Origin of the sequence: Enterococcus sp. AZ095b (genome assembly GCF_051714725.1) — a bacterium.
Lineage (GTDB): Bacteria > Bacillota > Bacilli > Lactobacillales > Enterococcaceae > Enterococcus_B > Enterococcus_B pernyi.
The window spans coordinates 723,187-780,255 of sequence record NZ_JBIOSL010000001.1 but is presented as its reverse complement, the minus strand read 5'-3'; the positions used below and the strand labels follow the sequence as shown (position 1 = coordinate 780,255).

Genomic DNA, 57,069 nt, shown 5'->3' with positions numbered 1-57,069 from the left:
ACCGATTCAACGGGCGCTTTTTTTTCATCGATATGCGCTTGATTGTTGCGATTCGGATTTTTTTTCTTTTTACGTCGTTGGGTATTTTTTTCTTTTTTTCCACCAATGCGTTCAATGACAAAATATGCACAGCCAAAATTACAATATTCGTATAAATAGTCTTCTAATGCATCAATTCGCTGATCTGGGTGAGCACGTCGATTCGTGGCATCAAAAAAGCCTTTCAAACGTAGCTGTTCGTAACCCCAGTCACCTACGATGTAATCGTATCTGGAAAGCACTTCGCTATATCTCTCACCAAGCTTCTCAGCATTGAAACCTTCCCGGTAATCCGTTACGATACGATAAGGTCTATCACCAATCAAAAGATTCGTTTCATCTGTCAATGTGACGATTTCTCCTTTGACTTTCTCTGGCTTCGTTTCCTCGATTATTTCTTCTAAAACTGCCGTCACTTCTTCGGTCACTGTTTGTTCTTGTGAGCGATCGACCGTTTCTTGACTCTCTTTTTTGTCACTGTTGTGTTGTTTATTTTGTTTCGTCGACATGCTTTCACCACCTATTTCTCTATTATACCTTCTTTTTCATTGGTTGGGTAGTGAGCATTTAAGTAGTCTCCCACTACTGTACGAATAAATTCGGGAAATAAAAAATCGACCTGTCCAACAATTTCGATGGTTGGGAAAAAAGGAACAAACATCAGATGGTCGACCGTAGTAACGGTATAATTCTTTTCCTCTTCGATTGGTTGTTTTTGCCACAAAACTTCTCGATTGACCGCATCATACGTGATCCCACTATAGAAAATCTCACCGAATATCTGACCACGAAACCCCATTCCCCTGATAGGAAAATTCCGTAAAAAAAGGCGACTTTTTTCGATTTCCAACACTAAGCGAATCATATCTGACCCTTTCAGCGTGACGTTGATCAAATGCATCGGATGTGGCAGTGCACTATGGAGTTGATCTTGGTCAACCAGCCCCTTAGGTACGCTATTCAAAAAAAGACCACTATTCAGAAACGATGCTTCTGTGTTCCCTCTTTCTTTTACCGCTTCTAAAGCGATCTGGATAAAGGAATGTTCATCAAATAAATCAAGTGATAAGTCAAATGGTAGATCTGCCACTTTCTTTTGAGCTAAAAGACGATGTCCTTGTTCAAGATAACCGGCGATTTCTTTCTCATCCTCTACGAATGCAGTCATTGTATCTGTCGGAATCGCTTTAGCGTAGTGTCCGACGATTTTTTTATTTTCCAATGAAAGATGTACTTCCCCTACATATTGCCCAAATTTTCCGGCAGCGGCTAATTGTACCTCATTCACGACTTTCCCATCAATAAAAAGATGATGGGTATGTGATCCTAAAATCACATCGATTGCAGGGATTTCTTTTGCAATCTGTAAATCATCTTGAATGCCTAAATGACTCATTAAAACAATTACGTCTACCTGTGGACGTAATTGCTCAACTAACTCTGGCAACAGATCATAAGGCTGACGGATATCCCAGCCATTTGGATTATACGTCAAAGGAAATGGTGCAGTAAAAGCAATTAACCCAACTTTTGTTCGTTGCTTTGTTTCGATGATTTTATATGGCTTTGTCCATACTGGTGGTTGCAAAGTATTTTTATCGAATAAGTTGCTCAGTAGCACATCAAAATTCGCGTGATCATATAAATGATTCAACTCATTCTTGGAATTACCTACACCTTCATTATTCCCTATAGTTGCTGCATCATAGCCGATTTGATTCATTAGTTCAACATTGGCATGGCCATTCGTTGCTTCTGACAAAGGATGCCAACGATCAACGAAATCCCCAAGATCGACCGTGAGAGTTGTCGTATTATTTTTTTTCTCATTTTCACGCTTTTTTTGCTCAAGGAATCTTCTGATCCGTGGCCAGTTTTCAAGATGAGAATGTAAGTCATTCGTGTGTAAAAGAACGATTTCTTCCACTGTTAGTTCCACCTCACTTTTTTTCATCATACCATAGGGTTCCCCTTTGTTCACATGGAAAGTTTTTGCACAAAAAAAGGTACTTAGACTTTTTTACAAAATCTAAATACCTTAAACTTGCCTCTAATAAAAAAAGCCCTTTAGGCTTAATAAATCCAATCAATCAGACACATGGCGGCACCTGCTTAGTCTTTTCTGTGGTTTTTCTATTATTATATATAACTATAAAACAATTGATAAATCAGTATTTTTTTAATTATTTCTTTTTTGTAATTGTATAACCTTTTATACTATTTGCCCCTTATATGCCCCTATCTGTTAAAATAGTATAAAAAATGGATGGTGATTACATGAAATCAATTATTGGCATATTAGATAAAATCAGAGTCATCAACTCTGCCCCTATTTTACTAAGATTTACTATTGAAACGCCATCAGAATATGTAAACTGCGTAACTGCAAAAAATGACATTATCGATAAGCTGTTATTGCTACCTGAAAAACAGTATGTTTTAGAAGTAAGTGGTCGCTATAACAAACGAAAACAGCTTGTTGTAAATCAAATTTCTATTGTAAACCCTGATGATACTATACGTAGATTAGGAATTTACTGATTGCCATGTTTATTAGCACACAACAACAAAATACCCGCTTAAAAAGAGCGGGTAAGAAAGGATAAAAACCTTTGAATGAGGTAATTATATGTTACTACCACTTCATTCTATATTCAAATAATCTGTTTTTATGTATACCACTCCGAAGAGTGGCACGTACGTTGATATGGGAATTATTTGGTCAGCATCACATTACTAGAGTTTGACCCCGCATTCAAGTAATACGCTTTCCTTGCTGTTTAAAAGACATGTGATAGAATCATAAAAAGAGTACCAATGCGCACGCTGAAAACTTCCCCAAGTTTTTAAAACTTTGTCCATTGGTACTCTTTTTTTATAATGATTCCTATTCACACCTTATGGGTAACCAGTGATTATTGCAAGTACCTTGTCTTCATCTGGGAATTCTTAAACTTTGATCGAATCTTATTTTAAACAAAAAAATACCCGCTCGTAAAGAGCGGGCCACTAAAGGATACAATCCGCATTAGTGAGGCTATTATAATCTTACTGTCTTTTCAAGTTATGTTCAAATTATATGTTTCTTCATAATATCCTAGGTTATTAAAAAGCAATATGGATAAGCCAGAATAATTACTTTGTATCTCAAATATATATATTAATAATTAAGTAATAGAGTATTCATACATGCACTACCTAATTTATTTCTGGTACCTGTATTATTTTGAAATACTTTAAAAATTGGATAGACTAAATTCTAGAACTAAAAACACTCACCTTTAACAAGCGAGTGTTTTTTATAAATATTTCCTGTTCATTTATTCACCTTATGTCTGGTTGGCCAGTGTACTTACCTATTACTTGAATTACTTTCATTTGATTTTTCTTTATTGGGTGCTGTTTTATTTTTGGAATTGTTTCTTTTTCTCGGTTGTGTTTGTTGGCTCTTCTTTTCTTTGCTATCACTCGATTGTTTATTCTGCTGTTCTTTTCCCTGTTGAGTTGAGCCTTCTTTCTTCTTAGCGCCATTTGTGTCACTACTTTGTTTTTTTCTAGGGATCTGCTGTGATTGCTTCGGCGAATCACTCTTTGGCTTTTCCGACGCTTTAGGACCACACGCTGCAAAACTAACAGTTGCTAAAATTCCTAGACATGCTAATAAAAATTTCTTCATATTGACCACTCCTATCATTTTTTTGGTACACTTAGAGTGTATTAAAAAGAATAAAATTAACTATGCCTATTTGCTTAAGCCATCCATAAGAAACGCTTACATTATTGTCACAACATTTTTTAATCATCCATAGATATGTTTAAATGTTTAAGATTATTTCTATTTAGTACGCTGTAGAGTTTAAAAAATTCATATTTTTACAATACATAAACTTTTTATGAACTTTTTTTGGTTTTAAACAATTTTCCTAAAATTAGTTTTTATTCTATTTATATTTTTCTAAATAGTATGGTCATTTTTTCATCTCATTATCTATGATAACACTAGCATGACGCACCAAGAAATACATCGTATTTTTCTTTTCAAAAAAAACTACTCTTTCGAGTAGCCCAGAATGAATATCATAAACTTATAGAAGATCGTCTAATATGATGACACAATCATTCTACCTAGTATATCTTCACTGGTGTACCGACAGGTATATTGTCAAAAAACCATTTTGAATCTGGCAATGGTAGTCTAATACATCCGTGAGATGCTTCTTGCCCTAATCGTAAAGCTTCTTTTTCCTCAACTTCTTTTTCATTATACATTAATACACTGTGAAAAAGATAAACACCATGTCCTGAAAACGATACCCAATTATATGCCCAATCATTATCTTCTTGCCAATAAAATTTATCTCCTCGTTCTGGTTCTATTACGAAATCTCCAGTTGGTGTTGGTGTTCCTGCTTTACTATCTCCAGTTGAACAAATCATTGTATATATAGTTTTGCTATTCTCCTTTATAAAAACTTTTTGTTCTTGTATGGAAACTTCTACTGATAACAGATTTGGCTCTTTTATTATTGGATACTGAGGTTCAGAGGGTTTATTCCATGGGTGAACAGCTTCTTTAGTATCTTCAATTTTCTCTTTACTTTCAGCTTTCTTTTCAGAAAAATCATCTTTACTTTTTTGTTGAGTATTTATTTTTTGATTCTCTAAAACATTATTACTTGTTATATTAGCCACTGAAATTACAATAATAGTGACGAGAATAATAGCGCCAACCAATATAATTATTTTTTTCATCTCAATAGTCCTTTACTTTATTTTTATGTACCCTGTAGGACTCGAATCTACGACCAGACGATTATTAACTCACCATCTGCTCTGCCTAACTGAGCTAAGGGTACAAATTATTATCAAAAGAGTCCTCAAAAATATTTCTGGTAAATAGTTTATTTACTGTGGTAACAATCTTCTTGTCACTATGACTTAAATATATATCATCGTAAATATAAATAATGAAATAGTTATAGCCAAATTGTATCGAATAATTTTTATTATTGTCAATGTTACAGAGTATTCCTTAATGTAAATTTACAAACACTTACACATTCTTCATTCTTATTACATTCCAATAGTAGTAAGGAGCAAACGGGAGTTCATGTAGATATAATAAAAAAACGATTATTTATCAGTTCTAGAGATATCGATTTAGTATAAACTGTTGCTTATTCATTTTAGATTATTTAAATCGAATCAGATTCACTTAGACAAAAAAACACCCGCTCATATAAGAGCGGGCTACCTTAGGATAAAGAATGTTCTGAATGTGGATGCCTAAAACTCACTACGATTTCAAGCTGTGTTCAAATAATATGTTCTTTTATGTACCCCGCTCCAATGAGCGGGATGTAAAAAAAGCAATGTTGTTAGGATGATACAATAAGAATACTATCTTTTTATTTATTATTCAACTGATAGAATCATTTTGCTGTCTAAATTACGTATGTTATAATTATTAAAGAGAGTATCGATATACACGCTACAGACTTCCCCAAAAGTTTTTAGTTATTGATACTCTCTTTTTATGATGGCGCCTACAGGTAGTTTAAGCCTGGTCTAAAATTATTGCAAGCGCTTTTCTTTTGTTTAAGAATTCTTAAACTTTGATTAATTCTAATTAAAAAAAGACCCACTCCGAAGAGTGGGCGTCCTGTAAAGTCCTGATCAATAGTATCAAGATATCTTTAAATTACTATGATTTTATTTATTGTTCAAGTCATGTGCTTTATTCTAATAAAAAACAATATCTGCTCTATTGTCGGATTTTTTCTGGTAACGACTTTTTTTAATAAACTAAATATTCGTCTAAGGTATTAGAAAAAATATCTTTTACTTTTGTAATCAAAGTTGCAATACCATTCCGTTCTTTCTTCTCAGATGTAATGTATTTTTTCTCAAATCCAAAACGTACTACTTCAACTAATATAGCTAGTCCTGTATTATATCCGAAAAAAAACTCTAAAATGGCATGATTTCTAATTTTTGAATTATCTTTATGTTTATACGCGATCACAATGTAATTTTTAAGAATAAAAATTGGTATAAAAAGCATCGTTACAAAACCTATTTTAATTTTACTTTTTTTGAAGGCTGAATAAGATAGATACATAAGCCCACTATAATAAATCAACATGGAAACCAAGACGATTATAATAGTATTCATTTTATGTCCTCCTTAGAAACCTTCTTATTCGAGATGAATTTCCGAAATCGTTTCTTCTCATCTTTCTTTTTCTCTCTAACCTCAAAAGGCTTTGCTTCTTCTTTTTCTCGTAATTTTCTTCTTACATTTATTCTAACATTTTTTTCTTCAACGGTATCCAAATCAGAATCGTCTTTAAAAGTATAAATGATCGCTAAAGAAGCAAATATCAGATATGCTACTTTAATTATGTATAGCATAATTAATTTAACTATTGGATGAAGACCTCCAACTATATTGCCTATAAAGTTAAAGGCTACACAGGCTATTGCGCTTTGTACCATTCTCACACGTCTAGTTTTAGCTTGGCCACCCTTTGGGGATAAATTGTAAAACGCTAACCCAATAGATGATAAATAAGTAAAGGAATACAAAAAAACTGATTCGATTTCTGATACCTGAAATGTATTAACTATAAACGTTACAGAAGATATTACCGTTAGCCAATTTTTTATCGATTTGGCATAGTTCTCATTTTTACCCACACAAGTTCTCCTTGAAATTACCAATTAAACAAATCATACCTTTAGATCTGTATGAAGTCAAACCAGAGTATAAATTATTAATAAGAAGTTAATGTTATATGTACTGCCCCTCACTCGATATACACCCCAAAAAAGTTAGAATTAAGATTTAATTTTAGGGTGTGCGCATCAGACGAGGGGCTATTTTTTTATCGCTTAGGAATCGTCAAAACATACTCAGGGAATCGAATGTCGACTGTTTGTCCATTGATCGTATTTCCATTCGGATCGTTTGTTCGTCGTAACATCGGAAAGACTCTTTTCCCTGCAAATTTTCGGATATCTAGTGTGCCATCCAATCCAAATCGCAGGCCACTAGGTAATCCATAGGCTGCATTCACATCATCTCTAATAATACCGGCTGATTTACAACGACCAATTTCAACATCCGGATTGTCGGCATCCATCCAGAAGACGTATCCTTGATTTAAATAAGCTGCACCATTAATTGGCACTAACCACCCAGCAATCCGGAAGATTCCCAATTGTAGCTCATTAAACACTTCTAACTTCCCTACATAATTTCCACTCGTTTTGGGTGGGCTCGCTAAAATAATTTGATCATGGGTTAAGTTATTCCCCGCTCGTAATCGTTCACGAACCGTATTCATGTTAATACCTGGGCAGATATTCGAGGCATGACCACTGAATTCGTTATGCCCTAATACATCGTTGACGGATAAACCAAAACGTTGCATGGCCGCTTTTGCTCGTTCTTCAAATGCTTTTTCTTGTTCAGCTGTAAATGAACCATTACCAACAAGACAAATATGATAAGTTGGTGTATTATGTCCCCCCACACCATTTGTCACATCATTATCGAAGTAGCACCATTGTACGGTACCATCTCGTAAAATGATTTCATGATACCCACCTGTTCCCCAGCCTAATGTGCCATTCCAATGGTTCTGAAACGCCCAAACGTCTCCAGTAGTTGTTGCAGAATGGTGACGAGCAATTTTAGTTACTTGAGAAACATTCCTTTTGGCATTGGTTGGTCCTAAAATTCTTGAATCGCCTCTTAAATCTATAATTTTTGTCATGATCAATTCCTCCTAATTTTCATAAAAAAACAGCCTTTTGGCTGTGTTTTTCCTTTGATAATTTGTCATTCTTCCGACTGAATGACACTGTTTCCTAAATCAAATAATCCGCCAGCGGCTAATCCTGAAACAGCTCCAGCCCATGCGTAAATCGCTAAATCTTGTGGTGCTAAGGTTACTGCATAAAGCACACCTAACAAAATACCCGCAATCACATTGATCACGGGTAAGAGTTTGTAATTCTTCATTTGTGTTTTAATCAACCCTGTGACACCGACGACTAGCGGTGTAATAATACTTGAAGCAGCTAAGATTTCTGTCATTTTATTTTCTCTCCTTTCCAATTTGCTTAAAAATAGATCTGATTTGTTCTTCAATAATTGAAAGCCGATTGCTAGATTCTGTCTGATTTTTTTTAAGTTCCTTGATGGTCTCATTCAATTCACTTAGTGTGTGATCCATTTTCGTGAACATCGCATAAAATTTTGCAATACCAAAAATCAATGTAAAAGCCAGTGAAACAATTGCGATCCACTCAGCTATGGTTAATGCCTCCATAAGCCACCTACCTAATCCTCATTCTCTAAAATTATCTTTGACTGTTCCTCTGTGATCGCACCAAGTGCCAGAAACTGATTGACGTCATCTTCTGTCATCCAGCCACGATTGTACCAATCTTGAATTGTCTCAAAATTAAGCATTTTTTTGCCCTCCTTGAGTCAATTCTCTTACTTGATGTGACAGTTGAAGATTTTGTAGCGTCAGTTGTACCACCGATCGCCCCAAGGAATCCGTGGTTTCTTGTAACTCCTCGACCTCTTCTGACGTTGCAGCACTCACCACGTTCCATCGTTGACGGTTAAAATCAAAACCAATAACCACCACGTGTGTATCAATAGGTGGTGCGACTTCCGTGTAGGGGTGGTATACGGTGCGATCTTCCGGTGTAAACATCGGTCGAAGATCTTGTAAATTCCTTGTGTCATAAATTGCTTTGTGTCCTTCCATTTTTGTCATCCTCTCTTTTCTAAGTCATTGATTCGCTGGGCTAAGTGATTTAACATGTCAATGGTTGGGTTCGCTATCTGATCAATCCTTTTGGGTATATATAAATTGGTTAAACTAAGCGCAACTGTATATTCTACTTTTGCATATGCCACCCGAATCGCATTTTGATTAGTTGCTTGTCGTTCAGGACCACGTAAGACCGCGGCTGCTTTGCCAACATGACCCAGTACTGTAGTACCGGTTATTAACTCAAGTGGAAAAGTGAGTTTATCATGGAAAGTGCTCTCGTGGCTTGCCATTTCTTGCCAGTTGAATCCGGTGTTTTCAGGCATTCTCCGATACCCAATGATCGGATATGAGGTGGTGGAATTGATATGCGCATAGGCTGTAAACTGAATATTCTTAACAAAAGGTTGAATTACAGCCAATTCCTCTTGTACTGTTTGTGGAGAAAAAAAAGTGAATAACTCAGGAAACCGTCGCTTCATATCACCGAGTATGTCCCATGTAAAAACAACTTGCATTCGACCATTTGAAGACGTTGCGCTAATGCTAGTATCAAGCCCATCATTCGTAGCTATTCGATTGTATTGCGCTTGTGTAATCTCTGTCCCTGCAGCAGCATTGCTTGGCAAAGAGGTCGAGAGGACGCCACCTGCTCTATGAACATTTTCGACAAAGCTTCCTCGAATTTTCCCAGTTAAATCAAGCAATGGTTCTCGAACTAGCGGTGCACCAAACATAAACTTCTCTAGTGTTTGATCAACACTTTCTTCTGTGACAAAATCCGCATCATCAAGTCGTTGCTCGATGTCACTGAGCCTTCCTTCTACCGTTGTGCGAATCTCTTCTTCAATTTCCTTCGCTAGGGCATCGATGTCAAAGGCCGCAAGGTCCGATTCAATTTGTCCAATTCGATTTTCAAATTCGGTCAAATCCTGATCAATTCCTGAGGCTTGTTCCAGAACCAAGTTTCGTAGATCCTCGAACCGCTTCACATAAAATTGCGCCATTTCTCCAAGATCTTGATCAAGCCAAGATTCTTGGAATTCGGTACTAAATGCCGGATAGTCTAAAGATTGGCCATTAGGAAACTCCACAAAAACATAAATGTTCACTGATCCGGAGTACGCGTAAATGTCATTTGGCAACATCACATTTACTTTTCCGGCTGTGGGATCCTCAATTTTGATTGAGCCATCAGCACTTTCAAAAATGACTGACTGACCTGCAGTCACGAAGTCAAAGCCCAAAATGATATTGGCTTCCGAAAGATCCAACGGCTCCCCCTTAAACTGAAAGTTGATCGTCTTTTTTGCGACGCGTTGATCATAACTGAAAAACTCTGTGTTGGTTGGTATAGGAGAAGAACGTTTTTCCGCCGTTTTATTTAACGTGATTTCACTGGTTACGTAGAGATTTTCCATCGTCCGTCCTCCTTCAAGCTTTATCTTCTAACGCCCACAGTTCTTTCAAAAATTCTTGAATTCCTTCACGGCAAGTCTTTTTGTTTTTTTGGTATAAATCGGGCTCTTGGATACTGATTGATGGTGACGTTGACACCCCTTTATCTTCATCGATCGAAGCCGATAGATAAACAACCATCGTTTCGTCAATCATGACCTGTCTATTCACACTAGTGCTTTTGTTAGTCTTTAACATCTTGGTTTTCCTCCTTTTCAAATTCGTCCATCAAGCGATCGTAAATGTCTGCTTCTTTCCCTGAAATCATACCGTTGTAATCAGCAAGCACCTTCCCAAACAAAGAAAAATTCTTGGCATATAAGCCACTTTCGAGCACGATTTCTTCATCTAACAAGGCATGTAGTTCTTGTGCAAACTGATTCTTTTCGGAATCTTTTACTTCATATCCTGTTTGGGATTCGTTGATGACCAGCTTCCCATCTGCATCTTTTTCACCATACTGATCATACAGTTCCATTTCTGACTCTTGCAGTCCCTCAATTGCTTTTAAAAGCTCCTTTTTGAATTTCGATCGGTGTCGACTAGCACTTGCTGCCTTTAAGTCCATTTTTGCAACAAAAGCTAACGCAGTACTTAATTCATAATTCTTTAGTGTAATCTTCATGCGATTTTCTCCATTTCTCGTTCTAATTTTTGAATACGCTGTTCTTGGCTTTCAACGATCGCGATCAACTCTTGATTGGTTTTCGTATTTAGATTGACTTGTTTATTCATATCAATCGACAAATAATGATTATCCCCATCAATGTTTGCTTGTAAGAAAGGTACCTCTTGGGCAATCATTCCAAACTGACGAGTAGTTGGTGGCGGAGTGTCTTTGTCAATTGGACGATAGTCTTGTTTCCAATCAAAATCAACCATGCGAATTCGCTTTGTTTCTTTTATGCCTGAAACAGAAGTTTCTTGGATATTCTCTTTCAAGCGGATATCGGATTGATTGGTTATGCTCCATCTATTCATGTTGATGTTGGCGTGCATCTGGATTGCAGCGTTATTTCCTTGAATTTCCATCACAGGTATTCTTTGTTCACTCGTTCCTGCGGAGTTGACTATTCGTCCCAACACTAAGCTATAAGAGTTTCTTGCAAAGTACGCGACGCAAGTTCGCCCACTCATACTGCTTCGCTCAAAACCACCAATACGTGTGCTTTGACCAGTGAAAAATTCAAGTCGAAGACCAGTCATTTCCATAAACCGCACGGAGGTGCTTTGCCAAAATGCCAACGTCGTAGGCGTCAACCTCAAGCTATTCCCCATGTTGTTAAAGCCAACTTGAATGGCATTTGTCGCTAATTTATCCGCAGTCACAGCTCGCGCGACGATCTTATCAGCGGTGACGGCTCCAGCAGCTATTTTGACTGCTGTCACTGATCCAGTTGCCAATTTGTCTGCGACGACCGATCCTGCCGTAATATTGCGCGCAATGATACCGTTTGTTGCAATTCGATTCGCTGTGATCGTTTCTGTCGCAATCTGATTCGCCGTGATCGTGTTCGTAGCAATCTGCGCTGCTGTGATTGTATTGGCAGCTATTTTTGCTGCCGTTACAGCCTCGGCGTTCAACTTGACTGTAGTCACAGCACTCGTCGCAATTTTCTCAGCAGTGACAGCACCTGCGTTAATTTTTATGGCCGTTACAGCGTTCGTATTGATCTTTTCTGCCGTGATTGCGCTAGTTGAAATATGTCGAGCGATAATTGCATTAGTGGAAATATTATCTGCAGCTATAGTATTGGCGGCTATCTCATTCGCGGTTACAGCATTGGTTGATATATGCCGTGTGATAATTGCATTTGTGGCTATTTCATTAGCCGTAATGGTTTGCGCATTGATTTCTCTAGCTGTAATGGTGTTAATAGCCAAATCATTCCCAACAATGCTTCCAGCTTGAATCTGCGTTGTTGTAATGCTTCCGGCTTGGATTGATCTTGCCAAAATGGTGTCAGCTCGAATTTTCCCGCCGTCAATTTCAACCGTGTCTTGCCACTGCCAATCAGAAAGCAGATCCTCAACCTCTCGAATGTCCGCCATTGCATCATCGATTCGTTTTTGTGCATCTAGGAAATTTTGTTCGGCTGACTTCAAACGCTCATCCAATAAAGGTAGCGAGACAGTATTCAATTCATTCAACGCAAGCTCGTTATCGATCAATTTCTGCTCAAGTCCCGGCAACTTAACGGTGGTGAGTATGTCCATTTCAACTTCAAGCTCTTTTAACCGGCCTTCAAGATCCGGCAAAATGTTCTGCTTCAAATCATAAAGAAGTTGATCGTTCGCTGTCAGACGTTCATCCAGTTCCGGAAGAATCCGATCATTCAGATCATCCAAGATCCCTTCCAGTTCATCGAGGTCTTTCGTATTTGCCGTTTGGCCAAACACCTCGTAGCTAAATGGACCAGCGACACCGTGGTGATTAACTGCCCGAACACGGTAGTACCATTGCAATTTGGTTTCTGTACCGTGAGTATAGGCATTGACGTTTGTCGTACCTAGCAAGTTACTTGGTCCCGGAACAAAGCCTTTTTCTTGAGAGCCGTAAATTTCATATTCTCGAACGGTCAGTCCCTGCATATCCCAATGCAGAAGAACTTGGCTAAAACCACCATAAGCAACAAGATTTGTAATTGTGCCAGGTCTAACGTTGGCTATGTTTCCAGGGCCAATAATGGGCGGTCGATTGATCTGTTCCTCACGATCGCGATCCTGTTCTTTTTGGTTGGACCCCAATGTCGCTCTTGAATCGCCAATCTCAATCGATTCGTATTTATCTAACAGCACGTTCCAAACCGTCTGATTGATCTTCGCATTGACGTTGACACCTAGCTTGTTAAAAGCCACGGTGACGGTGTCATACAGCTCCAATTGCTCGAGCAGCCGATGTTGTTCCTCACCAGTCGCACTGTACAGATCCGCAAACTTCACTTTCAGATTTACACGAGGCAACCCGACCTGATTGCTAGAAATATAGTACTGAGCGAACTGGCGTAACTCTGCGACCGTTTGAGGGTTGCGGCTACTGAGATCCACTGTCTGTACCCGACGTTCCGGAAACTTGTCGACATGAGAACTATCTAGAATGACTTCCGGAAGAACTAACTCACTGGCACCTTCTTCATTTGCTCGAGCATAAGGTCGTATTGATGTGTAGGTACTTTCGATTGATTCTTCTTGCACGAGATCCACTAAGTTCTTGCCATAAGCAATGACGACACCAGTATCTCTTCCACCGTTTCGCATCAAGCGGATCTCGTTATTATCAAAAATATATTCACCATTGTAATTTTGAAGTATCGAACCTTCCTTCCCACCTAATGCTTCCGCAGCACTTTCAAAGTGGCCAACTTCGGAAAAGTCCATGGCAGTAACGGTCGTCAGATCGGTAAACACGGTAAAATCACGCTGAGGAACTAAAAGAGCGCGCCACTGATTCAACGCTTCTTGCGCCGAAATAGCGGTGTGCTTCTGTCCTTTGTTTAGTGCTGTTTTTTCGGTTAAAAGTGAAATATGATCACATTTAATAGAAATAATGCCGTGTTGAGGTTTAGTAATCTTAGTGATTTCAAATCGTTGTCGCTTCGATCGAGTACCCGGACCAACATCAACTACTACTTTCTTCCCTTTTTTCAACTGAGAAAATAACTGTCCGTTGATTGGATAATTAAAGGTTAGATATGGAAATTGATTTCTATGTCTTACAGCCAATACGCTGCTTGCTTCATTCAATAACCCTAGACCGAGCGTGCTGTAATCGTTATTCGATTCATTGTAAAGAATTGGCACACTCATATCGCAATCGACCTCCATCTTGGTGTAATTGTTACCTGTGTGATTTGTGTAGTGAATGAAATGGTATTAGTTCCTGGTCGCAGCTGCGGAACATGGTACCCATCGTTTTGCATCAAGATCGCACTTGATATATTGACTGTGCCATCACGATACGCTGTCCCTAACTCACTATCGATCGTAATCATGCCAGCACCGGCAGCTCTCAGAATTCGAAACTGCCGACCATTAATGGTCAGGGACGCATCTGCCGTCCCACTGTATCGAAATTGGATTATCGGCAGTGATGGAATCGATTCAGGATTGTCTAGTGTACGTCCGGATAAAAGGGAAACAGCTGTTTGACCATCCAACCGATACATTACTGGCTTGCACTGAAAAGGCAACGCTAAGTCAAAATGATCACGCCAGCGATCGAGAATTCGAACTTGCGAATGAAAGATGCCTTCGTAGAAGTATTCCGAATCCTCAGAAAAAAGAAGCCGACTGTATCGCTTTGGTTCCTTCAGCCAGTGCGTAATTTCTCTGACTTGCTGAAAAAGCGACTTGTCTGCTTCTTTCCTTAATTCCATCGGAAATGTTTTGATGATATCTTTTTCTCGTTCATTGTCGTAAATGATTGCCCCTTGTCGACCATCGACCTCATCAAATCGCAAATCTGATTCAGGAATCGTCAACTCCATCTCATTAAGGAGGTAGAGATTCTTGTCGATCGACTTATGGCCATTAAATTCAAAATAGGGTTGTACAGCTTTCACTCTAATCTCCTCCTCATTTCATCTGCCGTGTGTTCTGCGAGTAATTCCGACAATTCAGCAATATCTAATTTGTCATTGATTGTGATCTCATCAAAATGAATATCGATATGTGGCGTATTATGAATGGTTTGATTGGTGGTAATTGATTCACTCCTACCTGCTGGCAACGATACGCTAAACCCAGCGTTTCCTGCAATCGCAATCGACTCGGCTTGGATATTCGGCAAGACAAGCTGGGCACCTAAATCCTCAATGGCATCTAACGCTAAATGCTTGAATCGCTCAATCCCTTCGCCAATACCAGCAGGAATCCAACGTCCCACATCCATCTCCATCACTTTGGATGGTGAATTGATATCTAAGGCTCGTTGCATCGTTTGTGCCACTTGATTAGCGATGGAAGCTGCAGTGCTAAGAACTTGGGCTTGCCCGGCAATCAAACCATTATTTAAGCCAATCATAGAGTTTTGGCCAATGCGATAAAACTGATCAGGTAGATGATTCATTTGATTAGGCATTTGTTGTGCACCCTCACGGATAATGTCAGTTGCACCCCGCATCCCCTCACGATAGGCCTGATTTGATTCACGCATGGCTGCTGTGGCAATCTTAGGAAGACTTTGTAACGTTTTATCTATTTCCTTAGTCAGTTTTTCAAAAACTTCCTGCATTTTTTTAGATCCCTCATTGGACGCTCTGACCATCTCTTCCGTCATTTTATTGATTTCAGAAACTGCCTGAAGGGCGGTGTCAGCGATACCTTGGCTTGTGCCTTTACCTACCTTTTCTCCATGCTTTTGGTATTCTTGTTGATTCATGTGTGTGGAAATTTCATTTCCTGGTACTAGTGCAATTTCTTTTGCTGCTTTTTGGACAGCTCCTTGACTATCCTTTATTCCTTTAGCAGATCCGGCACCAACATCTTGACCATTTTTATTGTAATTACTAGCAGTCATTTCGTTGTTTAAAATATTTTCTGGAACCATCGCAATCTCTTTTGCTGCAGATTCTACTTGTGATTTTCCTTCACGTACACCTTGACTTGTTCCTTCACCAACAGGATGCCCCAGAGAAATATATTTATCGATCCCCACGGTTTCTCTAATCGTTTGTTCCGGAACATTAGCTACTTCTTTAGAAGCTTCTTCCACCGAAGTAATATTATCTAAAATTCCTTGCCCCAATTTTGTTGGTGGTGCTGCACCCATTGAGGTATAGTCAGTTTGTTCTAATTGAGGGCCCATCACTCTCTCTGGCGTTTGAGCAACTTCCTTTGCTGCTTCCTCTACTTTGGGGGTTGCTTCTACCATCCCATCCCCAATTTCTTCGACAGGTTGACGTCCCCACTGTGCAAAGTCTCGCCCCTCTGTTCCTCTCCGTAAAGATGCCTCACTTTTTTCTGGAATTAATCCAAATTTTTCAGCAACAGTTTCCGTTTCTTCACCAACGATATTCCCCATACTCGCCATCGCTTGCTTCATCGTTGCATCCGCAGTCCCATTTAAATCACTAATGTGCTGTTGTGCTGTTTCTGGTAATTTTCCTAATTCAAGATCTAAATTTTCAACAAACCACGCCGATTGTTCAGCTGACATTTTTGGTAGGTCCTCCATATGAAGCCCCATTTGTTCCAGCAGGGTTTTTGTATGTTCTCCACCTAACTCCGCTAATGAACTAAGATTTAACCCCATCTCATCTACCATCTGTTGCGTTTGTAATGCACCTGCTGGACCTAATTTTTCAAGTTGCATAATAATGCCATCATCTACACCGGCTTTCGCCAAAATGGCAACATTGGTCGACCACGTTCTCATAGCTTCAGCATTTTTTTGTAGATTTTCCTTCATTTGATCCAAGCTTATCGCTTCTTGTTGTTCAATCTGCTTAAAAGCATTCCCTGATTCTTCTACCAGCTTTTTGTACATGCTATTCATAGATTCCAAGGCAGCTTGTTGTGCATCAGATAGAACATTCCATGAAGTAATCATCTGAGAATTAGCTTCTGAGACTGTCTCTGCGACTGCTCGTCTTTTCTCTTGCTCCTCCGTGTACAATTGATTTCGTTCAGATTGATTTTCAACAAGTAAACTTTGAAGTTCATCTTCCTTCTGAGACAGTCCTTCCAGCGATTCTTTGACTTTTTTCTTTCCATCCACGCCAGATTCTGAGGCTTCTTGCTCCAATCTCATACGTTCTTTGGCTACTTCAGTTAATGAGGATTCAATGTCTGCAGCTTCTTGATTCAACGTCTTTTGTCGTTCGGTTAGCCGATTGACTTCTTCCATTCCTTTAGAAGCTTCAATTCGTTTGTTTATTTCTTCTGTGGTTGCATTAAGCAGGCCTGTTTCTTCGTCGTAAGAGAGATTTAGACCAGTCACTGAATTATTCAGTTCATCAACTGTATCAGCCATCAATTTTTTATCCGCAGCCGATTTATCTTCAATTGCTGAAAGCCTTTGTAATTCAGCTGCTAGATCCTTGTTTCTTTCTGTATTCGACTCGATCACTTTAGCTTGTGATTCAAATTCTTTTGCACTGGACTGGGTTGACTTTCCGACATTATCTAGATCGCCTTTTAATCCATCTAATTCACTAGCTAATTCTTTGGCTTTTTTACGAGCTGCAAAGAAATCTATGCCCATTTTGGCGGCCGCAACTCCAGCTAAACCAAGTGCAACCGCAGTGCCTGCGACCACAGGATTTAACAGAATACTAGCAGCCGCTAATGCTTTCTTCGCTACTGCAGAAGCACCAACAGCAATCGCATAGGTTTTTTGGGCAGCTGCTGCCCCTTTTAGTGAAGCTGCATTGGAAATGTTTGCTGCGACAACCGCTTTAGTGGTGGTGGCGTTCTGTAAGTTGAGACTGATTCCCAGTTTTGTAGCAACTGCATCAACTTTTTTAGCCATCGTCGCACCAGAAGTTGCACCGGTCAGGTATTTCAACATCTGAACATAAGATGCTGTAGCAACTGCTGCTTTCTGTACAATAAGTAGTCCACCAAATGCAGTTCCTAATCCGATAATTACAGGTGCTGCCGTCACAGCTGCGTCTTTCACAGCAATAACCCCACCAGCCATCATATCAATAGCCGAAACAACCGGAGGGATGACACCAGCGATACTATTCAACGCCCCTTCAAAAGTTTTACCAAACCCTTGAATATTTTCTTTCATTGAGCCAAAGCGAGTTTTGCCAAATGCTTCGTCCATAGATGCGATAATGTTTGCTGTTCCTCGACTTGTTGCAGTAGCCATATTGGCAAACGACCCTGCCCAAGTATCCCCAGCTTGTTGAGCCATCCCAGAAACCGAGGTGAATTCATTCCCACCATCACGCATCGCCTGTTCAACCGTATCAAAAAACTCATTGGCACTAATTTCGCCATCACGCAACGCATCACGAATACTCTGCATACTCATGCCAGTTGCATCTTCATAGATTTTCCAAGGATCAACACCACGACGGACCATCCGATCCATTTGAGCCATGTTTACGGTACCGGTGGCTCGCATCTGGATCATGGCATCCATCACATTATCCATTGTTTCTGCAGCGCCATCACCATACATGGCAACTGCATCACCCCAGATTTGATAACTTTTCGTCGATTGTTCTAATGAACCATTTTGCATAACTAAACGTTGAACGGTCTGTGCCGCACTATCAAGCATGTAGTTTGTACCAACAACGACATCTCGAACGCCTTCCATCCCTGCAGCGGCTTCTTCTGAGCTACCAGTTAATCGAGTCATCGTATTTTCAAAGTTATTCAAAGTATCAATACGACCAAATGCACCATCTAATGAACCTTTAGCCATCGTTAGTGCTGTAGTTGCTCCTTTTGTGATCAACATCGCTGCGCTTAATTTCCCAACACTACCAGTTAACAGATTGGCACCAGGATTAGGCTTCTCAAAAGAATCACCTAACTTACTCCCAGTGGTATCTGCGTACTCTTGTAGGGCCAATAAATGCCCCTTCATAGCATCAACGGCAGATCCTAATGCACTTGATCCATGTTTGGCTCCGGCTTCAATACTTTCTGAAATGCTTTTCCCGGCTTTGGTAGCAGACAGTTCCACAGGCGGTACCATTTTCGAAGCTGTTTTCCCAATACTTTCCGTGGCATTATTGGCTTGTTTAGCACCAGATTCAAACGATTCAGCAATTGCTCGACCTGATTTATTAGAAAAACTCTCCACACTATTTAGTAACGAACTTCCTGATTTACCAACGCTATCAAGAGCTGCAATTGATGATTTCGCTCCGGAATCAAAATTTTCAGCAATGCTTTTCCCGGCTTTTGTGGCTGATAAATCGACTTGCGGTACCATTTGATTCACAGATTTCGTAATAGAATCTGTAGAAGTTTCAGAATCCTTAGCAGCACTTAGAAAAGTTTCACTAATACTACGCCCCATTGTTGGTGCAGAAGATTCCACAGAAGAAACCAAGCTTGTGACTGATTTAACGACACTTTCATTGGCCTGATTGGCATTTTTGGCGCCAGAATCAAAGGATTCACCCATGATACGTCCTGACTTAGCTAGTTCAGTGCTCGTCGTGGCGGTTAGGTCTGCCACTCCTTTAGCCACGCTATCAGTCGCTTGATTGGCATCCTTGGCACCTGTATCAAAGTTATCACCGATTGACTTACCAGCTTTAGCTGTTGCAGATTCGGTCGTCTTTCCTAAACCTGATACGGTCTTTTCGACAGAATCTACTGCTTGATTTGCCGATTTTGCTCCTGATTCAGTATTCGCACCCATGTCAGACCCGACTTTTTTCATGACATCATCGGCATTTTTACCCAGTCTGGAAAAGCCTTGTTCGACCGTGTCAATTTCTTTCGTGACCTGTTTGCCGTTGACGATTATGTCGATCGTTACCTTACCATCACTTCGACTCATCTTCTTCACCTTCTTTCGGTAGTGCATAGAGTTTCTTCAATTTTCTTAGTTCATCTTTTGCTTCTTTATTTCCTTTTCCTGTTGGCATTTTCCTCGTCCTTATCGACACGATCTGTCTAAACCTAGTTTCATCTGGTAATCCTCCAAACAAGGCAATAAACTTCTCCCATCGCATCTTCCCTCGTTCCTCAAATAGATCGATACCGTATGATTGATAAAATGCTGCGTAAATATTTGGCGCATCATAATCAAAAGAAAAATGCTGGTCCGCAATCTCTTTCATTTTTGGTTTTAATTGGTTGCCCTTCTTGTCATAACGTGGCTTTGGTTTTTCCCAAATATCAAAAGTTTCCAAGATTGATAAAAAAATCGTATTTTGTGTTTCAATGTCATACAAAAACGAAACACCTAATAAAAGCTGTAAACCCAGAACAATTTTTTCTGGTTCCGTCAAAATCGGATCCTTTAACAAGTCAAAAAGACGTAGCACCGTATCGAAAGAAAGATCGATCGGATAACTAACGCCTTCGATTTCCACCGTGTCTTCTAATCGATACTGTAGTTTCATTGCTCTATCCTTCTAAGTAACGCTGCATTTTATCGAAGAATTGTTTTTTTCGTCCGCCAAGCTCTTCTCCTACTGCGGAACAAATCTCCATGTAGTACTCAGAGATCAATGTGTAGTCAGGCGAAAGCTTAAACAACTTGTTAAATGCGCCATCTCCTAAAAGCTGATCCATCACTTTTTCTAATTCTTCATGCGCCTTCCTGTCAGCTGTTTCCGGTTTGATCATCTCTTTTTCCAGTTTTTCAGTGATCTTTGCAGACTTTGTCGCATAATTTGAAACTAATTTCCAAAAGGCTTCTGCTCCTTTTTCGGATGTATCAATATAAAATGTGTGTTCGCCAATCTCAATTGGTAGTTGTGTTTTTTTCACTTGGATTTTTACCATGTTTGTTTCCTCCATTCGTTGGTATGTAAAAAAGAGAAGCGATAATCGCTCCTCTTACTTAGTCTCTTCTTTCTTGTTTGCTTTAGTGTTTGTTGGTGCAGAATTCAAAGACACATCTGCGTTATTACCACCGGATCCCGGAACACCTTCCGTCGGTGTTGCATCGAAGGTAATTGTACAAGAAAAATCTTCCGTTGCATCCGCTGCACCAGATCCAGCCACAATGTCCGTCACTGTCGCATGTCCAGTCCATTGTTTTGTCTTGTCAGCACTGACAACACGATGCCAAACTTTACGACCAATGCCGGTTTTATACTTCATGTCTGCAATAATTTTTTGTGCTTTATCTTCAGAATCATAGTCACCAGATACGTTATAAGCTCCAGATACACTATTGACCATGTTTGTTTTCACGCCGTTGTAGTAAGCTTTTTCCTCTGTTGTTTCCGTTGTCGCATCAGAAATGTCTTCAATTCCATCTGCCAATTCTACCCACGCAGCTTCTGTTGGTGGTGTAGCGATATTCGTAAATGGCGCAATAAAATGACCACGTTCACTGTTTACATTTTTCATTTAGTCTTCACTCTCCTGTGATTTATTTTTAAAATAGAGTTTTGCTTGGACGACTAATCGATAATAGAAGAACTTTTTATCGTCTTGACCAAGCAAAAAGGGTTCATTGGAAATTGTCAAAGCCATGAATTGATAAGAACCATCTTCAGATGGGATAGATTTCACATTTTCTAAAATCTCAGAAAGCTGATAGATGACACGGTCGCCAGAAAAGTTTTGGGTCTTGAACCGAAATTCAAACGGCAATTCCTTGACCTTGTCCCCATTCATGTACGATTTGACTGTTCGGCCTCCCGGTAGTGGTACCAACCGAATTGACTCCTCCTGATCGATGGCTTGGATAATCACCGGCACATCGATTTTACTGGCTACTTCCTGTAGCCGATCTATAAAATCCATTATAGTTTCGCTCCAATCTTAAATGCCTGTAACCAATCACTCATGAATAAGGGTTTCGCTGCTTCATCCCAAAATGGACCGGTTCCGGGCTGCTTATTGACAAATGGGATCCATACACCAGTTACTGGATGCTTTCGGCCGCCATAATACTGCGGACCTGCATATGGCGCATCAAATATCAGCTGACTTCCCCGACCAGATACTTGGCCAGTGTCACGCAAATGCATCGTGTCCCATGGCACCACATTTTCGTTCATGGTTTGTAGCATCCGGTTGGCCATGTTCAACTGACCAAGCCCCAAGTTATCTTCACTAAGCTTTGATCGGACACCACCTAGATCAATGTCAATCTTGATCCCACTCATCAGACCACCTCAATTTCATAGCCGAAAGGATCAGGTGAATCAGCATTCAGCGGTACAACTTTTGCGATAGTGTAATGTTTGCCAAAGATCTCAATTTGGTCTGCAACTGAAAATTCTGGTAATGGTCCAGTGTATTTCTTCACCATAGAAATCAATGCATTGGGCGTTTGTACTTTCCCATCGACATCCCTCGGCTCAAACTTGACTGTGTCATCAAAGCGGACATGCTCAATGACAAGCTCATCCTCAAGAATAGGCTCACCTCTTGGGGTTACACCAATTTTCTTCCGATAGATCATTGCATGAGGGAAAAAACGTTTTGGTGGCATTCTCATCGACTCACCCCACGATATAACAGGCCTGTGCCAGATAACTGCAGCATAGCGTCCCCAGAAAGCAGGGATACTTCGTTTGTCGATGACGAACCACCTTTGCTTTTAGAAACACTCATCCGACCAATGGACCAGCTGTCAGGCTCTTGCATGCCGAACGTTGTAGTGGCCTCAGCCTCATGCATGTACTCAATTTGATAAGCAACAGCCAACTTGAATGCATCGCGCCGCATCGGAATATCTGACTCGAGATCATTCCTCTGATAAAAACGTCTCGTTTGGATGTCCAACAATGCACTAGCTTTTCTCAGAAACTTTCGGAAATCTTTTTCAGTCAGTTCTGTTTCTTTATCCACCAAGCGTTTATACTCTTTAAGAGACAAGTAGCCACATGGCTCGATGCTTTCCTGATCGTCAAAGATTTCATTCAACGGCTTACGTCTTATTCGTTCCATGGTTTCACCTCCATGAAAAAAGAGAGTGGTTATTCACTCTCTTTTAACAGCTCAATTAATTCTGGTTTCTTGGCAGTTGATGGATACTCAATGCCAAGACGATTTAACTCAGCTCTAAGCTCATCAACTTTCATGTCATCGATGACAAATGATTTACCTTCTACCCCAGACTTCCCCGGTTCTTCCGGGGTCATGCTTTTGGGTCATCATAAGAGATATAGATTGCTGGACGTGCTTTCTTAAGTACCAAGCAATCGTAATAATCCAACCCTTTGATGGTGTCACGGTAACCGCCACGATCCTGGTCAGCAGGGACCAAATCAATCGTATTGTACTTCTCGATTGGCTTAGCAACGGTGATAGGTGTCATAATGAAATTAATATGCTTGTCTTCATCGACCTGCAACCGATTTTTAGCAACCTTTTGGATGATGATGTTCGTGCCATCAAGCATCTCGACACGACGATCGATACCATTAAATTGAACAGTGTTGGTGGTAAAAGTTTTAGAAACGCCATCTGCATTCTTCAATGCTTTGTAGGCATCACTAGACATAAATGCCACAAACTGACCAATGACTTCTGTGTCAGTCATGTACGCTTCAGCATCGTCGAAGCTATCTAAAATATTAGATTTAGTGATTGTTTCTTTGACCGTTTTTCCTTTGTAAACATTATCAGAAGTATCAAATCCGGCTTCAAGTAAACGTGCAACAGCGGTTTGATCTTTCTCAGGAATCGTAACCAATCGAGTGTGCTCTTCAATGACAGCACCTACTTGATAAGCTGCATTTTCCGATTGATCTAAGCGATCCATGTCGTAGCCCATCCAACGTTCCTTTTCCAATTTTAAAGTTGATTTCTCAACGGAGATATTGTTCCGTTCGTTTTCTTTATTCCGCTTATAATCGGCAGCCGTAAATCCTTGCATTTCATTTACACGTACTTCGTGAGTACCCACAAAATCAGCTTCCGTGATATCTTTTGCCCCTTGGGTCAATACTTCCCATACTTGCGACTCAGCTGCAAATTCCTTGTCGATTTTCGCTAAATCTTTACTGTCTAAAATTACTGGCATTTAAACCACTCTCCTAATTATTTTTTGTTCTTGCAATATTCTCTGCTAAATTATCTTTCCAGCTTTTTTCTTTAGGTGGCTCACCACCACCTGTATTACCAGCAGCCACAAACTGCTTTTTCTTTGGCTGTGGTGCAGGATCGCTTGATTGAAACAAATAGCCTTCATCTTTTTTTAGTGAGGCTACTTTATCATCTAATCCCTTGACCCCTTCGTCAGTCATTTCCAATTCATCTGCCTTCAACAAAGCTTTCACAGCTGTAATGTTCTTAGCTCCAGCTTGTGTTAAAGCTAATTCGATCGCAGCGTTCTTACGATCTGCTAGTCTTTCAGCGGTTACGGTTTCTAACTGATTTTTATAGTCATCAATTTGTTTTTGCAGATCTTCATTTCCACTGTTCGATGCTTTCAACTGCTCAACAAGCGCATTTGCGGCGGTTAAATCTTCGTTTGCCGTTTTTAGCTTTTGAGACTTATCATTAAAATCAGCTTTAGGCACAGCATTTTTCGGAAATTCTGATTTTATTTCTTTTGTCGCTCCGTCTAGATCAAACTTCCCATCCTCTCCGACGTGTTTTGATAAAATTTCTTTGATCCATTCCATGATTCATTCTCCGTTCCTTTTTATTCTGGTTGGTACCAGTTTAGAGTGTGAGTTATACCGCTCACTCGGTAGATAAACAGTTTAATGTCATATTCAGGACAAAATAAAAGCCTAGCAAGCTAGACTAAACAAACCAAAATCCTCAAACTTCAAAGCAAGACCAATTTGCTTTAATCCTTCAACCATGCTTCCTCCTTTTATGAATATACTTGCTCTCTCGAATAATCCCGGCGTAACAATTGATCATGCTCATTGATAAAAGTACGCAGTGCTGCTTGACGTCGTCTGACCAGTTTTTTGAAGTGCAGAACATCTTCTTTGTTGTCCATTGTCGTTGCTGCGTTCAATTGCCGCTTAGCACGTCGAATAGCGACTTCCATGCGGCGTTGCTTGGCAACCAAGTCCGCATTGTCAATCGCTTGTTTTGGATCATATTGCTTCATGTGAATATCAAGATCCGGATCATAGATTTGGATGTACAATCGATGTCGACAATTAATACCTTGGGTTCCGTCAGGCTCACCGTATCCATAATCATAGATCGATGAAATATGACGTAATTCTTCCGGCGCATCCTCTTTACGGACAAGCAAGACCCATCCGCCTTGGATATGGGCACAGTGTGGTCGTGCAGCCATATGGCTACTCATTAGCGCTGTGACAATTCCATGCTCTAACCCTCGCTTAAGTCGCAGATCCTGATAGACTCGATGCGTTGTGGTTTTCAAAACCATCCGAACGTAGCGCTCAAGGCTCCATTCACGCCCTGCCTTGTCGACAAAGGTCGTCATCACCCCTTTTTCCACCATCGCATAGATCGATTCTCTAAGCGCCAGTTGTGGCGTTTTAGTGCCGCCAATGATTTTGGCCGCAGTATCGTTTAAAACTTGTTGATACATCTTAGCCAGTGGATTATTCGGATAATTAGTGTCGATCAGCGTTTGATTGACATGATTGTCAAGATCTCGCCATTGCTGATTAAGATACGACTCCATCACATTGTCAATCTCAGTTCGTGATGGCGGTTCTTTTCCAGTTTGTTGAGATAAGTTTTTGTCAAGATCTGAAATGACTTCAAACCCCATATCCACGATGATTTTACGTAGCTGATCATAAGAATACTGACTTGTTTCATTGACCAATTGCTGCAAAGATTGTTGATTCAATAAATTTAATTGATACATCTTTTCAATTTTCCAATGAAAAGCATTGTCCTCATTCAAAGGCATTCGAGTTGGCATTTTCAAATGCTTGACAAGCATCCTCATGATCTCATCTTCCATCGCCATATAAGCATCTTGAATATAAGAAGCCTCAATATCTAACTGGTTAGGTGTAATGGCCATTCAATCACTCCTCGAAGTCTTCGTATCCAGAATCTCGTATTTTACCAGTAGTCTCATCAACTACATCTAATTGCGCTTGTCGGTAAAGATCTTTTGCCTTACTTTCAGGCAACTTCATTATTTTGGCTAAAGTTAACCATCCGGGAATCAGCCCATCATTTTTCAGTTCACGATAATAATCAGATTCTGACTTTTTATCTAAGAAGATGCCATCATCAAAGTTCACACCGATCTCTTCACGATTTGGAGATTCACCACTAAATAGTGGTTTCCCATCAACTTCTGTGGCCCGGCCTAACTCACACAACGCTAGTACAACATCCCGAATGAATTCCTCTAATTCGGTTGTTTGCTGGTTCCTCGATTGATATGTTTGCGAGTTCTCGCTGATTACCTCAGTTGCCGTCTTATTCGTCGTACGTACCCCGGCACCATCGAAAACGAACGTACCAGTCGAAAGTCCCACTTCCATTTCTAGAAGACGTAACCGATGATTGATTGCTCCAATGTATTGTTCTGTTCGAATTTCATGAGTTAAATCCGTAATCTTAAAATCATCTGGTTTAGATCCGGGAATAACCACATAGAAATCATCGTTTGGGTCAAAGGTCAAATCAATATTTCCAGTCTCTTTGTTGGGCACACCATCCAGCATCGATTCAGGAACAGCAACTCGCCGTTTTCCCACATCAATTTCATGATCAAACGCATCCAACGCTTTGTTTAGTCGATCAAGTGTTCGTTTACAGTTATCGTACACACCAACACCAAGTGGCGAATATGGGTTGATATTGTTAAAACCAGCTGGCTTGAAATAAGAGAAGATAGGGCGTTCAATTTCTTCCCCATGCCTCGCTGGATCCAACTCTGCATATTGTTCCAAAGTGTCCAACGATACCTGCATTCCTAAAACATTATATTTTTCACTTTCATAAAGCTCATTGAGCACCCAATATTCTCCGTCGATCCACTGGTGAAACTCAAGTAGCGTGTAAAAGAATGTTTTGGAGCCTTCAGTTTTGATGGTTTTAAACGCAATCGCACACTGACTGATTTTATTGGTGCTACTCTCCAATGGGTAAAATGCGTCAGGCAGTGCCCATGAGAACTCAATTTGTCCTGATTGGTCATTGAAATAAGGTCGCACAACTAAGCCCCCAAGCGCCATTGCTGGTTCAAGATACTTACTGAGATTACGCTTGAAGTCGTTATGTTGAAACACAGACTCTATCCAAGCACTGGCTTCATCATATTTTTTTGATTTATTATCTTTTCCGATCGTGATTTCTGCCTGTTCATTGAACATTACCTTCGCATACTCAGAAGCAACCTTGCGGGCCATATTGATATTCGCCTTTGCTCTCTGATCAGAATTACAATGCGTGTACCCTTGGTAATAAAGCAAGCTGTTTTGAATACGATCATATTCTTCACGACTCATTTGAATCTTTGGATGATCTAAAATACTTTGAAGCTCTTTTTTCGCTCCTATTGCAACCGCCCCCTTTCCAAAAACTCTTTTTATTGCTTGCCAAAATGACACCCGATCACCTCCTGCTAAAGAACATAGCGTTTCGTAAAGTAATTAATCGCATAACGACATTCGTCTAATGCATGATTGTTTTTATCCACTGGGTAGCCAGAATCATTCCGAACGTACATTCCTAATTCCTTGATGAAATGATAGTGACCATACTTGCCATCATGATCGTAAAGAAAAAAGCGTCCTTTTGACAAGGCGCTTTGCATACGTTCGATACCTATTTCAATTTTAGTGCCATTGCTGGTTACTTTGTCTTTTGAGTTGTTGTCTGCTTTTGTTGTGACGATTCCTAACACACGTAATTCCTCACTCAATGACTTACAGGCTGGATCGACAAAGAATTTTGAATGCTTAGGTAGCCATGACCACTCTTTATAACACCATTCTTTAAACTGCTTAATTTCCTTGGCATACTCACTCATCGCTTTCGTGACACCCGTGTCGGCACCACTATGATAGAAGTTGGCCATTCGATAGAGATTATACTTTCCGTCTTTCCATGTAACAAGGTTTAAGGAGCAGGTAGTTGCATCACTTTGTCCGCCGTCTGCACTAAAGAATGCTTCTACAGGCTTGCCGATGATTCCCTTCGACAGATGAGTATCTTCGTTAAACATTGAATAGATCACACCTTCAGGCATCACACGATCACCTAGCCAATCTCGTTTGTAAAGATACTCGGAGACTTTACATTCCGCTTCCCATTCTTTCAAAGCTTGTTTCGTTAAAATAGGATTATCTTGTGGTCGCCAATGACGAAACTTAAAAGACCCAGTTTCTATAAAAGGTTTAAGAGTTTCTAGGTTCGGATGATTTGGTGCTGGCGGATTCTGTTCAGCGAGATGATAACGAAAGCTAGAAGCTTTAGTCCGACGAAAAGCCTCCTCTATGACCGCTTTGTTAAGCAGGTTGAATTCCAAAAAAGTGACTGTTCCAAATGACATACCAGTGATAGCGCCGACAGCATTTACTTTTCCGCCACCTTTATAATAGATCCGCTTTTCTCCCTCTGATAGATTGATCCATAAATGATCTCCATGTTCATCGTGTCGAATCTCAGCACAGCTGGCAAAGATATGTTCCAGTCCGAATCCTTCACAATCCATAAACATTCTGTAAGCTTGTTCTTGGTTATAAGCAAGTACAAGATGATTGGTGTCAGGATGTCCTGCATAGATCAACGCCATTTTCTGCGCATCTGACATCGTCTTACCAGAACGAATCGTTCCCTCATTCAATTCCATCCGAATTCCCTTGAGCGATTGGAAAATATTCTCTTTTTGCTTAGTCGATAGTTTCAACTGGCTCATCTGCATCACTCTCCTCATCTTTCTTTATTGGACCAATAAGTGATTGGCCGATATCAATAAGGCCTTGTACTTTACTCTGTTCTTTTTCATTTAACACCAGCTTAGATGCTTTATTTTCGATAATATCAGCCTCAGATTGAACTTTGCGAATCTGCGCTTGTTTCAATTCATCAACGGCGAAGAACTTCAGTAGTTCAGACATAGCTTTTTGTTTGTCATAAAGTTTGACAGAAACACCATCTTTGCCTTTTTTGACCTCTTGAATAAGTGTGCCATCTACTTCTTCACTATTTTTCAATCTAACATAAGAAATTTTAGCGACTTTCTGTTCACCTGTTTCTTCATCAATTGCAGGATTTCCGTTCTCATCAAAGAGTAAATGATCCTCCGTTCCAAAATCGCTATAATCGGCTATGTCAGAATAAGCCTGCTTAATATATTCCGCTATAACATCTTGTACATCAACAAATATATCCTTTTGCAGTTCAGCTTTTAATCGGTGCAATTCTGCCTTTACACTAGCATTTACTAGCAGACGGCTTCCGTTGACATTGGCTGTTTTATAATCGCATCCATAAGCCTGTTGATATGCCTTAGTAGCATTGAAGCTTTGTAGATAATAAAGACAAAACAGTTTTTGTTGCTCTGTCAGATCATTATTATCTATTACTGGATGAACCTCTTTTTTGTGTGCAACCTTTTCTTTTTTTGTTGCACCCTTTTTTTCAGGAAAACCATTCCATTTTCTAGACTTCCAAGACTTAACTGTATTGATAGATACATCGTATTTAGCGGCTATGTCTTTGTACTTCATGCCGCTTTGATAATCTATGTATGCTAGTTCCCACTTTTTCACATTACACACCACCTCACATTCTTTGCTGGTTAAGTTTTGTTTCATAAAATTATGCGGTCAATACTGCACCTTTACTTCTTAACAGTTTCTTGATTCGATCAAGCACTTGTTTCATTTTGGTTCCCTCCTCAGGCAATGATAAAAAGACTCTGTAACGTCCAAGTTAATTTCGCACATTCTAAGTGAAGGACTAGTATACACAGTTCTATACGGAAGATACGATTTGATCAATCGTTGTAACAACAAATGTCGCTTGTATTGCTTGCGCGTCTCTATCTTGTACTTTCTGATCATCCATCTTACTTCATCCTCACAAAGCTTTTCCATTGATTTCCTCCAAAACAAAAAGACAGCACGAGCGAATTCTGAAATGAGATGATCCACCTCGCTTCAAAAAGTTGTGCTGTCTTTCATATTTTTCGACAATATTAGAATAACACGTAAAAATCAATACGTCTGTTGAATCTGTGTTGACAACGTATTATACATTTTTGCTAAATCGTATCATCTTCATGATGTCCGCGTGTCTGCTTCTTATATATTGATAGGTATATCCAGTCTTTTCGGCAACTGATTCTAGTGTCAGACCTTCCACATATTTCAATTTTAGAATGCGATTGTTTAATCCATTGAATTGATCAATTAATTCAATGATTTCTTTCCGTTCTTTTTCTAATCGTTCAATTCGATCATTCAATCGTTCAACCACTCCTTTTAAATGCTTTTGTTTTTGTAAAGCTGTCAAAAACTTTTGATGTTTTGCAAGGTCCCCATCATCACCATCTGAATAGTTTGACCAGCGATGAAGTTCTCTTTTATTGATTTTCAAATCAATCTTTAGTTCAAGTAATTCCTCATCAATATCAATTATCGAATTTACCCATTCATAAATGATGAATCACCTTCTTTTTAATTTTTTATTTGTAAAAGTGTGGACGTCCATACTTTGTCCATACTTTAAAAACTAAAGTGTGGACGTGTTTATCCTTACTGCCACATGAGTTACATCGATTTTTCCACACTGTCCACACTTTTTCAGTCCATATACTATATATATATTATTATTAATATATTCTTTCTTTTTTTTATAAGTAAAAGAAAAAAGTATAGACAGTATGGACAACATACTTCAACCCCTTTTGTATCAAAGGATTGACCCGTCCATACTTTCATAAAAAAAGTGTGGACAAAGTGTGGACGTTTAACTAAAGTGTGGACGCTTCATTCACTACATATTTATAGAAGAAATGTTTTCTTCCCATCATTCTCCTTTCTTTTTTTTCATATCCCATAGATTTAAGTCGCTGCGTAAATTTGGTTTGTGAGTATGGCTTTGCTCCTGATTCTTCGCAGAATCGCAGATATTCTTCGTACACGGCTTTTGTAGTCATGTTTTCATCGATTGATCCTTGATTAATGAACCCTAAAATCGTATCGCTTTCCACAAAATACTCTTCTGTCACTTTCGCGACGGTTTCGGAGGAGGAAAGCTGTCCCCCATTATTATTGATGCGTTCCATTGCATTCAGTGCAACGTTTAGTAGATATGACTTGGCATTGTCTGTGGAAAGTTTCTCATCTATTTTAGGATCTGCTTTTGTTACTTTATTCTCACAGGGAATCACTACCACCCGACGAGCAATCCCACCAGACTTATCTTTGAACGTCGGCATTTCATTTGCTGTAAAAATTAGCGTTGCTTTATTTTTTAATTTGTAAGGCTTCGAATAGATGGGGCGGACCATGATCGTGTTTCCAGAAGCCAAAGTTTTGAAGTTCATTGATTTTTCCATGTACCCAGCATCGATATCGTCCCCAACATTCACCAGTTTCCCTTCCAATTCCATTACGGATGTTTGATCGTTAAATTGTTCTAGTGCAAGGTTAAGACCTAGATCACCGATGAATGAATTTAACATCTCAAGAAACGTTGATTTTCCATTTGCTCCGGAAGAACCCACCAAGAAGAAAACTTTATGTGGAAAGCCAACCGTCATTAAAATATGACCAAGCATTTCTTCGATGACATTTCGTAAGTCTTTTTTATTTGAAGATAAGAAATCTAAGAAGTCATCCACTGTTTTGTCGTAAGCATCTGGATCATATTCCACATCCAAGAAGTAAGGAGTGAATTCTTTTGTTGCCATAGGAATGATATCCGCACCATCGAGCATAAAATTGTTTCTAAACTGAATGGGAAAATCATGCGTTTCAATGAGTTCACCCTTTACTTTGAATAAATCCAGCAGCTGTTTCCAGTTGTTTGGCTTTAATTTGATTCGCTGATCTATCTGTCTGAGTAATTTATTTTGATCGTTTATCCAGCAGTTATTTTCTTTATGGAAGGTCGATCCGTTGAAAAATTTGATACCTAGATCATCCGCAAGTGCTTCACTAGTCGTAATCATGTCTTTTGGATCCAAATAGAGCTGCTCGCGAATTTCTTTTTCACTTACTGAGTTCACTAATCCTGAAACATCCGTCTCAGGAAGTGGATCGGCGTACACTTCTTCATTGATGAAATGAGCAATTTTGGTCAAGGTGTCATAATCAATTTCGTACATTTCCCGTACGGTTAGAAGATGAGCGTACAACGAACTGTTTCGTGAGCCTTCTTTCATATTAGTCAAAACATTTTTTAATCGACTAGGCAACAATTCTAAGGGTAATGTTGGTAGATCATCGAACATGTCTAAATTGCCGTGCATTTTTCTTAGTCGACCATTTTGCTTGATCGTACCGGTGGTATTATTTCCTGTTTTATAATCAACGAGTGCGCCAGAAACAGTTAGTTTCTTGGTCCAATTTCGCAGAAGAACTTTTTTACCATTTATTTGAATGGGTCTTCTGTAATAGAGATGCAATCCACGCTTTGTTTCAAAAGCTAACGTTGGATATTTCTCTAATAGCTTAAAACCAATCTCTGGATACTCATCAAAATCAACAACGACTGTTTCTGGATTCAATAAGATTGCAGCATCATTCAATTTAGAAAGATCTGTGTAGAAGTCTTCTAGGCTTTTTTGATCAGGCTTTTTTTGCCCTGGTTCAAGTTTTATATATTTAAGCACACTGTTTTCCCACCGCCTTTTCTACTTTCTAAAATGAGTTTTTTTCAATTTGTTCAATGTACCATGCTACGTCCAAGTCTTTTTTTGTTACTTTCTCATAACTTAGAAATTTTGGCGGTGATCCCGGCAGCTTGGAATGAAGATCATTCTTCACTTGAAATACGCCGCCATATTTCTCGTTTGTTGTGGCAATACCGCAAACGGTTTGATTCATTGGCACATACTTCCCGGAAACCTGTTGTTCAATTCCTTCGTATTCCTTGTGCATTTTTCCGACGAAAAAGTAATCAGATATAGCTGCCTTTTTGAATGCTTGTAACACAAATTCCTGTGGTTTTACTCCATTAACTACTGATTCAAAGATACCGCGAGTGATCACTGGTATTTGCGAGGACTCGTACGTCGCTTCAGAAAAAATACCTCGTTTGACCATCGATCCATCTTTTTTTATAAAGACATAATTGTTCACATCTTTTTGAAACACTTTCTGATAGGAATGAACTGAAACAGTTAAATGCAATTGCTGGCACCACAGATCAAGTAATTCTCGGATGATCGGTTCCATGATTGGATTAATTTTGATCAGAATACCATCGGTGTTTGTTTGTACTAGTTCCTCATAAAAATTTTCAAGTACCAGTATTAAATGGGTAATGATCAATTGACCGCTAATTGTTACTGAAAAATATTTCTGAGGGTCAAACATAGCTGAAAACGGATTGTTCATTGAGCCGTTAACGGCATTGATCAACGTTTTATAGGTCAAATTTTCCGTTTCAACTTTCTTTTGATACAAATGATCAAAAGCTTTCGGATTCTTTATGGCCACACTCAAAAAATTATTATTTCTTATAATAGATGGAAAGAATTGCTTTACATCAATCAGCAAAAATGTTCCTTCCCCTTTGTATTTCTCTTTTGCCGCATGAAGTCCACCGAATCCATACACGTGGGTCATGTTGGCCAACGTCATCTTGAACTTTTCTTTTTTGAGCTTTTCTTCCATTGTGTTTTGATAAGTGGTGCGGATTTTATCATAAAAGGAAAGTAATCGCTCAGGAAGTTCAAACTTTGGTACATAGCGATCATAGCTATACATCAGCACATTCGGTCGTTTAGGTGTCTTTTTCGCCTTCAATATTTCTGCAGCAAGATTGGCTCTCGTTTTCCTCAAAGAACGGGCTGGCAAATTAAATTCTTTGACAATCTCAAACTTGGTTTCTAGATATTCTTCTCTAAAATCAAAAACTTGTTCTAAAACTGCAATTCGTTTTTGGCAAAATTCTTCCTTATTCTTAGCAGATATATCCATGTTCAAATTAAAAGCAATTTCTTCAATCGTACAATTTCTGGCTTCCTGCATTAAATCAATTGAAAGATACTCTTGAAGGTACGTGCTTTTTCCGTCTGTCAGTACCTTGGCTAAAAATTTATCACTCTCTTGATAATTGCCATAGCCAACTAGATAATGAACAGCTGAGAGAGCTTTTTTAAGGCTCTCTCGATTATTAGCTGATTCAATTTTTTTATCCGTTTTAAACACTGCTAGCCAATTATCGCTATTCTTATTCCTATACAGCCAGTAAAAAGTAAACATTGGCATAGCTCCTTAAAATTTAGAATGGAAGGTCTTCATCTGAGATGTCAATCGATCCCGAACGATCAATCGGCTGATCAGCTGGATCATCATATGCAATAAAATCATAATTTTTATATGGTCGGGATGGGTCCTTTTTATTTTGTGTAGACTTCACTTCTAAAATAAATTGACTACCAACGCCGTCTTTAAATGCAGCAGCCATGGTTGTTTCATCTTCCCAGTCATCATCGGTCAGTTGCAGTCCAATTACAGAAGCCAGTTTGGCCACAATCTTGATATTTTTTTGGAGAACAAATTCTGGAACTTTGGCTGTGTCGAACCCTAAGTTGATAAATTCTTTTTGGCCAGCTACTTCTCCGACAGTTACTTCATTTTCAAAAGATAATGCTTCCCAACCGCTTTGAAAAACTTTGTGTTCAACATTGGCCAAGGTTACATCGTATTCACCATCAGCAAGACCTTGGTTGCCGCCTGCGTTTGGATCGTCTGTTTTTGGATCGAATCCTGCTAAAATTTCATTTGCTAAATCTTTTAATCCCATGTTAAATTCCTCTTTTCAATATATTTTTTTTATTAGACTTTTGGTTTGATTCGCTGTGCTTTTTGTGTGGTTGTGGCTGGTTGAGTCTTAGATGTCGTTTGATTAACCGGAGCTGTTTTTCTTGCTCCTGGTTTAGCTTTGCCAGTTGGTTCAGCTGATTGAACAACCTCTTCACTGGGATTTTCTTTTGTTTCTGAAGTGACTAGAATATCTTCTTTTTTCTCAATTTCTTTTACAATGTCATCTTGGACTTTTTTGGTAGTTTTTGGTGAACGGCCAAATACACCAGTGATCGTGTCTAATATAGTTAAGATCAATTTGTCATCTACCTGCTCCCGCATATAATCTTTTCGCCGTGCTTTTGCCACACGAATATAGTTTTTGCCAACTTTTTTGCATTGAATCGATAAGTCACAATTTCCATTCACGATGTTTTGGTGTTTTTCTTTCAATGAAGGAATATCGATCTCTGTTTGTCCCTCCATCTTTGTAGCATTTCGGGAAATGTAAATCACATTCATCGGCAATGACTTTAGTTCGATAACTAACTGCTGAAAAATATTCGTAAATGCTGCGTATCCTTTTCCATAAGGAATATCTCCAAGCGTTTCAACATCTTCTTTGTCACAAATGTATTGCTCGATCATAACAACAATATCGTCTATTACATCCAAAACCACCGTTTCATAGGTATGCTTCTCTGTTTGTAAGGCAGTGATTAACTTGTCTAACTGATCGATTACCGAACGCTTTATTTTCCCATTTGTATCTTTGATGTTTCTCAGCTGAACCGAAGGAACAGTGTTTGCTTCAGCATTTCCATCTGTATTAAATACTAGGGGATTGGGAAACTGTGATGCTAAGAAAGATTTACCTCCCATAGTTGGACCCCAGATAAAGAAATTTCGTGGTGTATCTTTCGGAACTTGTGGTTTGTTTGGTGGTAGAATACTCATTTGTTCTCCTCCTCAAAAGTTATAATTTCACTGGGATGAACGGCTTCGCTGTCTTCTGTTTGGTACCAGAAAACATCGATTGGATATTCTGGATCCGTAGTCAGTTCCTCAATTCTTCCAATCGCTCCGACTTCAGCGCTCAATCCACCATCATTTTTCGCAATAAGTTTTACTTTTTGGCCTACTTTAAAGTGACTCATGCTAGAAAGCCTCCTTCTACAATTTCTTTACTGCGTGCAAATTCTTCTGTTACTTGTGCTTCGTAATAGTCACCAAAATCTTTATGGTTTTTCGCCACAATATTTTGTTTCAAAATAGATCCCTTTGTTTCATCAAGCATTTTGGCGATTTCTGTTTCTGCCTCTTCACGAGTTGTTGCGTAGAATTTTGTTGTTTTTTTGTAATGGTCTGATCATTTTGCCACTTCCTTTTCTTTAATTCTGATAGATCCTTTTGTAGTATATTCTTTCAGGTATTGCTCATAAATATCTGGTTGTTCCTTTTTCAATTTGGTGCTATCAACAGATTTACGTACAGCTGGAAGCACTCGTGTAATGACGATATCGCCTGTATCAATTTTTTTAATATCGTTCTCTTCCATTTTTTGATAAAGCTGATCTCGAAAATCTTTTTGCTGGGCTTTTATTATTTTTGCTTTCTCTTCAAACTCCAACATTTGCAATTCAAATCGTTCAACTCGTGCAACTAATTTATCTATATCATTTCCAATGGAATAATATTCTGTTTCGTTCATGTCTGGCTTTTCTTTCAAGTACTCTAATCGGATCCAGAAAGTCTCAATTGAATCCAGAATCTTTTCAATATAACCTTGATCACGTTCAATTTCTTTGATAACCAGATTTTCACGATCAAATTCCAGATCAAAATCTTTTGGACGTTGATACATAGCCAACCATCCGTAATCACAACCGGTTTGATGGAAATACAACTGCATTTGAGCCTCATATACTTTTTCAGTTGGATTAGCTCCATGTGTTTTAATTTCTAGCAACATTTTGTTTTCTAAATCAATACCGTCAACATTCGATCGAATCATGTCATCTTTATTAATAAAAGTATCCGGATAAAAATTTAAGCTGTTCATTGTGTTGATATAATCACGGATAAGTGGTTCCATCTTGTTACCGAATTGGATATAAGGATTGCTGCTTTTATCGGGCTGAACAAGTCCAGCTTTTTCTTTGGCCAACTCAAATTGTGTTTTATATTTTGATAGACCAAGAATGACTGGTACATCGGAACCGCCCACATATTGTGTTCGTTTTTCAGTGACGTTTGTGTCTTGTTTTTGTACTCCAAACATAATTTTCCTCCAGTTTTGCTGTGATATACTCTTAAATGAAAGAGGTGAATACTATGAGCTTTAAAAAATGGTTGAAGCAATTTGAAAATGTAGATCATGCGATTGGTGATCTAGCCAAAGATGTTGCTGTAGACAAAGCATTTCCTAGCAAAGTAGGCTCTATGGATAGCTTGACTGATTATCTTTATTCAAAGAATGCTTCAGAAGCAGCTATAACTACTGCCAAAAACGTATTTATTTTCTATGCGTTAGATGAAGGCTTAGCGCACTTAGAAAACGGCGATTTAGTTTGGCAACGAAATAATTAACACTTGGCCATTTTCAGGAAGTTCAATTTTTTCTCGTTTTCCATTGAATTTAGATTCGATAGAAACTTGATGGTTTTGATATTGACCAATGTCATAGGTTTGAACTTCCTCTCTTTTGGCCAATTCTTGTAGAATCACTTGTGTTTCAACTGTTGAAAGATCCATGTCTCACTCACTCTCCAATTCTTGTACTCATATAGAGTTCTTCTGAAAAATCTTGCTTGTTCTCTAACGCCTCGTAAACAGCTTGCTCGATCGTTCGTTGTGTAATGAAACGATAGACTGTTACTTTCTTCGTTTGACCATTTCGATAAGCTCGTCCTAACGCTTGACTGTAATCTTGATAAGAATAGGTGGGTGTATAGAAAATGACTGTATTTGCGTACTGTAGCTCAATCCCTGCACTACCAGCCATGTATTGGACAAAAGTTACACTATTCTTCACCTCGCTCCAAGAACTCTTAGAAGGCAAATGAGAGACCTTTCCGCTCACTTCAAAGAATTGTTTATTTTTGATTTTTTTCTTTAAAGCATCAATCTCTTTTTGATAGTAGTAAAAAATGACTATATTGTTCTCAGTTCCTTCACAAAGCATTTCGGCATAGTCTAACTTATCTTTTTGATTCGCATAGTACCGCAAGCCATGTGCCAGTTTTGAAGGTGTATCAAACTCTTCGGCACCTAACACTCGTTGCTTGGCCACTTTGTCATAATTAGATGACCGCATAAATTTCACGTCCTCAAAAAGCAATGGTGGCAAATCCAGAGCTTCATCTTTTGAAATAGACACAGTGAACGAATGATATTTATCATGTAACTGGTCCTCATTGATCCATCCTTCAATTTTTGGAATCCGCCGATTTCCTAGATACATCGTGCCCCATTTTGCATACCGATCGTTCATTTCTTTTTTTGATTTGAAATAGCCAAACATAATGAAATAGTTGTACGTGTCTTCCCAACCATTACTTGCTGGCGTGGCCGTCAACAATACAAAATGATTTGATTGTTTAGCCAACTTTGCTGCAGCTTTTCCACGTTGAGACGTTGGATTTTTGATGTAGTGTGCTTCATCAAATATTACAAACCAACCTTTATACATCTTGTATAAGTCAGCTAATTTCCCATAACTCATTTCAGAAAATTGAATCTCGATTTTATAGAAGTCACAGACGGCTTGAATGTCTCTCCGCCACCCACCTTCTTTTAATTTTTGTGGTGGAGCTATTAATAAAATCGGCTCACCGTTGCTGTGTTTCAAGTAATGATGAATAGCCATGATTGTTTTTCCAGTTCCTGTATCTGCTGCATACAAGAAATTAGGATCAGCGCTATCGACTAACTGCTTTTGAAACTTATATAACATTTCTGCGTTTGAGCACTGTGGATACATCTTCCACGCTTCTTGCGACAATAGCCACACCTCCTGCATTTTCTATTTTGTTTAGTTTGCTTTTTTGAAGGGCACTAACCGTTCCACCACCTGGTCGCTTCACTTCTATACCGATGAATCGTCCATTGACACAAGCTAATATGTCTGGTGTGCCAGCTGGTTGATACATGGATCCATGAACTTTCAAATAGTAAGCCCCTAGTTTATCCAAATATTTCTTAATGCTATTTTCAACTTTCTTTTCTGGACCAGACATGTTAAAATCTCCTTAGTTATGAATTTTTTTTATTGGCTTACTTCAGCGGTAACTGGGGTAAGCTCTTTTTGTTTCCAAGATTCGTTATGATCCAATAAAGCATTAGATATTTGGACCAGTTTCTCTTCTGTAGCTACTAAAACGTCTTTAATATTGTCGAATCCACAGTTTTGATCAAGGCTGTATAAAATAAGCGAGCGATCGGAGCTTGTTTCCGCATGTTTTAATTCTAATTGAAGGCAACTAATATAATTTTGGATTAGTCCAAGCGCAGGCATTAAATCCGCTACGTCGTAAGAAAGTTGCTCTAGTCTTTTTAATTCCTTCATCCTCTCACCCCCATGATCCAAAATAGCGTTAGAAGTAAAACGATATTAAGTGTAAGACTTGCATAACCAATTGCCTGTAGCTGCCTAATTCGATAAAGTAAGTTCTGGTTTAAATTTGCTAACCATTTTTTATTCATGTTTCTCCCCCCCCCATCTCCTGAATAGGTTCGTTAGGTTCTTGCATCACTAGCCACTGGCAAAGATCGTCTACAAAACTCTGACCTGCAGGTGAAAGATTTTCTCTAACTTGTTCTTGCATTTCATTTGCGATTCTTTCCCTTGTGCCTTGGTCCGCTTTTGACGCTTGCATAATAAACTCCCTGACAACTGGTTTAAACTCCTTCTGTTTTGTCATATCACCCCTCCATTCTTGCTAGCAGACTTTTGAAGCCTTCTATCACGTCTGCATCCACATCTAACTCACCGCATTCGCATCGATAAACAATATCTGCCATCACGCCAAGTGGTATAGCAACTTTTCCGTTAACTATTTCGAATAATGAATCATCGTACGGCGTATATAATGGGTGATAGACCCCTTTGATTTCAGCGATACTTCCATGCGGATCATCGTAATTTCGATAATCGAAGTACGTTCGAATTTGATTGAATATATCGATGTCACAATCATTTGCATCGAGAATAGCTTGAACGTCTTTAATGATTTTCTGTGAGACATACCAGATTCCATCTTGTTGCGTAAATTCTGATCTTCCGTAGCCTTTAAAAATCGGATACTCTTTCTTAAATTCTTTCAACGTTTCGTGTTTTTGTTGATATACTGCCACAATCCCTTGATCAATTGCTTTCTTTGTTGGTCCACCCGTTTCTGTCAGTATTCCATCTTCTACCATCTGTTTGTAAAGTTGATCTTTTGTTGCTTTGATTCCTTGACTAGTAATAAACTGAAATGCTTGTTCCACTAATGGTGGGTATATGATTTGCAATATCTTTTTCCTCCTTGCGCTTATAGGCTCCGACGAATTTCGTCGGTACTATTCATCAAACAAATCTGTTTGAATCTGGTTGATACGTTCTTTCGTCAAAGATGATGGCTCCCAGTTGTTAATGAAGTTCAAAGCTTTTCGGAAATCTTTATCTTTAATTCGCCCACGATTCGGAACGTTGAAAAGCTGTTTGATGCTCGATCCTAAATCTTGATACAACATACCTTTAGCATTTTGTCCCAGATGTTGTTCCTTGCAGATTTGATAAACCTTCTTTCGAACGGCTCGATCGATTGTTCCTTTATCTTCCGTGGTGATCAGTTTGTTTTCTTCAATGTCAACTAGTCGTTCGTCAATTCCATCTAGCCGTTGGTTCGTTTCTTCGTTTCCTGCTAAAGCTAATCGAATTAATTCCCGAGTAGATGTCGGGATTTTGATTTGTTCTCTCATTGAGAAATAGTTATCGACTAATTCGTCATAAATTTCCCAAGCTTTGTCATCTTCGAGAATTTTCAGCAATTTTGTATAGCCTCGTTCGGATAAAATGTATATATTTTTAGATGCATTAAAAGCATTTTGTGTGAAGCCGTATTTTTCGATATCACTTTGTGTGATAGCGGATTTCAAATCAATAATGTCTACACCATCCTTGAACCATTTTCTATTTCGATTGATTGTTTGATTGATGGTTCTTACATCGGTATTGTGTATAACCACAATATCTTTCACCGTCATTGCTTTCTTCCCTTCACCGAAGCCACCTTCGATTGCGATAAATTCAAAATTGCCAATTTTTTGTTTTCCTAATACTTGTAATTGATTCATTATGTCGCCTCCTAGACTTGTCTTTTTCGTTTAAACTTGTTCTTATCTCGCCAAATTAGAAAATCATCGAACATTTGAATATTTATAATTGGCAAGCCATACGTCACTAAGCGATATCCCTCTTTGAAATCATTGTGTTCTTTAAATTCTTTCAACAGCTTTTGAAATAAAGGTTTGTGTAATTGATAGCCAAAGTAGATTATCGCTTCATCCTTAGCCATCCATGCCTGAGGAATCTCAATCGTTTTTGCTAGTTTAATTTGCATGTTACTCACCTGCTTTCTTTCCTTCTATCTGATCTTATAAATGTCAATGATAGTCAAAAGAGTTTCATGGGCTTTTTTACTTTGGTTCTTTCCATTAAGATAATCAATTAAATCTTGTCTTGGAACATTGAACAAGGTAGCCACACTCGCAAGAGAAATTCCTTTCTCCTTGAAGTGATCACGAATCTTTTGACGGCTTACTGCTGTATCCGGCAAACCAAACCTCCCCTTTCAGAAATATTTGTAAGTTAATTCGAAAAGTTATTGACTACTAACTACACTATAGTGTAGTATATAGTCATAGTTAAATAAGCCTACAAAACACCTAATAGTCGCAATGGGTCGCCAAACTTATGCTTTAAAGGTCTGTTTTTAGTTTGCTTTTTTTCTATCGAAATAACTTACAAGAACAATACTACACTATAGTGTTTCTTTTGTAAATAAAAAACTACACTTTTTTATTGTTTTTTTGTAAGAAACAAGGAGAATCGTTGGTATGACAGTCTTTGAGAGAATAAAAAAACTTGCAAAAAATCGTTCAAAAACAATCAGACAAGTGACAAATGACTTGGGTTATAGCGAAAATTATTTTTATTCATTAAAAAGTGGCAAACAACCTTCTGCGGACAAGCTACAAGAAATGGCTGACTATTTCAATGTGTCTGTGGATTATCTCTTAGGTCGAACAAACAGTCCAGAAAATAAAACAGAAGCACCTAAACATTTCACTGTTGAAGAAGCTTTGGCTTCTGTAATGAGTAGCGATGGCAAAGAACTTACTGATAATGACAGGAAAATTTTAACCGGAATTATCGAAGCATATATTGAAAATAAAAACGATGCTAAGTAGGTGTGTTCAATGGATGCAAAGATCAATGATATAATTTCACAGTTAAATATTTCTGTAGTTTATGTGGAAAAAGCAGAGCAAATGGATGCTGATGGTCATTACCTTGCGGCCATCAACACCATAGTCCTTGATTCATCGTTGTCGGAAAGAAAGGAAAAAGTTACTCTCTTGCATGAACTAGGACACGCAGCTAAACATATGAAGAATTATGAATTATATAATTTAACCTTTTCTTTAAGATCAAAAATGGAGCAAGAGGCGGAAGAATTTATGATACAGCAAATGATCGAAACCCGCTTGCATGACCCCGATTTTTCACCGGAAGCATTCAATACCATTAATTTTTTAGAAAGCTACGATTTGGATATCAGATACGAATCGATTGTCAAAAAATTTATGACTCAGCATATAAATGATGAACAATTGAGTTATTTATTTTTTTAGTCAGTAAAGAACATACGCTCGTATTTTTTTAACGTATAATTTTAAGCGCTTTAATTATTTATATTTCGTATAACATTTATATATTTATATGATTTATTTAAAAATAATGATTATGTATTTGAAGAGAGGTGGTTAAATTAAAGCAAGAGCTTGACTGGTGAGAAAACAATTAAGAGAAAAATTCAACTAAGCAGCATGCGATTTTTAATAATAAATCATTTATATTTGAAGTTATTATCGTAGCAAAAGAAAGATTAAAACAAAATTTATATTCTAAAAAAACGGAGGTAACAGATGTTTGGAAAACTATTAAAGCTTAGAACAATAAAAGCTGATATAAATAAAACTAACGAAGAGGTAAACCTGTTAAGCAAAAAAAAAGGTGCATTAGAGAATGAAGTCGTTGATTTAGAGAAAAGTATCAAACGATTGGAAAAGATCAAAGATGAAGTAGGCAGAGAAATTTCTAGATTGAGAAGCCAGAAAAAAGAACTATTCGATGAGGCTAAAGAAATATTGAATATTGAAATGGAAGATGAAAGAAAGTCAATAATCGATTCAGCAAAAAAAGAAGAAAAGAAGATTATGGAGAATGTTGCTGATCTTGAAAAGACAAAAAGAAACTTAGAACAAGAAATAATTTCTATTGAAGACACGATAGAAATAGAGAGTTTTGGATTATATAAGCCTCGGTACGACTTTGCGTCTTCCCTGACGTATAAAGCAGAATTAGATGGCATTCGAAATAATCAAAAGCAAATGATAAAAGAAAAACAGGCGACTTTCTATTCCGACAGTTGGACAGTCGATGGTAGTCTTGCAAAAGGGAAGAAGATGACTAATGACAACATTAAACAAATTTTACGTTCATTTAATAATGAATGCGAAGCTGCAATCACTAAAGTCAAATACAGCAACTTAGCACAGATCGAAAAAAGAATAATGAAGTCCTTTGAGCAACTAAACAAAATGAATGAATCAGTCAGAGTTTCAATTAGACCAGGGTATCTTGATTTAAAATTACAAGAGCTTAATCTAGCCTATGAATATGAACGAAAAAAGCAAGAGGAAAAAGAAGAACTCAGAGCGCAAAGAGAGCTTGAACGAGAAGAAAAAGCGTTCCAGAAAGAAATCCAGTCCAAGAAAAAAGTTATTGATAAAGATATTACGCATTACAAAAATATGGTAACGGAATTGGAAAACAAGCTCAAATCAGCTACCGATGATAAATTCGACATCCAACAACAAATCGCCGAATTTGAAGCCAAAATGACAGAAAAAGAAAACGAGAAAGAAGAGCTCGATTACAGAAAAGCTCATGCCTATGCAGGGTATGTGTATATAATAAGCAATATTGGTGCTTTCGGAGAAGATGTATTTAAAATAGGAGTAACCAGACGCTTAGAGCCACTAGAACGGATCAGCGAACTTAGTAGCGCCTCAGTTCCTTTTAAGTTTGATGTCCATGCACTGATTTTTAGCCATGAAGCTTATCAGCTAGAAAGCGAATTGCACAGGCATTTTAATGATTTTCGAATTAATAAAATAAACAATCGAAAAGAGTTTTTCAAAGTCCCATTAAGCGAGATAGAAAAGAAATTACTCGAATATAAAGATGTTACAATCGATTTTGTCAAGACTCCTGATGCAGAGGAGTATAGACAATCTTTACTAACGAACTAATTTAAAAAAACACGCCCCACCAACCAAAGCGAGAGCGTGCTCAAACAAAATAAACAATAGGCTTATTTGTTATGCCTATTTTATCATGAAATGGGAGTGGAAGTCATGTGGATGGAAGAATTGCCGAATGGAAAGTACAAGTATTTTGAAAGATATAAGGATCCGTACACGGAAAAACTCAAACGTGTATCTGTTACCCTAACATCAAAATCCAATCAAGCAAAAAAACAAGCTATGATAGAATTACAAGAAAAAATTAATGATAAATTCGAAAATAAGACGCAACACAAAGTAACATTAGAGGAACTTTTAAACAGTTGGTGGAATCAACATAAAACATCTGTTAGAAAGACATCAGCAAAAGCTTACGAAAAAATTTTAAGATATATTTTTGCTAACATTAATATTAATGTACTTATTCGCAATGCAGATACAAAGTTTTTCCAAATTTTTATTAATGAGCTCCCACACTCTTTTGAATATAAAAAAAAATTCAAAAGCGTTCTAAATATGGCATTTAATTATGCTGTTGATATGGGGATGGTTACCGATAATCCAATTAACAGAGTTCGAATTTACAAACCTTCTTTAACTAAAGAAAATTTTGAAACTGTAGAAAGTAAATATCTTGAAGAAGAAGAAGTTTATTTATTATTAGAATATTATTACTCTACTTTTCAAAGTGTTCATCATGGGCGCTTAGCAGAGTTTATGTATTTGACAGGTTTAAGAGCTGGGGAAGCCATTAGCTTAACCGTGAACGACTATAATAGAAATAATCAGACAATATCAGTCACAGGTACCTTAGATTACTCTAGTGGATACAAAAATGCTACTAAGGAACTACCCAAAACTTTATCCTCATTTAGAGAAGTCGTATTATCAAATAGATCAATAGAAATTATAGAAGAATTACTACTTGAAAGAGATTTGAAGTATAACAATAAATCCGATTATTTGTTTGTTGGTAAAACTGGAAAACCAATACAACTAAATGCGTTTAATTCTTCTTTAAAAAAAGCCAACGAAAATTTGGGAAAGAAAAAGATCAACAAAAATATATCAAGTCATATCTTTAGGCACTCTCATATATCTTTGCTTGCTGAATTAAACATTCCTGTAAAGGCTATTATGGAACGAGTTGGTCATTCCGACACAGATACTACATTAAAAATATACACCCACGTAACAAAAAAAACTAAAGCAAATTTGGTTGAGGTGCTTAACAAACATGGAAAATAATGCCCCTTTTTTGCCCCTTTTTTATTTTATAGAAACAAAAAAAGGCTCGAAAGCCTTTTAAAACAACTATCAATCAGACACATGGCGGCACCTGCTTAGTGCTGCTTCCTTCCGGATCTGACACGCTTCACAAGCCCACCATTGTCCTAGCCTTTCGGCAAGGAATAGTATACCGCATTTTGTTATCCTTGGCTAGTCCTTTTTTAATTTCTTTTTCTTTGCTCGCAAATTTCTAAAAAACACAGATAAAAGTTCACCACATTCTTCTTCTAATATCCCGCCCTCCACCTCGGCCTGATGGTTGAAACGTTCATCCTCAAGTAAATTCATCAATGTCCCTGCGGTTCCTCCTTTTGGATCATAGGCACCAAAGTAAACTTCTTTTACGCGAGAAAGAATCATGGCACCGCTACACATTGGACACGGTTCTAACGTGACATATAATTGTGTTTCTTCTAAACGCCAACTTCCGATGGCCTTGCATGCTTCTTGGATCGCAATCATCTCAGCATGTGTTGTTGCATTTTGTGTTGTTTCCCTCAAATTGTGTCCACGCCCAATAATCTGTCCTTGGTGAACCACGATGGCGCCGATTGGTACTTCTACTAACGCTTCTGCTTTTTTGGCTTCTTCAATAGCCACACGCATCCATTCTTCTTTTATTCGCTGTTGTTCTGTTTCTTCCACTTGTACTCCTACCTTTTTTAGATTTACTTATCTTCTCTATCAAACATAGTATAACTGGCTTTTTAATGAAGTACAAAGAGTTTTTCCTTATCGCCATGTCCTATGGTAAACTAGGGGATGAGGTGAAGTAAATGAACACAGAAAAGTTACTTGGATTATACCCAAATGCACAAAAAAAGAATTCTCCTTCTTCTGATGATCGAATTCTTTCACTGGTTGTAGAAGATTACTTCTTGTGGATCGATAAAAGTTCCTTGTCCGTTCAAGAAGAAAAACTTTTGAAAGCGTTATTCCAGAAAACAAACACCTTAGACAGCCATCCTTGGTATCAATATTTATTTGAGGAAAAGGTATATGTATGTGAAGAAAGCTGCCGAATCATTCAGTTACATTTTGAAAAGAGATCAGATTTCTTACAAAAAGAATGGCGAGAAACAATTTCCGGATTATTTCCCGAAGCTCTTGATTTTTTTCTTTACACAGAGACAGATGCGTTGATCATCGAAAGAAAGCATGCCAATTATTTGAGTACGGCAGATCTTAAAGGCATCTTTTTATCTCTTGATGTCGATTTTGATATGACGACACAAGCCTTTGTCGGTTCATTCCATTCAGCTGGACAAAATCTAACCGCTATGTTCAATGAAGAACGAAAAATTTTCCTGAATAAACGAACACACATACAAGTAGCCGACCAAACGACTTCCATACAAGAAATTGCCTTATATTATTATACAAAAGAATTAGTTACATCCAGTCAGCTAACAAATGAATATCAAGAAATAATCCGTAGTTTTAAAATGGAAGACATCATTATCGAACTGTGGAAAAATTTCGGGAATATCAGTTCAGCGGCTAAACAACTTTTCATGCATCGAAACACTCTCCAATATCGGATCGAAAAGTTTGACGAACAAACAGGCTTCAATTTAAAAAAAGCAGATGACTTACTCTTTTGTTATCTCCTTTTGTTACACATATAAAAAAGGAACAAGCAGCAATAAACATCGCCTTGCTTGTTCCTTTTTTCGATCAATTCAAAGAGAATCGTTTTTAGATCATTTTCTCAACAAGTGACATCAGACGACCTTTTGCATCTTCTGTTGAGTCTTTGATAGAGTCACCGTAGACAGAAATTTTCTTTTTGCCAGATTTAATCTTTGCTAGCATGCCCATCAATGAATCTAAATCGCTATCTGATAAATGGTCGACGACATCTAATAACTTTTCATTCCCATCAAATTTGTCATACACGAATTTTTTTACTTTTGTGCGGTTACTTAGATGATGGATCTTTTCGATCACTTTGCCAGAAACAACTACAGCTGTTGCCACACTTGCTGCTGCTACGACACTTAATCCAATCGTTACTTTTGTTGATGTTTTCATAATTATCAGCTCCTTTTTATCTACTACAATCATATCACAGTCAAATAGATAAGCGAACTAATTGCTATGAGCCCTGCCCGATGAATAGCAAAAAAATTTACAAAAAGCACATACTGTCTTGTTTTATTATTTACTTTTGTACGACGCCTCATTTGGCATTTTCGGTTTCAAGCAACCTTAGTTTGATGCGTTAAAAAAAGCACCTCCTTTTTGGAGATGCTTCATACGAACAACTAAAGTAAATCATCCATACTAAGAAATGTAAGATCAATTAACCGGAACGTATTGGATATTTGTTAGCATTTCAGGCAAATCATCTTCTAATTCTGCTAACTTATTCCAAATCAATGTCATTGTCTCAAAAAATTCCTTTGATGATTTATCTGAATTTAAACTTCCTAGTGCGTTCAGCCAAAGAAGTTCTAATAAATATGCTTCTTTGATTCCCGTATGTTCTCTGACAAATTCTGAGAACGTTCGTTTGAACAACGAGGCCATGTCTAATTCGGATTTGATAACTACTCCTCTAATACTCTCATGAATCGAGAAAAACTCCTTCAATAAATGAACGACACTGAAAAAATCGTCAATAACGTATTCAGCTAAATATCGATCAAAACATATCGTGATCTCTTCGATAATTTTTTCTTTTAGTATACGGATTGATTTAAAATGTGCATAAATCGGGTAAGTAGAACAGCCACAAAAAGAAGCTAAACTTCTCGCTGTGATTGTCGATAACCCATTTTCTTCAGCATATACCATACTCTTAAATAGTAAATATTCTTTACTAAAATTCGTCACTCTTCCCACGAAACCATCCATCCTTTCCGATTATCTTATTCATATCCGGCAATGATTCTTTTTTTAATTTCCCATGACGATCCAGCGCATTCGCTAGTAGGAAAAACTTATGTAAACCATGAAGAAACAAGTTTTGATAAAAAAAAACGATAATAACATATTTCGGGGGTTAAAATATGTCTCTTTGTAATAGAAGCTTGATTTATCTAATGCTTCGCCAAAAATAAGATTTAAAAAATAACGATATCATCAATTAAATAACATTGTATTCCCTTATCCAAGATTATTTAAATGATTCCAACTTGACAAAATAAGCAAAGAAATAAACAATAGAATAGATAACTGATTATCATTTCTTAAAATAACAAGTTATATAATCAAATTCTATTACTATGTGAGAATATCATACATTGAAAACACTTTCCACTCACATTTTATGTCACCACTAGTACACTAATTGTCAGAAAGGAGTCCATCATGTTAATCGATGCAAAAAAGAAAGAGTTATTAGTCCTCTATACGATCGCTCAAAAAAGTCAATGTACGTTAAAAGAACTTGCGGATGAACTGACTATACCTAAACGGACAATCAAAGAATTGATTCGAAAGTTGAACACTACGATTGAACAGCAATTGAGCATTTCTACTTTTATTTTCTCTACACACAAAGGAGAAATAACTATATCCGATGAACACCAAGAAATAAAAATGATGATTTATCACAAACTCAAACTTTTTTATTTAAGAGAATCCAATCGTTTCAACTACTTATTACTTATGGTCAATTATCCCAAAGCGTATGTTCCGAAAAAATATTTATTGGAGCAATTATACATATCCCACTCTTACTTAGAAAAATTAACACACCAATTGAATGAAACACTTCAAGATTTTGAAATCGAGATTGTTTCATCTCAGGGCTGTTATTTGTTCAAAGGAAACGAATTATTTATCCGACTCTATTTGTTTTTTATTCTATCTGATGCTTTTCAAGGGTTGGAATGGCCTTTTGACAAATTCAAATTGAGCCAACTAAAAAGAGAGCGGCGATTATCCAAAAAATTGCTCGTTTCAAAGCATTCATTGAAATATCAAGAAAACCTGTATTTGCTGATTGCTATCTTTACGCTTCGTACACAACAATCATCATTGATCACCTCTGAATCTAGTGAGGTCTATGCTATTTTAGAATTGCTACAACAGGTACAAGATGTCTCCGGTAGTTTTAAACATCATTTGTTTCATCTTTTACCACATGAAATCGCCATTGATGAACTATTGCATTTCAATTTTTTGATTTATTGCTTTTTTCCTAATCTCATTTCAAGCCAGCAGAAGAGTTTGATTGGTTATACTTTGACGAATAAACGTAATCATCTATGTATGAAAATCACCTCACTAACAAAAGAGTTAGCTCAAACCTTTCCAGTGATCGCATCATCTGAAAAAAGGTTTTTCTACAATTACTATCTTATGCTTTCTTTAATTTCTATTTTGATGTTGGGAAATACAACTCCCTTTTTCTACTCGTTGCATTTTCCTAAACCAGCACTTGAGATTGATGAATCGAATGAACAAATACAACAAATCCAACAAATTATCTCTGAAGTTTTTCATGACCACCCAAAAAAAACATTGATTATTTATTATTTGAGTAACTTGATTTATAACCTCTTGCAGTCGGAAACAAATGAAAAATTATTGATCTATGTACAAATGAATAAAACGCTGACAGGAAATTATCATATCCAAAATCGATTACGACAAGTATTTGACGAAAAAATGATTCGCTTGACAGAAAATCCAGAACAAGCAGATTTGATCGTCACCGATTGGTTTGATAAATTTCATCAAACGAGTAAAATTTTTTACCTTGATCCTAGTAAAGAAAAAGATTTATGGGTAGACTTAGTCACAAAAATTCAACAACTCTATGTCAATAAAATGATTTGATTTAAAGAAAAGATAGGAGAAGCAAGCGGTCTCCGTCTGAACTTTTAAATTAATACTAATTTTTCCAAAATAAAAAGTGAGTGGATCAGTCCAATCGACTGTCCCTCACTTTTTATTGGTTTGTTCTAGTCTCGACGGTTACCGCCAAAAATCAAAATCAAACGTAGCAATTGTAAGAAAGTAGATAGCGCTGCAGCAACATAGGTCAAAGCCGCCGCAAATAGCACATGTTTCGCCATTGGTACCTCTTCTTCTGTCAGTAAGCCACCTTCACTTAAAATTTGGATCGCTCGTCTTGACGCATTGAATTCTACTGGTAGCGTAACAAGTTGAAACAATAGTGCCAATGAAAAAGCGAAGATACCAATATTGATCAACGTCGTATTCCAACTAAATAATACACCTACCATGATCAACGGAAACGAAATCATCGAGCCAAAATTAGCGACAGGCACTAATGAAGCTCTGATTTTCAACGGCGCATAACCAACGGCATCTTGCACTGCGTGTCCGCATTCATGGGCAGCTACCCCAATTGCAGCGACTGATGTAGATTGTGCTGTAGCTTGCGATAAACTCAACATCTTGTTCCCTGAATTATAATTGTCCGTCAAATCACCGGCGATTTGTTGGACGCCAACGTTATTGATTTTCTGACTTTGTAAAATGAACTGGGCGGCTTGTGTACCAGTCACATTATTTTTGCTTCTGATTTTGTCGTATTTACGAAAAGTACTATTGACGTAAGCAGAAGCGATTCCGGAAATAGCTAATCCAGCAATAACTAAAAGAAACGTTGGATCTAAGCCATAAAAACCATATCCATACATAATCGTTTCACCCTTTCCTCATTCTTTTATTTTACCATTGTTCGAGTAGAATAATTGTGAAAAGAGATTGAATATTTTAATTCTTTTTGACAAATTCTGATTTCAGCTTCATCGGACCAAACCCTTCGATTTTACAATCGATATTGTGGTCTCCTTCAACTAAACGGATATTCTTCACCTTCGTTCCTTGTTTGATAGGTGAGGAAGCTCCTTTAACTTTTAAATCCTTGATAACGGTCACACTGTCGCCATCTGTTAAACGATTGCCGTTTGCATCAGTTACTACTAGGCCTTCTGCTTCTGTTTCTTCAGATGGTGTCCATTCGTTTCCACATTCAGGACAAATCAATAATCCCCGATCTTCATAAGCATATTCTGAACCACATACTGGGCAATTTGGTACTGTCATGTTGTTTCTCCTTTTTGTTCGTTATTGAGCAATATTATAACGGAAAAATAACAGTTTGAAAAGAGCAACTTCTTATCGGAGATCCTAAACTGCCTACGCTGATTCAATCTCACTGACCTTGATTGCACATACATCTGATAAAAAGACAATCAACTTCGATGAGTAAAAGGTCAAGGCAGAAGTAACCTGATTGCCGAAGAGGTCACTTCTGCCCCCACCATTTATTCGTGCCAAAGGGAATAGATAAAAGAGCATGTAACGTTTGCTTAAAATTCTCGATTGACTACTTGGAGTACACTTTTAACGTGCATAATTGGTGCAAGCTTCTTGTATTTCTTTGTAGATCTCTGCTACTTCTTGCAGGTCTTTTGCATTTGCGCCACTTGCCAAGGGATGGCCGCCACCATGATGTCGTTTGGCGATCTCGTTGATGACTGGTCCTTTTGAACGTAAACGTACACGATAATAGCCCTCTGGTTGTTCGACAAAAATCGCCCAAGCTAACACTTCGTCAATCACACCAGGTAAAGAGACGACAGCTGCGGTCTCTGAATCGACGATGCCATACTTGCCTAACAATTCTTGTGACAAAATTACTTTTCCAGCACCTTTTTCGTCAACTACGATCGTTTGATAGACACAACCGGATAATTTCGCTACTTTCATGGTGATTTGTTCAATTTCACGATTCAATTGGCTTGCATCGAAAGAATACTTTCTTAACTCTGCTGCTAGTTCTAACGTACGACCTGTTGTTGAAGGATACAAGAACCTACCAGTATCTCCAACGATTCCCGCATACAATAAGCGAGCAGAATCGCTGTTCATTTTCAGCTCATTAGGGAACATCAAAGCAAACTCAGCGATCATTTCACTACAGCTGCTAGCTTTCGTATCCACCCAAAGTAAATCGCCATATGGTTCATCATTCGGATGATGATCGATTTTGATCACTTGATCCCCTAAGGAATAGCGATTATCATCAATACGCGGCGCATTCGCTGTGTCTGTCACGATGACTAATGCTCCTTGATAGAAAGCATCGTCGATTTCTTGCATTTCTGTTAAATAACGTAAGCCTTCAACGTCTTTTCCAACTTGACGAATTTCTTTTTCTGAAAAACTATTACGTAATAACTCGGCTAATCCTACTTGTGAACCTAAAGCATCCGGATCTGGCCTTTGATGTCGGTGGATCACGATTTTTTGATATTTTTTGATTTCATTCAAAATCTCTTCTTGTATGGTCATTTTCTTTCCTACTCTCTACGAACGTTCCATCACTTGGCAGACGACAATGGCTTTAGCCACGATCGTGTTTTCTATAAATACTTCTACATCAAGTTTAGCGGACCTTCTACCGATTTCTAAAACTCTTGGACGAATATCTAACTCACTTTCGATCTGGATCAGACGAAGGTAATGTAGATTCATTTGCTCCAACAAGATATTTCTTCGTTGATTCATGATCATTGTTTTTTGCGCAACATCTGAAATGATTTCACTTAACACCCCAAAAGAAATCGTTCCAACACCTGTTACCATTTGTGGTGAAACCTCAAATTTGAACTTAGGCGTCGTCAATCGATTGCCTTCACGATCTGTATCGATCGTTTGGATGGCTCCTGAAATCTGATCAGAAATCGTATCAGCAATTTGCGGTTGACGTTGCACCAATTGCATCGCCTTCATGACATCTTGCCGTGTGATCAATCCTTCTAACGTCAAATCATCGGAAACGACTGGCATGACTTCTAAACCATCCCAAATCATTTGATGTCCGACAGAAGCGACGCTCATCGATTTCTTGACACTGATTGGATCTTTGGTCATGACCCGATCAATGACTTGTGTCGGTGCTTTACCTACGACATCTTTTGCCGTAATGATCCCCATCAAACGCATGTGATGATTCACCACTGGGAAACGAGAATGTTGGGTTTCTTCTGAAATCCGTTGATAATCAGCCACCGTATCCGACTGTAACAAATAATGTGTTTTCTGGGCAGACAGATAAATATCACCGACGAGCATGATATCTTTTTTGATCAGTTGGTCACTAAGCGCTCGGTTGATCATCGTTGCTACAGTAAAGGTATCATAAGTCGTACGTAAAATCGGCATAGCTAATTCATCGGCTAATTTGGCAATCTCAGGCGTCGTATCAAAACCACCCGTGATCAACACTGCTGCGCCATCCTCAAGTGCTAACTTTTGCACTTCTGTACGGTTACCGACGATCATCAATGAACCTGGAGTGATATAGCGTTCCATTGCGTGCTCGGTCATCGCACCTATGACAAATTTATTCAAAACTTTATCTAGACCGACTGCCCCGCCTAAGACATCGCCTTCAATGATCCGCACGACTTCGCCAAACGTCAATCGTTCGATATTTTTCTTCAACTTACGTTCGATCCGTATCGTTCCTACTCGTTGGATCGTTGACACTAACCCTACGTTTTCAGCATCTTTAATTGCTCGATAGGCCGTTCCCTCACTGACATTCAATTCTTTGGCTATACTACGGACAGATATTCGATTCCCCACTGGTAGGCTTTCGATATATTCTAAAATCAAATCATGTTTTGTCGCCATCTCTTTCCCCTACACTTCCAGCGTTTCCGAAACGCTCATTATTTTTCCTTCGGTATCTGCTAATAAATCGATGAATACTTGCGGATCTTGTTCAATGACAGGAAAGGTATTGTAATGGATCGGCACGACTTTCTTCGCTTTGATTCGCTTCGCCGCACGAGCCGCATCCTCAGGTCCCATTGTATAATTGTCGCCAATCGGTAAAAAGGCTACATCGATCATAAACTGTTCACCTAAGAGCGCTAAGTCGCTAAAATCTGCGGTATCACCCGCATGATAAATCGTCTTCCCATCTGCTTGGATCAGAATACCACTAGGCTCTCCCATATAACGCGAAACACCATCGATTTCAATACTTGAACTATGCTGTGCATGGACAAATTTGACTGTGCCAAAAGGAAACTCCCTTTTGCCACCGATATTCATCCCAAAAGAGTTTGCTCCTTGCTGTTGTGCATAATCAGCGATTTCGACAATACTGATGATGGTCGCCTCATTGTTCTTCGCAATCGGCAACATGTCTCCAATATGATCAGCATGTCCATGGGTGATCAATATCCAGTCCGTCTGGACTTCATCCACTTTTAAATCAGTCATAGGATTCCCAGTAATAAATGGATCTATCAGCACTTGCTGGCCATTTTGCATTTCAAGAGAAATACAAGAATGTCCATGATAAGTAATCTTCATCTTCTCACTCCTCAACATTTTGGTCACTGACTCTTTCGTTTTCGTTTCGAACATTTACACAATTAGTAGTACAGTATATCCTATTCAATTGTAACAGATAATACAGGTTGTACCAAGTATCAAGTGAGCGTGTACTTACGACTGAATCCCCAGATAAAAGAATGTTTCGTCTATAATTGACAGTTTCTGTTTAGTGTTTGATTTCTGTGAATAAATCTAGAATGACTACGAATCTGTAATAATACTCAAAATAAAAAATACCCATAGTAGAAACTAAGACGCCAGTTTCTACTATAGGTATTTTTATTACAGTTTAGATGCCTTATAAGGCTTACAAGATTGAATAAATCCGCAACACTTTTTTAGATAGAGGAGTGATAAAAAAAAACGAAGTTTGCTAACTATTTTGATAATTTCTTCTTTTCCAGTTTAGTGATGGAGAAATTTTTTTAAGATATTATCGGCATTTAGCAGACCATAATCTTTCATTTCTATCACTTCAATAACCTTTGTAGGATAATCTTTTACGATACTTTCTCGCATAGAAGAAAGCTCTGGAGATAATAGAATAACATCGGTAGCCTTTGCATACTGATCTAACTTAGAAATGCTATGCATGTCAACATGCACAAGTAAATGTTGTTTTTTTGCTAGGTTGTTCATCTTTGTTATTAACAAATTGGTATAAAGGGTACTATCTGTACTCATTGAAGTTACGCCAAAAACGATGATCTGTTTCTCTTTCATTTGATTATTTTCCAAAACAAGTTCCTTTTCCATTACAGACACTTCCACCTTTCCATAATATATCCAATGCTCTTACTGCTATAAAATAAAAGCTATACCAAACATATTCATTATCTGAACATCTTTTGATACAGCTTTTCATTTTTTATCTTTTGCCGCGACGTTGTGTCGCTTCCATGATGACTGGTAAAATCACTGGGCGGCGTTTGGTTTGTTCAAACAAATAGCGACCTAATTGATCACGTATTTCTTGTTTCAGCTTGCTCCACTCGAAATCATCGCTTTCTAAATGTTTGCCTACAATGGTTTCGATCATGTTGCTACTTTCATTGATCAAATCACGACTTGCTTTGACATAAACAAATCCTCGTGAAGTGATTTGCGGTTTTGAGACAATTTTCTTTTCGCGACGACTAATTGTCACTACTGCAACAAAAATACCGTCTTCAGATAAGATTTTACGATCGCGTAAGACGATGTTTCCAATATCGCCAACACCTAGTCCGTCGATCATGACATTTTCAGCACTTGTCGTACCTGCCACACTCATCCGCTTGTTTTTATATTCTAAAATATCCCCACGTCCTGTGATATAGATATTTTTATAGGGGATACCTACTGCATGGGCTAAGTCTGCATGGGCAGCTAGTTCACGGTATTCTCCTTGAACTGGGATGAAATATTTAGGTTTCATGAAGTTCAACATCAATTGTAAGTCATTTGGATTTGCATGACCGGAAACCCGCAGGTTGTCAGAGATTTGTTTGACTATTCCACCTGCTCGGTAAATGATGTCTTCTGTCTTAGCAACCATTGTTTCCATCGCAATACTTGGTGTCGTTGTGATATAAACAAGATCGCCTTCTTTGATCTTGATATGGCGATGCGCGCCATTCGCCATTTTTTGTAAAGACTTGATTGGTTCACCCATCCGGCCTGTTTCCAAAATGATCAGTTCTTCAGGCTCATAGTTTTTCATATCTTTTAATGTGACCAATAGGTCTTCACTTGGTAATTGAAGTTTTTCTAAGCGCATAGCTGTTCGGATGATCCGTTCAAAGTCTTGCCCAGTCAACACAACCTTACGTCCTGCTTTAGCAGCGGCGTCTAAGATTTGTTGGACGCGTTGAAGATTACTTGCAACACAAGCAACGATGATCCGTCCTTCCCAATATTTGATCGTATCAAATACTTCATCAGCAATTTGGAACTCAGAAGCAACAGGGGTCGCGTTTTCTGCATTTGCTGACTCACTTAGTAAAGCTAACACGCCTTCTTTCCCAATCTCTGCTAAACGAGCGTAATCCGTTTGGTACATTGGGATCGCCATTTGGTCAAATTTGAAA

66 protein-coding genes, 1 tRNA gene and 1 other RNA gene (2 of these 68 cut by a window edge) are annotated in these 57,069 nt (G+C 38.2%); 8 read left to right on the top strand and 60 right to left on the bottom strand.

Annotated elements, in window-relative coordinates:
- Positions 1-548: the 5' portion of a YutD family protein gene (locus IGJ99_RS03695; RefSeq protein WP_019723195.1), read on the bottom strand. Its footprint begins 136 nt before the window's first position; only the first 548 of its 684 coding nucleotides appear in the window; it begins with the start codon at positions 546-548; its stop codon lies beyond the left edge, outside the window.
- A gap of 11 nt (positions 549-559) precedes the next feature.
- Positions 560-1,966, bottom strand: a complete 1,407-nt coding sequence (locus tag IGJ99_RS03690) for a bifunctional metallophosphatase/5'-nucleotidase (protein WP_041684386.1) — start codon at positions 1,964-1,966, stop codon at positions 560-562.
- A gap of 350 nt (positions 1,967-2,316) precedes the next feature.
- Here IGJ99_RS03690 and IGJ99_RS03685 point away from each other — a divergent pair, with 350 nt between their 5' ends.
- Positions 2,317-2,580, top strand: a complete 264-nt coding sequence (locus IGJ99_RS03685; RefSeq protein ID WP_438770626.1) for a hypothetical protein — start codon at positions 2,317-2,319, stop codon at positions 2,578-2,580.
- An 811-nt stretch (positions 2,581-3,391) separates the two neighbouring features.
- Here the strand turns inward: IGJ99_RS03685 and IGJ99_RS03680 are convergent.
- From IGJ99_RS03680 to IGJ99_RS03500, 37 genes are all read right to left on the bottom strand, one after another.
- Positions 3,392-3,715, bottom strand: a complete 324-nt coding sequence (locus tag IGJ99_RS03680) for a hypothetical protein (RefSeq protein WP_438770625.1) — start codon at positions 3,713-3,715, stop codon at positions 3,392-3,394.
- A gap of 449 nt (positions 3,716-4,164) precedes the next feature.
- Positions 4,165-4,791 carry a L,D-transpeptidase gene (locus tag IGJ99_RS03675; RefSeq protein ID WP_438770624.1) on the bottom strand — a complete coding sequence of 209 codons (627 nt, stop codon included), beginning with the start codon at positions 4,789-4,791 and terminating at the stop codon, positions 4,165-4,167.
- A gap of 26 nt (positions 4,792-4,817) precedes the next feature.
- A tRNA-OTHER gene (locus IGJ99_RS03670) sits at positions 4,818-4,895 on the bottom strand.
- A gap of 941 nt (positions 4,896-5,836) precedes the next feature.
- Positions 5,837-6,214 carry a hypothetical protein gene (locus IGJ99_RS03665; RefSeq protein ID WP_438770623.1) on the bottom strand — a complete coding sequence of 126 codons (378 nt, stop codon included), beginning with the start codon at positions 6,212-6,214 and terminating at the stop codon, positions 5,837-5,839.
- Positions 6,211-6,738, bottom strand: a complete 528-nt coding sequence (locus IGJ99_RS03660) for a hypothetical protein (protein ID WP_438770622.1) — start codon at positions 6,736-6,738, stop codon at positions 6,211-6,213. Before IGJ99_RS03660 ends, IGJ99_RS03665 begins: the two co-directional genes overlap by 4 nt.
- A 188-nt stretch (positions 6,739-6,926) precedes the next feature.
- A complete protein-coding gene (locus tag IGJ99_RS03655; protein ID WP_430607858.1) occupies positions 6,927-7,820 on the bottom strand; it encodes a peptidoglycan recognition protein family protein in 894 nt (297 codons plus the stop codon).
- 65 nt (positions 7,821-7,885) lie between these two features.
- Complete coding sequence (locus IGJ99_RS03650) at positions 7,886-8,143, bottom strand: holin (protein ID WP_430607861.1); 258 nt, start codon at positions 8,141-8,143, stop codon at positions 7,886-7,888.
- A gap of 1 nt (position 8,144) precedes the next feature.
- On the bottom strand, positions 8,145-8,378 hold the full coding sequence (locus IGJ99_RS03645; RefSeq protein WP_301357385.1) for a hypothetical protein: 234 nt from the start codon (positions 8,376-8,378) through the stop codon (positions 8,145-8,147).
- An 11-nt stretch (positions 8,379-8,389) separates the two neighbouring features.
- Positions 8,390-8,521 (bottom strand): XkdX family protein, encoded by a 132-nt coding sequence (locus tag IGJ99_RS03640; protein WP_438748817.1) that lies wholly within the window; start codon positions 8,519-8,521, stop codon positions 8,390-8,392.
- Complete coding sequence (locus IGJ99_RS03635; RefSeq protein WP_438748819.1) at positions 8,514-8,828, bottom strand: hypothetical protein; 315 nt, start codon at positions 8,826-8,828, stop codon at positions 8,514-8,516. The genes IGJ99_RS03640 and IGJ99_RS03635 overlap by 8 nt, the downstream gene beginning before the upstream one ends.
- 5 nt (positions 8,829-8,833) lie before the next feature.
- Positions 8,834-10,255 carry a hypothetical protein gene (locus tag IGJ99_RS03630; protein ID WP_430607869.1) on the bottom strand — a complete coding sequence of 474 codons (1,422 nt, stop codon included), beginning with the start codon at positions 10,253-10,255 and terminating at the stop codon, positions 8,834-8,836.
- A gap of 13 nt (positions 10,256-10,268) precedes the next feature.
- Entirely contained in the window at positions 10,269-10,490 is a 222-nt protein-coding gene (locus IGJ99_RS03625) for a hypothetical protein (protein WP_430607872.1), read from the bottom strand.
- A complete protein-coding gene (locus IGJ99_RS03620) occupies positions 10,477-10,917 on the bottom strand; it encodes a DUF1617 family protein (protein WP_325837553.1) in 441 nt (146 codons plus the stop codon). The genes IGJ99_RS03625 and IGJ99_RS03620 overlap by 14 nt, the downstream gene beginning before the upstream one ends.
- Positions 10,914-14,099: a phage tail spike protein gene (locus IGJ99_RS03615; RefSeq protein ID WP_430607874.1), complete on the bottom strand. Its 3,186-nt coding sequence runs from the start codon at positions 14,097-14,099 to the stop codon at positions 10,914-10,916. Before IGJ99_RS03615 ends, IGJ99_RS03620 begins: the two co-directional genes overlap by 4 nt.
- Positions 14,096-14,854 carry a phage tail protein gene (locus IGJ99_RS03610; RefSeq protein WP_430607876.1) on the bottom strand — a complete coding sequence of 253 codons (759 nt, stop codon included), beginning with the start codon at positions 14,852-14,854 and terminating at the stop codon, positions 14,096-14,098. Before IGJ99_RS03610 ends, IGJ99_RS03615 begins: the two co-directional genes overlap by 4 nt.
- A complete protein-coding gene (locus IGJ99_RS03605; protein WP_430607878.1) occupies positions 14,851-19,767 on the bottom strand; it encodes a tape measure protein in 4,917 nt (1,638 codons plus the stop codon). The genes IGJ99_RS03610 and IGJ99_RS03605 overlap by 4 nt, the downstream gene beginning before the upstream one ends.
- Positions 19,754-20,335 (bottom strand): Gp15 family bacteriophage protein, encoded by a 582-nt coding sequence (locus tag IGJ99_RS03600; protein ID WP_206855051.1) that lies wholly within the window; start codon positions 20,333-20,335, stop codon positions 19,754-19,756. The genes IGJ99_RS03605 and IGJ99_RS03600 overlap by 14 nt, the downstream gene beginning before the upstream one ends.
- A 4-nt stretch (positions 20,336-20,339) precedes the next feature.
- Entirely contained in the window at positions 20,340-20,720 is a 381-nt protein-coding gene (locus tag IGJ99_RS03595; RefSeq protein ID WP_242543245.1) for a hypothetical protein, read from the bottom strand.
- Positions 20,721-20,774: 54 nt separating this feature from the next.
- The gene (locus tag IGJ99_RS03590) at positions 20,775-21,293 is read right to left on the bottom strand and encodes a phage tail tube protein (protein WP_023520360.1); all 519 of its coding nucleotides are present in this window, start codon (positions 21,291-21,293) and stop codon (positions 20,775-20,777) included.
- Entirely contained in the window at positions 21,294-21,692 is a 399-nt protein-coding gene (locus IGJ99_RS03585; protein ID WP_430607883.1) for a phage tail terminator protein, read from the bottom strand. It abuts the gene before it with no gap.
- Positions 21,692-22,057: a minor capsid protein gene (locus IGJ99_RS03580; protein WP_206855059.1), complete on the bottom strand. Its 366-nt coding sequence runs from the start codon at positions 22,055-22,057 to the stop codon at positions 21,692-21,694. The genes IGJ99_RS03585 and IGJ99_RS03580 overlap by 1 nt, the downstream gene beginning before the upstream one ends.
- The gene (locus tag IGJ99_RS03575; RefSeq protein ID WP_206855061.1) at positions 22,057-22,392 is read right to left on the bottom strand and encodes a putative minor capsid protein; all 336 of its coding nucleotides are present in this window, start codon (positions 22,390-22,392) and stop codon (positions 22,057-22,059) included. Before IGJ99_RS03575 ends, IGJ99_RS03580 begins: the two co-directional genes overlap by 1 nt.
- Entirely contained in the window at positions 22,389-22,844 is a 456-nt protein-coding gene (locus IGJ99_RS03570) for a hypothetical protein (RefSeq protein WP_206855064.1), read from the bottom strand. The genes IGJ99_RS03575 and IGJ99_RS03570 overlap by 4 nt, the downstream gene beginning before the upstream one ends.
- A gap of 29 nt (positions 22,845-22,873) precedes the next feature.
- Positions 22,874-23,038 carry a HeH/LEM domain-containing protein gene (locus IGJ99_RS03565; RefSeq protein WP_430607886.1) on the bottom strand — a complete coding sequence of 55 codons (165 nt, stop codon included), beginning with the start codon at positions 23,036-23,038 and terminating at the stop codon, positions 22,874-22,876.
- Positions 23,035-23,922, bottom strand: a complete 888-nt coding sequence (locus IGJ99_RS03560) for a capsid protein (RefSeq protein WP_206855069.1) — start codon at positions 23,920-23,922, stop codon at positions 23,035-23,037. Before IGJ99_RS03560 ends, IGJ99_RS03565 begins: the two co-directional genes overlap by 4 nt.
- Positions 23,923-23,935: 13 nt before the next feature.
- The gene (locus IGJ99_RS03555) at positions 23,936-24,526 is read right to left on the bottom strand and encodes a phage scaffolding protein (RefSeq protein ID WP_010733985.1); all 591 of its coding nucleotides are present in this window, start codon (positions 24,524-24,526) and stop codon (positions 23,936-23,938) included.
- 197 nt (positions 24,527-24,723) lie between these two features.
- The gene (locus IGJ99_RS03550) at positions 24,724-25,872 is read right to left on the bottom strand and encodes a phage minor capsid protein (protein WP_438748826.1); all 1,149 of its coding nucleotides are present in this window, start codon (positions 25,870-25,872) and stop codon (positions 24,724-24,726) included.
- Positions 25,873-25,876: 4 nt separating this feature from the next.
- Entirely contained in the window at positions 25,877-27,415 is a 1,539-nt protein-coding gene (locus tag IGJ99_RS03545; protein WP_438748828.1) for a phage portal protein, read from the bottom strand.
- Positions 27,416-27,429: 14 nt separating this feature from the next.
- Positions 27,430-28,725: a PBSX family phage terminase large subunit gene (locus tag IGJ99_RS03540; RefSeq protein WP_438770620.1), complete on the bottom strand. Its 1,296-nt coding sequence runs from the start codon at positions 28,723-28,725 to the stop codon at positions 27,430-27,432.
- Positions 28,700-29,581, bottom strand: coding sequence for a terminase small subunit (locus IGJ99_RS03535; protein WP_438770618.1), 882 nt, complete (start codon positions 29,579-29,581; stop codon positions 28,700-28,702). The genes IGJ99_RS03540 and IGJ99_RS03535 overlap by 26 nt, the downstream gene beginning before the upstream one ends.
- A 481-nt stretch (positions 29,582-30,062) precedes the next feature.
- A complete protein-coding gene (locus IGJ99_RS03530) occupies positions 30,063-30,416 on the bottom strand; it encodes a sigma-70 family RNA polymerase sigma factor (RefSeq protein WP_438770912.1) in 354 nt (117 codons plus the stop codon).
- A gap of 370 nt (positions 30,417-30,786) precedes the next feature.
- Positions 30,787-32,652 carry a phage/plasmid primase, P4 family gene (locus IGJ99_RS03525; RefSeq protein ID WP_438770616.1) on the bottom strand — a complete coding sequence of 622 codons (1,866 nt, stop codon included), beginning with the start codon at positions 32,650-32,652 and terminating at the stop codon, positions 30,787-30,789.
- 28 nt (positions 32,653-32,680) lie between these two features.
- Positions 32,681-34,249, bottom strand: coding sequence for a hypothetical protein (locus IGJ99_RS03520; protein WP_438770614.1), 1,569 nt, complete (start codon positions 34,247-34,249; stop codon positions 32,681-32,683).
- Between the two features lie 19 nt (positions 34,250-34,268).
- Positions 34,269-34,793, bottom strand: coding sequence for a hypothetical protein (locus IGJ99_RS03515; protein ID WP_271525020.1), 525 nt, complete (start codon positions 34,791-34,793; stop codon positions 34,269-34,271).
- A gap of 32 nt (positions 34,794-34,825) precedes the next feature.
- Positions 34,826-35,749, bottom strand: a complete 924-nt coding sequence (locus IGJ99_RS03510) for an AAA family ATPase (protein WP_153830046.1) — start codon at positions 35,747-35,749, stop codon at positions 34,826-34,828.
- Entirely contained in the window at positions 35,746-35,949 is a 204-nt protein-coding gene (locus tag IGJ99_RS03505; RefSeq protein WP_153830045.1) for a hypothetical protein, read from the bottom strand. Before IGJ99_RS03505 ends, IGJ99_RS03510 begins: the two co-directional genes overlap by 4 nt.
- Before the next feature lie 212 nt (positions 35,950-36,161).
- Entirely contained in the window at positions 36,162-37,073 is a 912-nt protein-coding gene (locus IGJ99_RS03500) for a lambda-exonuclease family protein (protein ID WP_438770611.1), read from the bottom strand.
- A gap of 53 nt (positions 37,074-37,126) precedes the next feature.
- On the opposite strand from IGJ99_RS03500, the gene IGJ99_RS03495 reads away from it, so the two are divergent.
- Positions 37,127-37,381, top strand: coding sequence for a YozE family protein (locus IGJ99_RS03495; protein WP_271525009.1), 255 nt, complete (start codon positions 37,127-37,129; stop codon positions 37,379-37,381).
- On the opposite strand, the gene IGJ99_RS03490 is transcribed toward IGJ99_RS03495, so the two are convergent.
- The 9 genes from IGJ99_RS03490 to IGJ99_RS03450 form a co-directional block, all read right to left on the bottom strand.
- Entirely contained in the window at positions 37,358-37,546 is a 189-nt protein-coding gene (locus IGJ99_RS03490; protein WP_271525007.1) for a hypothetical protein, read from the bottom strand. The genes IGJ99_RS03495 and IGJ99_RS03490 overlap by 24 nt on opposite strands.
- 7 nt (positions 37,547-37,553) lie before the next feature.
- Positions 37,554-38,747, bottom strand: a complete 1,194-nt coding sequence (locus IGJ99_RS03485; RefSeq protein WP_438770609.1) for an SNF2-related protein — start codon at positions 38,745-38,747, stop codon at positions 37,554-37,556.
- Entirely contained in the window at positions 38,737-39,030 is a 294-nt protein-coding gene (locus IGJ99_RS03480) for a VRR-NUC domain-containing protein (RefSeq protein ID WP_438770607.1), read from the bottom strand. The genes IGJ99_RS03485 and IGJ99_RS03480 overlap by 11 nt, the downstream gene beginning before the upstream one ends.
- Before the next feature lie 29 nt (positions 39,031-39,059).
- Positions 39,060-39,359, bottom strand: a complete 300-nt coding sequence (locus IGJ99_RS03475) for a hypothetical protein (protein WP_438770605.1) — start codon at positions 39,357-39,359, stop codon at positions 39,060-39,062.
- A 133-nt stretch (positions 39,360-39,492) separates the two neighbouring features.
- Positions 39,493-39,714, bottom strand: a complete 222-nt coding sequence (locus tag IGJ99_RS03470; RefSeq protein ID WP_438770603.1) for a hypothetical protein — start codon at positions 39,712-39,714, stop codon at positions 39,493-39,495.
- Between the two features lies 1 nt (position 39,715).
- The gene (locus IGJ99_RS03465; RefSeq protein ID WP_438770601.1) at positions 39,716-40,306 is read right to left on the bottom strand and encodes a hypothetical protein; all 591 of its coding nucleotides are present in this window, start codon (positions 40,304-40,306) and stop codon (positions 39,716-39,718) included.
- A gap of 48 nt (positions 40,307-40,354) precedes the next feature.
- Positions 40,355-41,131 carry an ORF6C domain-containing protein gene (locus tag IGJ99_RS03460; protein ID WP_438770599.1) on the bottom strand — a complete coding sequence of 259 codons (777 nt, stop codon included), beginning with the start codon at positions 41,129-41,131 and terminating at the stop codon, positions 40,355-40,357.
- Between the two features lie 11 nt (positions 41,132-41,142).
- Positions 41,143-41,397 (bottom strand): hypothetical protein, encoded by a 255-nt coding sequence (locus tag IGJ99_RS03455; protein WP_438770597.1) that lies wholly within the window; start codon positions 41,395-41,397, stop codon positions 41,143-41,145.
- A gap of 24 nt (positions 41,398-41,421) precedes the next feature.
- Positions 41,422-41,613 (bottom strand): hypothetical protein, encoded by a 192-nt coding sequence (locus IGJ99_RS03450; RefSeq protein ID WP_438770595.1) that lies wholly within the window; start codon positions 41,611-41,613, stop codon positions 41,422-41,424.
- 280 nt (positions 41,614-41,893) lie between these two features.
- On the opposite strand from IGJ99_RS03450, the gene IGJ99_RS03445 reads away from it, so the two are divergent.
- The 4 genes from IGJ99_RS03445 (at position 41,894) to IGJ99_RS03430 (ending at position 45,616) form a co-directional block, all read left to right on the top strand.
- Positions 41,894-42,247, top strand: a complete 354-nt coding sequence (locus tag IGJ99_RS03445) for a helix-turn-helix domain-containing protein (protein WP_438770593.1) — start codon at positions 41,894-41,896, stop codon at positions 42,245-42,247.
- A 9-nt stretch (positions 42,248-42,256) separates the two neighbouring features.
- Positions 42,257-42,691, top strand: coding sequence for an ImmA/IrrE family metallo-endopeptidase (locus IGJ99_RS03440; RefSeq protein ID WP_438770591.1), 435 nt, complete (start codon positions 42,257-42,259; stop codon positions 42,689-42,691).
- A 294-nt stretch (positions 42,692-42,985) separates the two neighbouring features.
- Positions 42,986-44,374 carry a DUF4041 domain-containing protein gene (locus IGJ99_RS03435; RefSeq protein ID WP_438770589.1) on the top strand — a complete coding sequence of 463 codons (1,389 nt, stop codon included), beginning with the start codon at positions 42,986-42,988 and terminating at the stop codon, positions 44,372-44,374.
- A 105-nt stretch (positions 44,375-44,479) separates the two neighbouring features.
- Positions 44,480-45,616 carry a tyrosine-type recombinase/integrase gene (locus IGJ99_RS03430; RefSeq protein ID WP_438770587.1) on the top strand — a complete coding sequence of 379 codons (1,137 nt, stop codon included), beginning with the start codon at positions 44,480-44,482 and terminating at the stop codon, positions 45,614-45,616.
- Between the two features lie 58 nt (positions 45,617-45,674).
- Here IGJ99_RS03430 and ffs read toward each other — a convergent pair.
- Together ffs and tadA are read right to left on the bottom strand one after the other, a co-directional pair.
- Positions 45,675-45,771: signal recognition particle sRNA small type (gene ffs, locus IGJ99_RS03425), an RNA gene on the bottom strand.
- 37 nt (positions 45,772-45,808) lie between these two features.
- Positions 45,809-46,303 carry a tRNA adenosine(34) deaminase TadA gene (tadA, locus tag IGJ99_RS03420; RefSeq protein WP_023519242.1) on the bottom strand — a complete coding sequence of 165 codons (495 nt, stop codon included), beginning with the start codon at positions 46,301-46,303 and terminating at the stop codon, positions 45,809-45,811.
- A 131-nt stretch (positions 46,304-46,434) separates the two neighbouring features.
- Between tadA and IGJ99_RS03415 the strand changes: the two genes are divergently transcribed.
- On the top strand, positions 46,435-47,286 hold the full coding sequence (locus IGJ99_RS03415; protein WP_023519241.1) for a helix-turn-helix domain-containing protein: 852 nt from the start codon (positions 46,435-46,437) through the stop codon (positions 47,284-47,286).
- A 70-nt stretch (positions 47,287-47,356) separates the two neighbouring features.
- Here IGJ99_RS03415 and IGJ99_RS03410 read toward each other — a convergent pair whose 3' ends face one another.
- Both IGJ99_RS03410 and IGJ99_RS03405 read right to left on the bottom strand, forming a co-directional pair.
- Positions 47,357-47,692: a hypothetical protein gene (locus IGJ99_RS03410; protein ID WP_010736106.1), complete on the bottom strand. Its 336-nt coding sequence runs from the start codon at positions 47,690-47,692 to the stop codon at positions 47,357-47,359.
- Between the two features lie 267 nt (positions 47,693-47,959).
- Positions 47,960-48,505, bottom strand: coding sequence for a hypothetical protein (locus tag IGJ99_RS03405; RefSeq protein WP_019723190.1), 546 nt, complete (start codon positions 48,503-48,505; stop codon positions 47,960-47,962).
- 468 nt (positions 48,506-48,973) lie between these two features.
- Between IGJ99_RS03405 and IGJ99_RS03400 the strand changes: the two genes are divergently transcribed.
- Positions 48,974-50,449 (top strand): helix-turn-helix domain-containing protein, encoded by a 1,476-nt coding sequence (locus IGJ99_RS03400; RefSeq protein WP_153830498.1) that lies wholly within the window; start codon positions 48,974-48,976, stop codon positions 50,447-50,449.
- 125 nt (positions 50,450-50,574) lie between these two features.
- Here the strand turns inward: IGJ99_RS03400 and IGJ99_RS03395 are convergent, their stop codons facing one another.
- From IGJ99_RS03395 to IGJ99_RS03360, 8 genes are all read right to left on the bottom strand, one after another.
- On the bottom strand, positions 50,575-51,279 hold the full coding sequence (locus IGJ99_RS03395; protein ID WP_010736109.1) for a zinc metallopeptidase: 705 nt from the start codon (positions 51,277-51,279) through the stop codon (positions 50,575-50,577).
- 76 nt (positions 51,280-51,355) lie between these two features.
- A complete protein-coding gene (locus IGJ99_RS03390; protein ID WP_023519238.1) occupies positions 51,356-51,688 on the bottom strand; it encodes a zinc ribbon domain-containing protein YjdM in 333 nt (110 codons plus the stop codon).
- 93 nt (positions 51,689-51,781) lie between these two features.
- Entirely contained in the window at positions 51,782-51,922 is a 141-nt protein-coding gene (locus tag IGJ99_RS03385) for a hypothetical protein (RefSeq protein WP_438770585.1), read from the bottom strand.
- 66 nt (positions 51,923-51,988) lie between these two features.
- Positions 51,989-52,939 (bottom strand): DHH family phosphoesterase, encoded by a 951-nt coding sequence (locus tag IGJ99_RS03380; protein ID WP_010736111.1) that lies wholly within the window; start codon positions 52,937-52,939, stop codon positions 51,989-51,991.
- Positions 52,940-52,954: 15 nt separating this feature from the next.
- Positions 52,955-54,286: a DRTGG domain-containing protein gene (locus IGJ99_RS03375; RefSeq protein ID WP_010736112.1), complete on the bottom strand. Its 1,332-nt coding sequence runs from the start codon at positions 54,284-54,286 to the stop codon at positions 52,955-52,957.
- A gap of 9 nt (positions 54,287-54,295) precedes the next feature.
- Positions 54,296-54,976 (bottom strand): metal-dependent hydrolase, encoded by a 681-nt coding sequence (locus tag IGJ99_RS03370; protein ID WP_077151578.1) that lies wholly within the window; start codon positions 54,974-54,976, stop codon positions 54,296-54,298.
- A 429-nt stretch (positions 54,977-55,405) separates the two neighbouring features.
- On the bottom strand, positions 55,406-55,756 hold the full coding sequence (locus IGJ99_RS03365) for a PTS sugar transporter subunit IIB (RefSeq protein WP_375152126.1): 351 nt from the start codon (positions 55,754-55,756) through the stop codon (positions 55,406-55,408).
- A 112-nt stretch (positions 55,757-55,868) separates the two neighbouring features.
- A protein-coding gene (locus IGJ99_RS03360; protein ID WP_010736115.1) for a ribonuclease J crosses the window boundary here: on the bottom strand, positions 55,869-57,069 show its 3' portion. It continues 479 nt past the right edge of the window; 1,201 of the gene's 1,680 nt are visible here — the last part of the coding sequence; its start codon lies beyond the right edge, outside the window — the gene reads right to left on this strand; it ends in the stop codon at positions 55,869-55,871.

What these genes read in the sequence shown, in the direction of transcription:
- IGJ99_RS03685 (WP_438770626.1), top strand. Translation starts at nt 2,317, where the DNA reads ATGAAATCAATTATTGGCATATTAGATAAAATCAGAGTCATCAACTCT.
- IGJ99_RS03680 (WP_438770625.1), bottom strand. Translation starts at nt 3,715, where the DNA reads ATGAAGAAATTTTTATTAGCATGTCTAGGAATTTTAGCAACTGTTAGT.
- IGJ99_RS03675 (WP_438770624.1), bottom strand. Translation starts at nt 4,791, where the DNA reads ATGAAAAAAATAATTATATTGGTTGGCGCTATTATTCTCGTCACTATT.
- IGJ99_RS03665 (WP_438770623.1), bottom strand. Translation starts at nt 6,214, where the DNA reads ATGAATACTATTATAATCGTCTTGGTTTCCATGTTGATTTATTATAGT.
- IGJ99_RS03655 (WP_430607858.1), bottom strand. Translation starts at nt 7,820, where the DNA reads ATGACAAAAATTATAGATTTAAGAGGCGATTCAAGAATTTTAGGACCA.
- IGJ99_RS03650 (WP_430607861.1), bottom strand. Translation starts at nt 8,143, where the DNA reads ATGACAGAAATCTTAGCTGCTTCAAGTATTATTACACCGCTAGTCGTC.
- IGJ99_RS03645 (WP_301357385.1), bottom strand. Translation starts at nt 8,378, where the DNA reads ATGGAGGCATTAACCATAGCTGAGTGGATCGCAATTGTTTCACTGGCT.
- IGJ99_RS03640 (WP_438748817.1), bottom strand. Translation starts at nt 8,521, where the DNA reads ATGCTTAATTTTGAGACAATTCAAGATTGGTACAATCGTGGCTGGATG.
- IGJ99_RS03635 (WP_438748819.1), bottom strand. Translation starts at nt 8,828, where the DNA reads ATGGAAGGACACAAAGCAATTTATGACACAAGGAATTTACAAGATCTT.
- IGJ99_RS03630 (WP_430607869.1), bottom strand. Translation starts at nt 10,255, where the DNA reads ATGGAAAATCTCTACGTAACCAGTGAAATCACGTTAAATAAAACGGCG.
- IGJ99_RS03625 (WP_430607872.1), bottom strand. Translation starts at nt 10,490, where the DNA reads ATGTTAAAGACTAACAAAAGCACTAGTGTGAATAGACAGGTCATGATT.
- IGJ99_RS03620 (WP_325837553.1), bottom strand. Translation starts at nt 10,917, where the DNA reads ATGAAGATTACACTAAAGAATTATGAATTAAGTACTGCGTTAGCTTTT.
- IGJ99_RS03615 (WP_430607874.1), bottom strand. Translation starts at nt 14,099, where the DNA reads ATGAGTGTGCCAATTCTTTACAATGAATCGAATAACGATTACAGCACG.
- IGJ99_RS03605 (WP_430607878.1), bottom strand. Translation starts at nt 19,767, where the DNA reads ATGAGTCGAAGTGATGGTAAGGTAACGATCGACATAATCGTCAACGGC.
- IGJ99_RS03600 (WP_206855051.1), bottom strand. Translation starts at nt 20,335, where the DNA reads ATGAAACTACAGTATCGATTAGAAGACACGGTGGAAATCGAAGGCGTT.
- IGJ99_RS03595 (WP_242543245.1), bottom strand. Translation starts at nt 20,720, where the DNA reads ATGGTAAAAATCCAAGTGAAAAAAACACAACTACCAATTGAGATTGGC.
- IGJ99_RS03590 (WP_023520360.1), bottom strand. Translation starts at nt 21,293, where the DNA reads ATGAAAAATGTAAACAGTGAACGTGGTCATTTTATTGCGCCATTTACG.
- IGJ99_RS03585 (WP_430607883.1), bottom strand. Translation starts at nt 21,692, where the DNA reads ATGGATTTTATAGATCGGCTACAGGAAGTAGCCAGTAAAATCGATGTG.
- IGJ99_RS03580 (WP_206855059.1), bottom strand. Translation starts at nt 22,057, where the DNA reads ATGAGTGGGATCAAGATTGACATTGATCTAGGTGGTGTCCGATCAAAG.
- IGJ99_RS03575 (WP_206855061.1), bottom strand. Translation starts at nt 22,392, where the DNA reads ATGAGAATGCCACCAAAACGTTTTTTCCCTCATGCAATGATCTATCGG.
- IGJ99_RS03570 (WP_206855064.1), bottom strand. Translation starts at nt 22,844, where the DNA reads ATGGAACGAATAAGACGTAAGCCGTTGAATGAAATCTTTGACGATCAG.
- IGJ99_RS03565 (WP_430607886.1), bottom strand. Translation starts at nt 23,038, where the DNA reads ATGACCCCGGAAGAACCGGGGAAGTCTGGGGTAGAAGGTAAATCATTT.
- IGJ99_RS03560 (WP_206855069.1), bottom strand. Translation starts at nt 23,922, where the DNA reads ATGCCAGTAATTTTAGACAGTAAAGATTTAGCGAAAATCGACAAGGAA.
- IGJ99_RS03555 (WP_010733985.1), bottom strand. Translation starts at nt 24,526, where the DNA reads ATGGAATGGATCAAAGAAATTTTATCAAAACACGTCGGAGAGGATGGG.
- IGJ99_RS03550 (WP_438748826.1), bottom strand. Translation starts at nt 25,872, where the DNA reads ATGGCCATTACACCTAACCAGTTAGATATTGAGGCTTCTTATATTCAA.
- IGJ99_RS03540 (WP_438770620.1), bottom strand. Translation starts at nt 28,725, where the DNA reads ATGAGCCAGTTGAAACTATCGACTAAGCAAAAAGAGAATATTTTCCAA.
- IGJ99_RS03520 (WP_438770614.1), bottom strand. Translation starts at nt 34,249, where the DNA reads ATGTTTACTTTTTACTGGCTGTATAGGAATAAGAATAGCGATAATTGG.
- IGJ99_RS03515 (WP_271525020.1), bottom strand. Translation starts at nt 34,793, where the DNA reads ATGGGATTAAAAGATTTAGCAAATGAAATTTTAGCAGGATTCGATCCA.
- IGJ99_RS03510 (WP_153830046.1), bottom strand. Translation starts at nt 35,749, where the DNA reads ATGAGTATTCTACCACCAAACAAACCACAAGTTCCGAAAGATACACCA.
- IGJ99_RS03505 (WP_153830045.1), bottom strand. Translation starts at nt 35,949, where the DNA reads ATGAGTCACTTTAAAGTAGGCCAAAAAGTAAAACTTATTGCGAAAAAT.
- IGJ99_RS03500 (WP_438770611.1), bottom strand. Translation starts at nt 37,073, where the DNA reads ATGTTTGGAGTACAAAAACAAGACACAAACGTCACTGAAAAACGAACA.
- IGJ99_RS03495 (WP_271525009.1), top strand. Translation starts at nt 37,127, where the DNA reads ATGAGCTTTAAAAAATGGTTGAAGCAATTTGAAAATGTAGATCATGCG.
- IGJ99_RS03490 (WP_271525007.1), bottom strand. Translation starts at nt 37,546, where the DNA reads ATGGATCTTTCAACAGTTGAAACACAAGTGATTCTACAAGAATTGGCC.
- IGJ99_RS03485 (WP_438770609.1), bottom strand. Translation starts at nt 38,747, where the DNA reads ATGTTATATAAGTTTCAAAAGCAGTTAGTCGATAGCGCTGATCCTAAT.
- IGJ99_RS03480 (WP_438770607.1), bottom strand. Translation starts at nt 39,030, where the DNA reads ATGTCTGGTCCAGAAAAGAAAGTTGAAAATAGCATTAAGAAATATTTG.
- IGJ99_RS03475 (WP_438770605.1), bottom strand. Translation starts at nt 39,359, where the DNA reads ATGAAGGAATTAAAAAGACTAGAGCAACTTTCTTACGACGTAGCGGAT.
- IGJ99_RS03470 (WP_438770603.1), bottom strand. Translation starts at nt 39,714, where the DNA reads ATGACAAAACAGAAGGAGTTTAAACCAGTTGTCAGGGAGTTTATTATG.
- IGJ99_RS03460 (WP_438770599.1), bottom strand. Translation starts at nt 41,131, where the DNA reads ATGAATCAATTACAAGTATTAGGAAAACAAAAAATTGGCAATTTTGAA.
- IGJ99_RS03455 (WP_438770597.1), bottom strand. Translation starts at nt 41,397, where the DNA reads ATGCAAATTAAACTAGCAAAAACGATTGAGATTCCTCAGGCATGGATG.
- IGJ99_RS03445 (WP_438770593.1), top strand. Translation starts at nt 41,894, where the DNA reads ATGACAGTCTTTGAGAGAATAAAAAAACTTGCAAAAAATCGTTCAAAA.
- IGJ99_RS03440 (WP_438770591.1), top strand. Translation starts at nt 42,257, where the DNA reads ATGGATGCAAAGATCAATGATATAATTTCACAGTTAAATATTTCTGTA.
- IGJ99_RS03435 (WP_438770589.1), top strand. Translation starts at nt 42,986, where the DNA reads ATGTTTGGAAAACTATTAAAGCTTAGAACAATAAAAGCTGATATAAAT.
- IGJ99_RS03430 (WP_438770587.1), top strand. Translation starts at nt 44,480, where the DNA reads ATGTGGATGGAAGAATTGCCGAATGGAAAGTACAAGTATTTTGAAAGA.
- IGJ99_RS03415 (WP_023519241.1), top strand. Translation starts at nt 46,435, where the DNA reads ATGAACACAGAAAAGTTACTTGGATTATACCCAAATGCACAAAAAAAG.
- IGJ99_RS03410 (WP_010736106.1), bottom strand. Translation starts at nt 47,692, where the DNA reads ATGAAAACATCAACAAAAGTAACGATTGGATTAAGTGTCGTAGCAGCA.
- IGJ99_RS03400 (WP_153830498.1), top strand. Translation starts at nt 48,974, where the DNA reads ATGTTAATCGATGCAAAAAAGAAAGAGTTATTAGTCCTCTATACGATC.
- IGJ99_RS03395 (WP_010736109.1), bottom strand. Translation starts at nt 51,279, where the DNA reads ATGTATGGATATGGTTTTTATGGCTTAGATCCAACGTTTCTTTTAGTT.
- IGJ99_RS03390 (WP_023519238.1), bottom strand. Translation starts at nt 51,688, where the DNA reads ATGACAGTACCAAATTGCCCAGTATGTGGTTCAGAATATGCTTATGAA.
- IGJ99_RS03380 (WP_010736111.1), bottom strand. Translation starts at nt 52,939, where the DNA reads ATGACCATACAAGAAGAGATTTTGAATGAAATCAAAAAATATCAAAAA.
- IGJ99_RS03375 (WP_010736112.1), bottom strand. Translation starts at nt 54,286, where the DNA reads ATGGCGACAAAACATGATTTGATTTTAGAATATATCGAAAGCCTACCA.
- IGJ99_RS03370 (WP_077151578.1), bottom strand. Translation starts at nt 54,976, where the DNA reads ATGAAGATTACTTATCATGGACATTCTTGTATTTCTCTTGAAATGCAA.
- IGJ99_RS03365 (WP_375152126.1), bottom strand. Translation starts at nt 55,756, where the DNA reads ATGGAAAAGGAACTTGTTTTGGAAAATAATCAAATGAAAGAGAAACAG.